This window comes from Streptomyces sp. NPDC001493, assembly GCF_053597235.1.
In genome coordinates, this window is the sequence record NZ_JBSFHV010000007.1 from 112,669 (window position 1) to 170,339 (window position 57,671).

At 72.5% G+C, this 57,671-nt stretch carries 48 protein-coding genes (2 of these 48 only partly in view); 32 read left to right on the plus strand and 16 right to left on the minus strand.

Features of this window, described 5'->3' with window-relative positions:
* The 3 genes from ACWCWD_RS13040 to ACWCWD_RS13050 all read right to left on the minus strand — a co-directional run.
* Positions 1-295, minus strand: partial view of an SPW repeat protein gene (locus tag ACWCWD_RS13040; protein WP_450772506.1) — the 5' portion only. Its footprint begins 227 nt before the window's first position; the window shows 295 of its 522 coding nt (coding positions 1-295); it begins with the start codon at positions 293-295; its stop codon lies beyond the left edge, outside the window.
* 247 nt (positions 296-542) lie between these two features.
* Positions 543-1,190: a fasciclin domain-containing protein gene (locus ACWCWD_RS13045; RefSeq protein ID WP_450772508.1), complete on the minus strand. Its 648-nt coding sequence runs from the start codon at positions 1,188-1,190 to the stop codon at positions 543-545.
* Between the two features lie 150 nt (positions 1,191-1,340).
* Positions 1,341-2,930 (minus strand): molybdopterin-dependent oxidoreductase, encoded by a 1,590-nt coding sequence (locus ACWCWD_RS13050; protein WP_450772510.1) that lies wholly within the window; start codon positions 2,928-2,930, stop codon positions 1,341-1,343.
* 257 nt (positions 2,931-3,187) lie between these two features.
* Between ACWCWD_RS13050 and ACWCWD_RS13055 the strand changes: the two genes are divergently transcribed.
* From ACWCWD_RS13055 to ACWCWD_RS13075, 5 genes are all read left to right on the plus strand, one after another.
* Positions 3,188-4,468, plus strand: a complete 1,281-nt coding sequence (locus tag ACWCWD_RS13055) for an NAD(P)/FAD-dependent oxidoreductase (RefSeq protein ID WP_450772511.1) — start codon at positions 3,188-3,190, stop codon at positions 4,466-4,468.
* The gene (locus ACWCWD_RS13060) at positions 4,465-5,205 is read left to right on the plus strand and encodes a DUF1365 domain-containing protein (protein WP_450772513.1); all 741 of its coding nucleotides are present in this window, start codon (positions 4,465-4,467) and stop codon (positions 5,203-5,205) included. Before ACWCWD_RS13055 ends, ACWCWD_RS13060 begins: the two co-directional genes overlap by 4 nt.
* Entirely contained in the window at positions 5,202-6,464 is a 1,263-nt protein-coding gene (locus ACWCWD_RS13065) for a class I SAM-dependent methyltransferase (protein WP_450772515.1), read from the plus strand. The genes ACWCWD_RS13060 and ACWCWD_RS13065 overlap by 4 nt, the downstream gene beginning before the upstream one ends.
* 134 nt (positions 6,465-6,598) lie before the next feature.
* Positions 6,599-7,972, plus strand: a complete 1,374-nt coding sequence (locus tag ACWCWD_RS13070; RefSeq protein ID WP_450772712.1) for a class I SAM-dependent methyltransferase — start codon at positions 6,599-6,601, stop codon at positions 7,970-7,972.
* Positions 7,969-8,772 carry a DUF1295 domain-containing protein gene (locus tag ACWCWD_RS13075; RefSeq protein WP_450772516.1) on the plus strand — a complete coding sequence of 268 codons (804 nt, stop codon included), beginning with the start codon at positions 7,969-7,971 and terminating at the stop codon, positions 8,770-8,772. Before ACWCWD_RS13070 ends, ACWCWD_RS13075 begins: the two co-directional genes overlap by 4 nt.
* A gap of 118 nt (positions 8,773-8,890) precedes the next feature.
* Here the strand turns inward: ACWCWD_RS13075 and ACWCWD_RS13080 are convergent, their stop codons facing one another.
* The 4 genes from ACWCWD_RS13080 to ACWCWD_RS13095 form a co-directional block, all read right to left on the minus strand.
* Positions 8,891-9,649 carry an anti-sigma factor gene (locus tag ACWCWD_RS13080; protein WP_450772518.1) on the minus strand — a complete coding sequence of 253 codons (759 nt, stop codon included), beginning with the start codon at positions 9,647-9,649 and terminating at the stop codon, positions 8,891-8,893.
* Entirely contained in the window at positions 9,646-10,230 is a 585-nt protein-coding gene (locus tag ACWCWD_RS13085) for a sigma-70 family RNA polymerase sigma factor (RefSeq protein ID WP_450772519.1), read from the minus strand. Before ACWCWD_RS13085 ends, ACWCWD_RS13080 begins: the two co-directional genes overlap by 4 nt.
* A gap of 242 nt (positions 10,231-10,472) precedes the next feature.
* Positions 10,473-11,321: a siderophore-interacting protein gene (locus ACWCWD_RS13090; protein ID WP_450772521.1), complete on the minus strand. Its 849-nt coding sequence runs from the start codon at positions 11,319-11,321 to the stop codon at positions 10,473-10,475.
* A gap of 227 nt (positions 11,322-11,548) precedes the next feature.
* Positions 11,549-12,457: a 5'-3' exonuclease gene (locus tag ACWCWD_RS13095; RefSeq protein ID WP_450772714.1), complete on the minus strand. Its 909-nt coding sequence runs from the start codon at positions 12,455-12,457 to the stop codon at positions 11,549-11,551.
* A 266-nt stretch (positions 12,458-12,723) separates the two neighbouring features.
* Between ACWCWD_RS13095 and ACWCWD_RS13100 the strand changes: the two genes are divergently transcribed.
* From ACWCWD_RS13100 to ACWCWD_RS13110, 3 genes are all read left to right on the plus strand, one after another.
* Positions 12,724-13,899, plus strand: coding sequence for a quaternary amine ABC transporter ATP-binding protein (locus ACWCWD_RS13100; RefSeq protein WP_450772522.1), 1,176 nt, complete (start codon positions 12,724-12,726; stop codon positions 13,897-13,899).
* Complete coding sequence (locus tag ACWCWD_RS13105) at positions 13,892-16,510, plus strand: ABC transporter permease/substrate binding protein (protein WP_450772524.1); 2,619 nt, start codon at positions 13,892-13,894, stop codon at positions 16,508-16,510. The genes ACWCWD_RS13100 and ACWCWD_RS13105 overlap by 8 nt, the downstream gene beginning before the upstream one ends.
* A 168-nt stretch (positions 16,511-16,678) precedes the next feature.
* A complete protein-coding gene (locus ACWCWD_RS13110; RefSeq protein ID WP_386889039.1) occupies positions 16,679-17,224 on the plus strand; it encodes a helix-turn-helix domain-containing protein in 546 nt (181 codons plus the stop codon).
* 28 nt (positions 17,225-17,252) lie between these two features.
* On the opposite strand, the gene ACWCWD_RS13115 is transcribed toward ACWCWD_RS13110, so the two are convergent.
* Positions 17,253-18,452 (minus strand): TDT family transporter, encoded by a 1,200-nt coding sequence (locus ACWCWD_RS13115; protein ID WP_450772525.1) that lies wholly within the window; start codon positions 18,450-18,452, stop codon positions 17,253-17,255.
* A gap of 70 nt (positions 18,453-18,522) precedes the next feature.
* Between ACWCWD_RS13115 and ACWCWD_RS13120 the strand changes: the two genes are divergently transcribed.
* Both ACWCWD_RS13120 and ACWCWD_RS13125 read left to right on the plus strand, forming a co-directional pair.
* Entirely contained in the window at positions 18,523-19,458 is a 936-nt protein-coding gene (locus ACWCWD_RS13120; protein ID WP_450772526.1) for a LysR family transcriptional regulator, read from the plus strand.
* Between the two features lie 54 nt (positions 19,459-19,512).
* Complete coding sequence (locus tag ACWCWD_RS13125; RefSeq protein ID WP_450772527.1) at positions 19,513-20,886, plus strand: phospholipase D-like domain-containing protein; 1,374 nt, start codon at positions 19,513-19,515, stop codon at positions 20,884-20,886.
* A 96-nt stretch (positions 20,887-20,982) separates the two neighbouring features.
* Here the strand turns inward: ACWCWD_RS13125 and eutC are convergent, their stop codons facing one another.
* From eutC to ACWCWD_RS13140, 3 genes are read right to left on the minus strand one after another with little or no spacing between them, the layout of a single operon-like run.
* Complete coding sequence (gene eutC / locus ACWCWD_RS13130; RefSeq protein WP_450772529.1) at positions 20,983-21,807, minus strand: ethanolamine ammonia-lyase subunit EutC; 825 nt, start codon at positions 21,805-21,807, stop codon at positions 20,983-20,985.
* A complete protein-coding gene (locus tag ACWCWD_RS13135) occupies positions 21,804-23,201 on the minus strand; it encodes an ethanolamine ammonia-lyase subunit EutB (protein WP_327174806.1) in 1,398 nt (465 codons plus the stop codon). The genes eutC and ACWCWD_RS13135 overlap by 4 nt, the downstream gene beginning before the upstream one ends.
* A 59-nt stretch (positions 23,202-23,260) precedes the next feature.
* Complete coding sequence (locus tag ACWCWD_RS13140) at positions 23,261-24,463, minus strand: amino acid deaminase/aldolase (RefSeq protein ID WP_450772531.1); 1,203 nt, start codon at positions 24,461-24,463, stop codon at positions 23,261-23,263.
* A 521-nt stretch (positions 24,464-24,984) separates the two neighbouring features.
* Between ACWCWD_RS13140 and ACWCWD_RS13145 the strand changes: the two genes are divergently transcribed.
* Entirely contained in the window at positions 24,985-26,301 is a 1,317-nt protein-coding gene (locus ACWCWD_RS13145; RefSeq protein WP_450772532.1) for a hypothetical protein, read from the plus strand.
* Positions 26,298-27,533 (plus strand): type VII secretion-associated serine protease mycosin, encoded by a 1,236-nt coding sequence (gene mycP, locus ACWCWD_RS13150; protein ID WP_450772534.1) that lies wholly within the window; start codon positions 26,298-26,300, stop codon positions 27,531-27,533. The genes ACWCWD_RS13145 and mycP overlap by 4 nt, the downstream gene beginning before the upstream one ends.
* A 28-nt stretch (positions 27,534-27,561) precedes the next feature.
* On the opposite strand, the gene ACWCWD_RS13155 is transcribed toward mycP, so the two are convergent.
* Entirely contained in the window at positions 27,562-28,509 is a 948-nt protein-coding gene (locus ACWCWD_RS13155) for a serine hydrolase (protein WP_450772536.1), read from the minus strand.
* A gap of 85 nt (positions 28,510-28,594) precedes the next feature.
* Between ACWCWD_RS13155 and ACWCWD_RS13160 the strand changes: the two genes are divergently transcribed.
* Both ACWCWD_RS13160 and ACWCWD_RS13165 read left to right on the plus strand, forming a co-directional pair.
* A complete protein-coding gene (locus ACWCWD_RS13160) occupies positions 28,595-29,323 on the plus strand; it encodes an SseB family protein (protein WP_450772538.1) in 729 nt (242 codons plus the stop codon).
* Between the two features lie 183 nt (positions 29,324-29,506).
* Positions 29,507-30,238, plus strand: coding sequence for an MIP family channel protein (locus tag ACWCWD_RS13165; RefSeq protein WP_450772540.1), 732 nt, complete (start codon positions 29,507-29,509; stop codon positions 30,236-30,238).
* Positions 30,239-30,398: 160 nt separating this feature from the next.
* Here the strand turns inward: ACWCWD_RS13165 and ACWCWD_RS13170 are convergent, their stop codons facing one another.
* Entirely contained in the window at positions 30,399-30,758 is a 360-nt protein-coding gene (locus tag ACWCWD_RS13170; RefSeq protein ID WP_450772542.1) for a DUF1844 domain-containing protein, read from the minus strand.
* A 412-nt stretch (positions 30,759-31,170) separates the two neighbouring features.
* Here ACWCWD_RS13170 and infC point away from each other — a divergent pair, with 412 nt between their 5' ends.
* From infC to ACWCWD_RS13215, 9 genes are all read left to right on the plus strand, one after another.
* Complete coding sequence (gene infC / locus ACWCWD_RS13175; RefSeq protein ID WP_450772716.1) at positions 31,171-31,845, plus strand: translation initiation factor IF-3; 675 nt, start codon at positions 31,171-31,173, stop codon at positions 31,843-31,845.
* A 118-nt stretch (positions 31,846-31,963) separates the two neighbouring features.
* A complete protein-coding gene (rpmI, locus tag ACWCWD_RS13180) occupies positions 31,964-32,158 on the plus strand; it encodes a 50S ribosomal protein L35 (RefSeq protein WP_266702544.1) in 195 nt (64 codons plus the stop codon).
* A 114-nt stretch (positions 32,159-32,272) separates the two neighbouring features.
* Positions 32,273-32,656, plus strand: coding sequence for a 50S ribosomal protein L20 (rplT, locus tag ACWCWD_RS13185; protein ID WP_266702543.1), 384 nt, complete (start codon positions 32,273-32,275; stop codon positions 32,654-32,656).
* 187 nt (positions 32,657-32,843) lie between these two features.
* Positions 32,844-33,683 (plus strand): TrmH family RNA methyltransferase, encoded by an 840-nt coding sequence (locus ACWCWD_RS13190; RefSeq protein ID WP_450772718.1) that lies wholly within the window; start codon positions 32,844-32,846, stop codon positions 33,681-33,683.
* 437 nt (positions 33,684-34,120) lie between these two features.
* Complete coding sequence (locus ACWCWD_RS13195; protein WP_450772545.1) at positions 34,121-35,272, plus strand: ATP-binding protein; 1,152 nt, start codon at positions 34,121-34,123, stop codon at positions 35,270-35,272.
* 202 nt (positions 35,273-35,474) lie between these two features.
* Positions 35,475-36,614: a phenylalanine--tRNA ligase subunit alpha gene (gene pheS / locus ACWCWD_RS13200; protein WP_450772547.1), complete on the plus strand. Its 1,140-nt coding sequence runs from the start codon at positions 35,475-35,477 to the stop codon at positions 36,612-36,614.
* A complete protein-coding gene (gene pheT, locus ACWCWD_RS13205; RefSeq protein ID WP_450772548.1) occupies positions 36,614-39,127 on the plus strand; it encodes a phenylalanine--tRNA ligase subunit beta in 2,514 nt (837 codons plus the stop codon). The genes pheS and pheT overlap by 1 nt, the downstream gene beginning before the upstream one ends.
* 477 nt (positions 39,128-39,604) lie before the next feature.
* Positions 39,605-40,963 (plus strand): transcriptional regulator, encoded by a 1,359-nt coding sequence (locus ACWCWD_RS13210; protein WP_450772549.1) that lies wholly within the window; start codon positions 39,605-39,607, stop codon positions 40,961-40,963.
* Positions 40,964-41,050: 87 nt separating this feature from the next.
* Positions 41,051-41,581: an NUDIX hydrolase gene (locus ACWCWD_RS13215; protein ID WP_450772550.1), complete on the plus strand. Its 531-nt coding sequence runs from the start codon at positions 41,051-41,053 to the stop codon at positions 41,579-41,581.
* Between the two features lie 163 nt (positions 41,582-41,744).
* On the opposite strand, the gene ACWCWD_RS13220 is transcribed toward ACWCWD_RS13215, so the two are convergent.
* Genes ACWCWD_RS13220 through ACWCWD_RS13230 form a run of 3 tightly spaced genes read right to left on the minus strand, consistent with a single transcriptional unit; the run spans position 41,745 to position 44,162 of the window.
* Positions 41,745-41,996: a hypothetical protein gene (locus ACWCWD_RS13220; protein WP_450772551.1), complete on the minus strand. Its 252-nt coding sequence runs from the start codon at positions 41,994-41,996 to the stop codon at positions 41,745-41,747.
* Positions 41,993-42,625, minus strand: a complete 633-nt coding sequence (locus tag ACWCWD_RS13225; RefSeq protein ID WP_450772552.1) for an RNA polymerase sigma factor — start codon at positions 42,623-42,625, stop codon at positions 41,993-41,995. Before ACWCWD_RS13225 ends, ACWCWD_RS13220 begins: the two co-directional genes overlap by 4 nt.
* A 16-nt stretch (positions 42,626-42,641) precedes the next feature.
* Positions 42,642-44,162 carry a sodium:solute symporter family protein gene (locus tag ACWCWD_RS13230; protein ID WP_450772554.1) on the minus strand — a complete coding sequence of 507 codons (1,521 nt, stop codon included), beginning with the start codon at positions 44,160-44,162 and terminating at the stop codon, positions 42,642-42,644.
* Between the two features lie 551 nt (positions 44,163-44,713).
* Here ACWCWD_RS13230 and ACWCWD_RS13235 point away from each other — a divergent pair.
* From ACWCWD_RS13235 to ACWCWD_RS13275, 9 genes are all read left to right on the plus strand, one after another.
* Positions 44,714-44,986 (plus strand): hypothetical protein, encoded by a 273-nt coding sequence (locus ACWCWD_RS13235; protein ID WP_450772555.1) that lies wholly within the window; start codon positions 44,714-44,716, stop codon positions 44,984-44,986.
* Between the two features lie 968 nt (positions 44,987-45,954).
* The gene (locus ACWCWD_RS13240; protein ID WP_450772557.1) at positions 45,955-46,764 is read left to right on the plus strand and encodes a 2OG-Fe(II)-dependent halogenase WelO5 family protein; all 810 of its coding nucleotides are present in this window, start codon (positions 45,955-45,957) and stop codon (positions 46,762-46,764) included.
* Between the two features lie 55 nt (positions 46,765-46,819).
* Positions 46,820-51,145, plus strand: a complete 4,326-nt coding sequence (locus tag ACWCWD_RS13245; RefSeq protein WP_450772559.1) for an amino acid adenylation domain-containing protein — start codon at positions 46,820-46,822, stop codon at positions 51,143-51,145.
* The gene (locus ACWCWD_RS13250) at positions 51,138-51,908 is read left to right on the plus strand and encodes an SDR family oxidoreductase (RefSeq protein WP_450772560.1); all 771 of its coding nucleotides are present in this window, start codon (positions 51,138-51,140) and stop codon (positions 51,906-51,908) included. Before ACWCWD_RS13245 ends, ACWCWD_RS13250 begins: the two co-directional genes overlap by 8 nt.
* Before the next feature lie 117 nt (positions 51,909-52,025).
* Entirely contained in the window at positions 52,026-53,300 is a 1,275-nt protein-coding gene (locus ACWCWD_RS13255) for an ATP-grasp domain-containing protein (protein WP_450772561.1), read from the plus strand.
* The gene (locus ACWCWD_RS13260; RefSeq protein ID WP_450772563.1) at positions 53,297-54,625 is read left to right on the plus strand and encodes an ATP-grasp domain-containing protein; all 1,329 of its coding nucleotides are present in this window, start codon (positions 53,297-53,299) and stop codon (positions 54,623-54,625) included. The genes ACWCWD_RS13255 and ACWCWD_RS13260 overlap by 4 nt, the downstream gene beginning before the upstream one ends.
* Positions 54,622-55,320, plus strand: coding sequence for an aspartyl/asparaginyl beta-hydroxylase domain-containing protein (locus ACWCWD_RS13265; RefSeq protein WP_450772564.1), 699 nt, complete (start codon positions 54,622-54,624; stop codon positions 55,318-55,320). The genes ACWCWD_RS13260 and ACWCWD_RS13265 overlap by 4 nt, the downstream gene beginning before the upstream one ends.
* A 95-nt stretch (positions 55,321-55,415) precedes the next feature.
* Positions 55,416-56,525 (plus strand): GNAT family N-acetyltransferase, encoded by a 1,110-nt coding sequence (locus ACWCWD_RS13270; protein ID WP_450772566.1) that lies wholly within the window; start codon positions 55,416-55,418, stop codon positions 56,523-56,525.
* 51 nt (positions 56,526-56,576) lie between these two features.
* Positions 56,577-57,671 carry the 5' portion of an MFS transporter gene (locus tag ACWCWD_RS13275; RefSeq protein ID WP_450772567.1) on the plus strand. 168 nt of this gene lie beyond the right edge of the window, so 1,095 of the gene's 1,263 nt are visible here — the first part of the coding sequence; the start codon lies at positions 56,577-56,579; its stop codon lies beyond the right edge, outside the window.

Here is a 57,671-nt window from a genome sequence, read left to right on the forward strand (position 1 = left end):
GGCCGTACATCCGGGACGGGGACGCGGTGATGCCGAGGCCCAGTACGGCGAGGGCGATACCGATGATCAGGTTGTGCTGCACCAGCGCGGGCTGGCTCGACGTGAAGTGGAGCACCCAGGGCGACACCGCGCAGTACAGGCCGAGGAGGAACACCGGCGCGTCCACGAGGGCGACGTCGCGGCCGCCGAGCGTGCGGTTGTACCGCTCGCGCATCTCCGGGAGGTCCGGGTGGTCCGCCATGTCGTCATGTGTGTCGGCACGGGTGTCGGCACGGGGGTGTGAGAGGTCGGACATGAGTCGTCTCCTTTACGGTCCCGTGGGTCCGCCCGCCGCCGACCTGATCCGGACCGGAGCCCGGGCGGGAGCGGTACCTCTTTCCCCATGGTGCGCTTATCTCCCATTTACGCCCCGGGGCCGGGGGCGGCTGACTGCGCAAATCGCGGTGCGTGCCCACGGGAGGCCAACCGGGCCCGCGCGCAGGGGGTTTGACGCACGTCGGCGAACCCCCTGCGCGCTCCGGCCCGCACCGGCCGGCCGGTGCCTACTGCGGCGGCATCAGGACCGAGTCGACGATGTAGACCGTGGCGTTGGCCGTGCGGACGTTGCCGCAGACGATCTTCGCGCTGTCGTTCACGGTGTACGTCATGTCCGAGCCGGACGTCGTCAGCTTGCTCTTCTCCAGGGTGGTGAAGGAGCCGTTCGACAGCTGCTTCGGAGCGATCTTCTCGCCGACCACGTGGTAGGTGAGGACCTTGGTCAGCTCCTCCTTGTTCGCGAGCAGCTTCTCCAGGTCGGCCTTCGGGACCTTGGCGAACGCCTCGTTGGTCGGCGCGAACACCGTGATGTTCTCGGCGCTGTTCAGTGTGTCCACCAGCCCCGCCGCCTTGACGGCGGTGACCAGGGTCGCGAGCTCCGGGTTGTTCGAGGCGGCGGTGGCGACCGGGTCCTGCGCCATGCCGTCGAAGGAACCCGCACCGTTCTTCGGCACGGAGGAACAGGCGGGGCCGAAGGGCTGGTCGTCCGAGGGGGTCGAGCCGGCCGCCGACGCACTGGCCGAGCCCGCCTTGCCGGGGGTGGAGCCGGCGGCGGAGTCCTTGGTGTCCGTGGAGGAGCAGGACGTCAGGGCCAGCGGCAGCACGGCGGCGACCGAGACGGCGACGGCGAGACGGCGGAGGTGCAGGGCGTTCATGGTGTTTCTCCTGGTTCGGATGGTGGTGCGGGTCCGGGCGGTCGAGCGGCCCGGACGGCGGGTTCCGGGCGGTCGAGCGGCCCGGACGGTTCGGTCGTGGAAATGAAGGCGGAGCGGTGGTGTTGGCTGAGCGGTGGTGGTGACGGTGTCTCAGTCCACGTCGACCACCACCGAATGCCAGCCGGTCGCACCGTCGGGGACGGTGCCGACCCGCTCGGCGGTCTGGGTGGCGCCGGTGCCGTCCGTCGCGCGGACTTCGAGGGTGTGGTGGCCGGAGGTGGCCGGCCACTCCCACACCCACTGGCGCCAGGTGTCCCGGCCGTCCGCCGCGCCCAGCCGCGCGGTGTGCCAGTCACCGCCGTCCACCCGGACCTCGACCCGGGAAATGCCCCGGTGCTGGGCCCAGGCGACACCGCCGACCGGCACGGTGCCGGCCTTCGGCGAGGCGAAGGGGCGCGGGGTGTCGATCCGCGACTCCGTCTTGATGGGTGCCTGCCGGGCCCAGTCGCGCTTGACCCAGTAGGCGTCGTACGCGTCGAAGGTGGTGAGCTCGATGTCCTCGATCCACTTGCAGGCCGACACGTAGCCGTACAGGCCCGGTACGAGCATCCGCACCGGGAAGCCGTGCTCGAACGGCAGCGGTTCGCCGTTCATGCCGAGGGCGAGCATCGCGTCACGGCCGTCCAGGACGGTCTCCACGGGCGTGCCGATGGTCATCCCGTCCACCGAGCGCGAGACGAGCTGGTCGGCCGGACCGCCCCGCGACGGGGCCTTCACCCCGGCCTCGCGCAGCAGGTCCGCCAGCCGTACCCCGATCCACCGGGCGTTGCCGATGTAGGGGCCGCCGACCTCGTTGGAGACGCAGGCCAGGGTGATGTCCCGCTCGACGACCGGCCGGCGCAGCAGGTCCTGGTAGCCGAGGGTCAACGGGCGGGCGACGCCCTTGCCATGGATGCGCAGCCGCCAGCTGCCGGCGTCCACGCGGGGCACCACCAGCGCGGTGTCCACCCGGTAGAAGCTCTTGTTCGGGGTGATGAACGAGCTGATGCCCCGGACCCCCAGATCCGCGCCCCGGGGCACGGCCGGGGCCGCCGAGTCGGGTGTCGGCAGGGTGATGTCCGCGCGCGAGGCGGAGGCCCCGGCCTGCACGGAGGCGGTGAGGCGGCGCCCCACGTACCCCGCGCCCGCCGAGGCCGCCGCGGCGGCGGTGGCGGCGATCACGAAACCACGCCGGTCGAAGGCGGGCCCGGCGGGGGGCACCGGCCCGGTCTCCGTCTCCCCAGCCGCGGGTGACGGGGACCGGACCGGAGTCCGGGCCGGAGTCAGCCGACCGATCAGGAGATACAGCACTCCCGCAGCGACGACCGCACCGACCACCGAAGGCAGTGCGTCGGAGGGGCTGCCCTCGGGCCGCCCCACCGCCGACACCGCTCCGACCAGACCGAAGACCAGAACGGCCGAGGCGCCGACCCGCCGGTGCCGCAGTGCCAGGACTCCCACCGCCATGGCGAAGAGCGCCAGCAGCACGAGGATGCCCAGCTGCAGCACCAGCTTGTCGTCCGTGCCGAAGTTCCGTACGGCGAAGTCCTTCACGGCCGGGGGAGTGCGGTCGATGACCGCGCCGCCCACCGCCGTGACCGGCCCCGCCTCCGGGCGTACGGCCGCCGCGGCCAACTCGGCGACGCACAGGGCACAGAACCCGGCGATCAGCCCGCTGAGGGCGGCCAGTACGGCGCGCACCCAACGGGAGCGCCGGGACTCCGAAGGTCCCTGCTTTCGCGCATCGTTCCGATCTGCTGTCACACCGGGGATTCGGCGCCGGGCGGCCGGCGGATTGGTCGTTCACCCGAATGGATCACACCTCGGTTCCGGCCAATCCGCAGGACCGCCGGCGACGAACAACTCCGTGGGGCGCCCGTCCGGCAGGCGCCCGGCAGCTCCGGCCCCGCTCAGGGCGGTCGTGGCGGCGAGGGACCAACTCACGGAAGGTGCACAGGATGGCAGCGGTACGGCGGCGCACGGCCGTGGTCGGAAGCGGGGTGGCGGGGCTGACCGCCGCCCACGTGTTGACGAAGACCGACGACGTCACGCTCTACGAGGCGGACGACCGCCCCGGCGGGCACGCGCACACCCACGACCTGACCTCGTCGGACGGGCGGGTGCACCGCGTCGACTCGGGCTTCATCGTCCACAACCGCCGGACCTATCCGCATCTGCTGCGGCTCTTCGACGAACTCGGGGTCCGCACGCAGGAGTCGGAGATGTCGATGTCCGTCCGGTGCGAGGGGTGCGGACTCCAATACGCGGGTGCCCGCGGGGTGTCCGGGCTCCTCGCCCAACCGCGCGCGGCCCTGCGCGGCGCCTATCTGCGGATGCTCGCCGAGGTGCCCCGGTTCCACCGGGCCGCCCGCGTGGTGCTCGCGGAGCCGGAGAGCGCGGGCGGAGAAGGCCTGCTCACGCTGGGGGAGTTCGCCGAGCGCTACCGCTTCTCCCCTTATTTCCGCGCCCACTTCCTCACCCCGGTGGTCGCCGCCGTCTGGTCCTGCGACCCGGTCACCGCGCTCCGCCACCCGGCCCGCCATCTGTTCCGCTTCCTGGCCCACCACGGCATGCTCTCCGTCGGCGGCTCGCCGGTCTGGCGCACCGTCACCGGTGGTTCCCGCTCCTACGTCGACCTTCTGACGAAGCGGCTCTCCGCGGTGCGCACGGCCACTCCGGTCCGAGCCCTGCGCCGGCACCACGACGGCGTCGAACTGGTCACCGACGACGGAGCCACGGAGGGGTACGACCGCGTGGTCGTCGCCACCCATCCCGACCAGGCCCTGCGGCTGCTCGCCGACCCCACCGACGCGGAGACCAGCGTCCTCGGCGCGTTCCGGTACTCCCGCAACACCACGCTGCTGCACACCGACACCACGCTCCTGCCCGACGCCGCGAGGGCCCGCGCCTCCTGGAACTACCTGATGCCCTCGTGCGCGGCCGACGCCCGCCAGGTCACGGTCAGCTACGACATGACACGGCTCCAACGGCTCGACGCCCCCGAGACCTTCGTCGTCACACTGAACGACGGCGGACGGGTGGACCCCCGGAGTGTCCGCGCCCGGATGGTCTACGAACACCCGGTCTTCACACCGGAGTCGGTCGCCGCGCAGGCGCTGCTGCCCGCGCTCTCCGGACCCGTGACGGCTTTCGCCGGGGCGTACCACGGCTGGGGGTTCCACGAGGACGGCTGCCGCTCCGGTGTCGAGGCGGCCCACGCGCTGGGGGTGACCTGGTGACGGGCGTTCCCGGCGCCGCCGCGCTCTACCCGTGCACCATCGCCCATGTACGGACGCGGCCGGACCGCTACGCCTTCCGCCACCGCACCTACCTCTGGTGCATCGACCCCGACCGCCCCCCGCACCTGCCCCGCCCGCTGGCCCCGCTCGCCCGGTTCGACGCCCGGGACCACTTCGGCGGCACGGCACCCGGCATCCGCGCCGGCCTCACCCGCTTCCTGGCGGCCCACGGTGTCGAGCTGGGCGACGGCACGGTGCGGATGCTCACCCAGGCACGGGTGTTCGGCCATGTCTTCAACCCCCTCACCGTGTACTGGTGCCACCGCCCGGACGGCTCGCCGCTCTGCGTCGTCGCCGAGGTGCACAACACGTACGGGGAACGCCACGCCTACCTCCTGCGGCCCGGCGCGGACGGCGTGGCCTCGGCGGACAAGGACTTCTACGTCTCGCCGTTCTTCCCCGTCGACGGTTCCTACCGGATGCGGCTGCCGGAACCAGGGGCCCGCCTCGCGCTGACCATCCACCTGGAACGCGCGGGAGGGCGCCCGTTCACGGCGACCGTGCGGGGCACCGGGCGCCCCGCCGGGCCGGCCGCGCTGCTGCGGCTGGCCGCACGCCACCCCTGGTCCACCGCCGCGGTCTCCCTCGCGATCCGGTTCCACGGCATCCGCCTCCTCCTGCGCGGACTGCCGGTGGTCCCGCGCCCCCGTTCCCGTACTCAGAAAGGCATGCGGTGAAGGTGTCCACCTCCCCCTGCTCCCCGTCCGTGCTCCCCGCCCCCGACCCGGAGCTCTGGCCCGACATCGTCCGGCCCCGACGCGCCTCCCGCCCGAGGACCGCCGTCGCCGAACGCGTCGTCCGGCACGCCCTGGGGCGCCTCCCGCTGCGCGCCCGGCTCGCGGGCGGCGAGAGCCTCGGCCTGGGCGGCCCGCTGCTGGAGATCCACCGCCCCGAGGCGTTCTTCCGCCGGATCGGGGTCAACGGCCTCATCGGCTTCGGCGAGTCCTACATGGCGGCGGAGTGGGACGCTCCCGATCCCGTCGCGGTGCTCTCCGTACTCGCCGGACACGTCGCCGAACTCGTCCCCGCCCCGCTCCAGCGGCTGCGCACGTTCTGGGCGCCTCGGCAGCCCGCCGCGCAGGCCAACACACCGGACGGCGCGCGGGACAACATCAGCCACCACTACGACCTCTCGAACGACCTCTTCGCGCTCTTCCTCGACGAGACCATGACCTACTCCGCCGCCCTCTTCCGGGGGTTTCCGGCCGAACGGTCCCTGCTCCCCGCCGCGCAGCACCGCAAGATCGACCGGCTGCTCGACCTGGCCGAGGTGGGCCCAGGCACCCGGCTGCTGGAGATCGGCACCGGCTGGGGCGAACTGGCGTTGCGCGCCGCGGCCAGGGGCGCCCGCGTCACCACGGTCACGCTCTCCGCCGAACAGCGGGACCTCGCGCGTCGCCGTATCCGGGACGCCGGACTGGAGGACCGGGTCGAGGTCCGCCTCCGCGACTACCGGCAGGTCACCGGGGAGTACGACGCGATCGTCAGCGTCGAGATGATCGAGGCCGTCGGAGAGGAGTACTGGCCCGTCTACTTCCGCACCCTGGAGGCGAGGCTCGCTCCCGGCGGCCGGATCGCGCTCCAGGCCATCACCATGCCGGACGACCGGATGCGGGCGGCGAGCGCCACCCACACCTGGATTCAGAAGTACATCTTCCCCGGCGGGCTGATCCCCTCCAGCCGGGCCCTGGAGGAGACCGCGGCACGCGCCGGCCTGCGGACCGACCGGCGCGCACGGTTCGGCACCCACTACGCCGAGACCCTGCGCCTGTGGAGGGAACGTTTCCACGAACGCGCCGAAGAGGTCGACGCCCTCGGGTTCGACGCCACCTTCCGGCGGATGTGGACCTTCTACCTCGCCTACTCCGAAGCCGGCTTCCGCTCGGGCTACCTCAACGTCGAACAGGTCCTGCTCGTGCGCCCGGAGGCCCCGTGAACCCCGCCGCCGACCCGCCCGCCCGCCGCCCGACCCTTCCCCCACCGGAGGAGAGCCCCGTGAACCCCCCGCAGGACCCCGCCGCATCCGGGTCCGGAGCGACCGCCGCCCGGCACACCGCGGACCCCGCTGCCGTGCCGCGCCCCCGGAGCACCCCGGACGCCCCCGCGCCGCGAGCCCTACCGGACCGCGCCGCGTCGAACGGCGCCGCCCAACGCGTCGGACCGCTGGTCGAGCGGTTCCTCGGCGGTGCGCTGCCGGTACGCGTACGCATGTGGGACGGCAGCGAGACCGGCCCGGCCGGTGCGCCGACCGTGCACGTGCGCTCCCGCCGCGCCCTGCGCCGGCTGCTCTGGCAGCCCGGCGAACTCGGCCTTGCCGAGGCCTACATCACCGGCGACATCGACCTCGCGGACGACCTCGCCGACGGACTGCGCGCCATGCGCGGGGCCGCCCGGGAGAGGGGACTGCGCCCACCCGCGCCGGGATTCGGCGACCGGATCAGGGCGGCGGTCACGGCCGTACGGCTCGGCGCGGTCGGACCCCGCCCGCCGGTGCCCGCCTCGCGGGCGGGGCTGCGCGGCGCACTCCACAGCAAGGCACGGGACCGCGCCGCCGTCAGCCACCACTACGACCTGTCCAACGCCTTCTACACCCTCCTGCTGGACGGAACGATGGCGTACTCCTGCGGCTACTGGACGGACGAGGAGCGGCCCGGCTACGGCCCGGCCGACGCCCAGCGCGACAAGCTCGAACTGATCTGCCGGAAACTCGGACTCGGCCCCGGCGGGCGGCTCCTGGACATCGGCTGCGGCTGGGGCTCGCTCACCCTGTACGCGGCCCGCCGCCACGGCGTCCGGGTCACCGCCGTCACCCTCGCCGCGGAACAGGCCGCCCACGTGACCCGGAGAGTCGGCGAACTCGGTCTGGAGGACCGTGTCGAGGTGCACCACGCCGACTACCGGGACGTACGGGGCCTGCCGGGCTTCGGGGCCGACTACGACGCGGTCTCCACCGTCGAGATGGGCGAGCACGTCGGCGACGCCGAATACCCCGCGTTCACCGCGCTGCTGCACGACGTGCTGCGCCCCGGCGGCCGGGCCTTCGTCCAGCAGATGTCCCGCGGCACCACCGCGCCCGGGGGCGGCGCCTTCATCGAGTCCTACATCGCCCCCGACATGCACATGCGGCCGCTCGGCGAGACGGTCGGGCTGCTGGAGGGCGCCGGACTCGAAGTGCGCGACGTCGAATCGCTGCGCGAGCACTACGTCCTGACGGTGGAGGCGTGGCGGCGCACCCTGGAGGCACGCTGGCCGGAGTTCGTCGCCCTCGTGGGCGAGGAGACCGCCCGGGTCTGGCGGCTCTACCTGGTGGGCGGCGCCCTCGCCTTCGAGGAACGGCGGATGGGCGTCGACCAGATCCTCTGCGTGCGCCCCGACGCCTCGGGGGCGGCGGCGATGCCCGCCACCCGGCACGGCTGGTACGAGGGACTGGGCGCGGGCCGGTGACCGGCTTCGGCTGGGCGGCGTTCGCGCAGGGGCTCGCCCCCGCGGCGGGCGCCGCCCTGGCGGTCATGCTCGTCACCTTCACGGTGGCCCTGCGCAAAGGGGTGCACCGGGTGGTGGACGTCGCCTGGGGCATCGGGTTCGCGGCCGTCGCCCTCGTCTCGTACCGCATGTCGGCGGGCGACGGCGACGGAGTGCGACGGCTCCTGGTGACCACCCTCACGGTGGTCTGGGGCTTCCGGCTCGCCCTGCACATCGCGCGCCGCGGACGCGGCCACGGCGAAGACCCGCGCTACGCGGCCATGCTGGACCGCGCTCCCGGCCACCCCGACCTCTACGCGCTGCGCAAGGTGTACCTGCTCCAGGGCCTCCTGGTCTGGCTGGTCTCCGCCCCCGTGCAGGCCGCGCAGTACGTCGAGGGTCCGCCCACCGGGTGGGTCTGGGCCGGGTGCGCGCTCTGGTCGGTGGGGCTGGTCTTCGAGGCCGTGGGGGACCGTCAGCTGGCGCGGTTCAAGGCCGACCCCGCGCACCGCGGCCTGATCATGGACAGAGGCCTGTGGTCCTGGACCCGGCACCCCAACTACTTCGGGGACTTCTGCGTCTGGTGGGGGCTGTTCCTGTTCGTCGCGGACAGTCCGGCCGCCGCGGCGGCGACCGCCGTCGCTCCCGCGCTGATGAGTTACCTGCTCATCGGCGGAAGCGGCAAGGCTCTGCTGGAACGCCACATGGCAGACCGGCCGGGCTGGGCCTCCTACCGGGCGCGTACCAGCGGCTTCGTCCCGCTGCCGCCCCGGCGGAACTGAACCGCGGCACCATCCCCCGCGCGGGGCCCTTCGTCGTACGCGCGGTGCCCCGTGCGTACGGGGCGGAGCCCGGGACCTCCGAGGAGGTCCCGGGCCACCCTCCCGACGACGCCCCCGATCAGGCCGTCGGGAAGTTCATCAGTGCGAGAGGCGCCGAGGTGGGCGCGGCCGAGCCGCCCGCCGGCTCGACGGTGACGCCCATGCCCGAAGCGTCGTCGACCGGGCCGGCCAGGAGCACCGCGTTGCCCGCCGCGTCCGGGTCCATCAGCCCGGCCGAACGCATCGTCCCGCCGTCCGCGAACCACAGCTGGTAGACCTTGCCGGCCGGCGGGCGCTCCAGCCCGGAGGAGAGGAACACGGCCCGGTTCTCGCTCGACGACACCACGACCGTGCCGCGTGCCCGCGCGGCGAACTCCGTCGAGACGGTCTTCGCGTCGGGTGCGGAGAGCACGTGCGCCAGCAGTTCGTTCCGCTGGTCGGCACTGTCCGCCTCCTGCTGGGCGTCGCGTGCCACCTGGTTCTGCCACACCGCAACCCCGCCGAGGGAGGCCGCGGCGGCCAGGCAGGCGGCCAGGGCGTACCGGGTCCACCGCCCGGGCCGCCCGGGAGCGGTGGCCGGACCGCCGGGAACGCCGTGCCCCGGAACCTCCTGACGTACCGTCGTGATCCGGAGCAGCACCTCGTCGCGCAGTGCGCGCGGGGGAGTCGCGGAGACCGCCAGGGCCAGCCGGGACGCGGTGGCGGAGAACTCCGCCACCTCCTGCTCGCAGGCACCACATTCGGCCAAGTGCCGCTCGAATGCCTGGCGTTCGTCCTCGGGGAGGGCGTGCAGCGCGTAGGCGCCGGTCAGCGTGTGCAGTTCCGCCGTGGTGCTCATGCGCTCACCCCCAGGCAGTCGCGCATCCGGATCAGCCCGTCGCGCAGTCGCGTCTTGATGGTTCCCAGCGGTACGGCGAGGAGTTCGGCCACCTCGCGGTAGGTCAGGCCCCGGTAGTAGGCCAGGGTCACCGACTCGCGTTGCAGCTCGGACAGGGTCCGCAGACAACGGCGCACCTGCTCGCGCTCCAGTCGGGTCTCGACCTGCTCGGTCACCTCGTCGTACGCCGGTGTGCGGTCCAGCAGAGCGGCCCGGTGTTCCCGCGCCGCCGACGCTTCCGCCGAGCGGACCCGGTCCACGGCCCGGTGATGGGCGAGCGTCAGCACCCAGTTCATGGCGCTGCCGCGGGACTGCTGGTAGCGCGGCGCGGTCCGCCACACCTCCACCAGCACCTCCTGGGCGACCTCCTCGGACTGGGCGGGGTCGCGCAGGACGGTGCGGATCAGACCCAGGACCGGTCCGCAGACGGCGTCGTAGACCTGGGCGAAGGCGTCCTGGTCCCCCCGGGCGACCTGGACCAGGAGGTCCTGGAGATCGGGTCCGGCCGAGGGCACGGGGCCGATGTACACGGCTTCTTTCAACGCGGCTTCCTCCCAGGAGGTTCATGGACTCCCCTTGATTCGGAGCCGCGGGCCGTTCGGATTGGTCGCCCGGCGAAGGGACCGGCCCTTCGGGCGATCAGCCGGCCGGGCCGGTGCGGGGCCGGTGCGGGAAATCCTTCCACGGACCGGGCGGCCGGCGTCCGGACATCCGTGGAAATCCGGACGCGCGGGAGCCCCGGCCGTCCTCCGAGGACAGCCGGGGCTCCGGTGGCACCGCGAGGTCAGCTGGGACCGGGGCCGCTCTCCTGCTCCCGCTCGACCTGCTCGTTCCACTCGCGCTTGACGGCGCGCCAGGCGTCGTCGTTCTGGCCGAGACGCCAGTAGCCCGAGATCGACAACTGGCCCAGGGGGATCTGGCGTTCGACCCTCAGGTACCGCCTGATCTCCTTGACGAAGCCCGCCTCGCCGTGGACGAAGGCCTGTACCTCGCCCTCCGGGAAGTCCAGCTCCAGCACGGCGGCGGTGACGAGCTCGCCGACCGGCCGCCCGCCCCGGTGCAGCCAGTTCACCGACACCCCGGCGGGGACGGTCACCTTCTGCTCCTCGGTGGCGTCGGACACCTCGATGAACACGTGCCCGCGGGCATCGGAGGGCATCTGCTCCAGCGCCACCGCGATGGCGGGCAGCGCGCTCTCGTCGCCCACCAGGAGGTGCCAGTCGGCCGACTCCTGCGGGGCGTAGCCACCGCCCGGGCCGAGGAGCGTCATCAGGTCGCCGGGGGAGGCCTGCGCGGCCCAGGGACCGGCCAGACCCTCGTCGCCGTGCACGACGAAGTCGATCGCGAGCTCGCGGGTGGCCGGGTCCCAGGAGCGCACGGTGTACGTACGCGTGGTCGGCCACAGCTCGCGCGGGTACGACTCGCGGATCGCCGCCATGTCGAAGGGGTGCGCGTAGTCGGCGCCCTCGGGTGCGAAGCAGAGCTTCACGTAGTGGTCGGCGAAACCCTCGGTCCCGAAGGAGGCGAGGCCCTCGCCGCCCAGGACCACCCGCACCATGTGAGGGGTGATCTGTTCGGTGCGCACGACCTGCGCACCCTTGCCCTTGGGCGGTTGCCGCGTCGGACGTGCCACGTGGATCTCCCTGTGCTGGAACGTGCGGGGACCCGGGAGACGGGGATTCGGCACCCGGGGACCTCTGAACTTAGGTCTACCTAAGCTAGCACCGGTCGGGCGGCCGGGGTACGGGCGGGCCCGTAATCAATGCATGCGCGGAACGATCCCCGGGGCGTACGTGTGCCGCCCCGGCCAGGGAACCACGGATTCCTGTGGAGGGGCGGACGGGCGGGCCCGGCGGCCCTTCAGGAGTGCAGCGCCGACAGGAGCCGCTGGAGCGCCCCGCGCAGCCCCCACCGCTCGGCCAGCTCCGCGAGGGCCACCGGGTCGCGTGCCTCGCGGGGCAGGACCGGGTCGAACTCGGGAAGGGGTACGTCCCCGGCGACCCGCACCACCTTCGGCGCGACCGCGACGTACCCACGGGCCTCGTCCAGCCGCCTGCGCTGCGAGGGGGTCAGCTTCGCCGCCGGGTCGTCCACCGCGGCCATGATCCCGGCGAGGTCCCCGAAGGCGTCCAGCAGTTTCGCGGCGGTCTTCTCGCCGATCCCGGGGACGCCGGGAAGACCGTCACTGGGGTCGCCGCGCAGCAGGGCCAGGTCGACGTACCCCCGGCCGTCCACGCCGTACTTCTCGCGCAGCACCGCCTCGTCGGTCACCTGGAGCGTGCCGACGCCCTTGAGGGGATAGAGCACCCGCACCCCGCGCGCGTCGTCCACCAGTTGGTAGAGGTCGCGGTCGCCGGTGACGATGTCCACGGGTCCGGCCGCCCGGCCGGTGAGCGTACCGATGACGTCGTCCGCCTCGTACGGGGCGACGCCCACGCGGGCGATGCCCACCGCGTCCAGCACCGCCTCGATCACCGGGACCTGCGGGGCGAGGGTGTCCGGGGTCTCCTCCTCGTCGGCCTGGCCCGCCGGGGTCTCCACCGCCACCCGGTGCGCCTTGTAGGTGGGGATCAGCTCGACCCGCCAGGCCGGGCGCCAGTCCGCGTCCATGCAGGCGACCAGGTCGTCGGGGTGGTGGTCCTGGACCAGCCGGCCGATGAAGTCCAGCAGCCCGCGCACGGCGTTGACCGGGGTGCCGTCCGGTGCGCGCACCGAGTCCGGCACGCCGAAGTAGGCGCGGTAGTACAGGGAAGCGGTGTCGAGGAGCATCAGGCGTCGCGTCACCCCCCGATCATGCCCCACGGCACCGACACCGGCCCGGGGCGGCGGGCCCGTACGGGGGCCGCGAGCCGGACGGTAGAAGTGACCTGGGCCACAGAAGCGTTTGCTCCGGATAAGCGGGGGCAGGCGCGGCACCGGAGCGGAGCACGTCCAAATTTCAACTTGTGTACGTGCCATGCGGGCAGATTCCGTGCCGCTCCACGGTCCGCCGACGGGGGTGGCGGACCGTTTCCGGTTCAACCCGCGAGGTGTATGTGTCAAGGCTGCAGGCCGAACACCTGTACAAGGTATTCGGCAGACGACCCGATCAGGCCGTGGAGAAACTCGAAGGCGGCGCGAGCCGTGACGAGCTGCGCGCCGACGGAACGACCGCAGCGGTGATCGACGCGTCGTTCACCGTGGAACCGGGGCAGATCTTCGTCGTGATGGGTCTCTCGGGCTCGGGCAAGTCCACGCTTCTGCGGATGCTCAACGGACTCCTGGACCCCACAGCCGGAAGCGTGCTGTTCGACGGTCAGGACCTGACCTCGCTCAGCCCCCGCGAGCTCCGCCACGTCCGCTCGTCCAGGATCAGCATGGTCTTCCAGCACTTCGCGCTCTTCCCGCACCGCAGTGTGCTGGAGAACGCCGCGTACGGCCTGGAAGTACAGGGCGTCGCCAAGGCCGAGCGCGAGAAGCGCGCCGCCGAGGCGCTGGAGCTGACCGGGCTCGGCGGCTGGGAGAAGTCCTGGCCCGACGAGCTGTCGGGCGGCATGCAGCAGCGCGTCGGACTGGCCCGCGCGCTGGCCACCGACGCCGACCTGCTGCTGATGGACGAGTCCTTCAGCGCGCTGGACCCGCTGATCCGCCGCGACATGCAGGACCAGCTCCTGGAACTCCAGAAGCGCCTGAAGAAGACCATCGTCTTCATCACCCACGACCTCAACGAGGCCATGCGCCTCGGCGACAGCATCGCGGTGATGCGGAACGGCGAGATAGTCCAGCTCGGCTCCGCCGAGGACATCCTCGTCACGCCGGCCAACGACTACGTCGCCTCCTTCACCCAGGACGTCGACCGCGCCCGGGTGCTGACCGCCGGCGCCATCATGGCCGAACCGCACACCGTCATGGGCTCCACCACCGAGGACGGCACCGAACTGCGCACCCCGCAGGACGTGCTGGACGCGGCCCCCGCCACGGTCGCCGAGTCCACGCCGATCATCGAGCTCTTCACCCCCTGCGCGTCGAGCAGCACCCCGGTCGCCGTGACCGACGAGCGGGGCAGGCTCGTCGGGGTCGTCCCGCGCGAGCGGCTCCTCGCCGTGCTGGGCGAGCCGATGAAGCCCGCCGCGCCGATGCCCGCCGCCGAGGACACCGCGCCCGCCGAGGACACCGCGGCGGACGACGCCGGTGCCGAGGACCTCGCCGCGAAGAAGGTGGCCCGTGTTTAGGCTCCCTCTCGGTGAATGGGTCAACTCCGCGGTCGACTGGCTGCAGGTCCACCTCGCCTGGCTCTTCGACGCCATCAGCTCCATCGTCAGCGGCATGTTCGACGGCATAGCCGCCGTCCTGTCCGCCCCCGCCCCGCTGCTCTTCGCGGGCATCGTCGCCGTCATCGCCTGGTGGCTGCGCGGACTGCCCGCAGGTGTCCTCGCGTTCGTGGGATTCGCCCTCATCGACTCCGTCGAGCTGTGGGACGAGGCGATGGACACCCTCACCCTGGTGCTCGTCGCCACCATCGTCACGCTGGTCCTGGCGGTCCCGCTCGGCATCTGGGCCTCCCGGTCCAAGAGCGTCAGCGCGGTGACCCGGCCGGTGCTGGACTTCATGCAGACCATGCCCGCCATGGTCTACCTGATCCCCGGCGTGATCTTCTTCGGCGTCGGTGTCGTCCCCGGCATCATCGCCACCATCATCTTCGCGCTGCCCCCGGGCGTCCGGATGACCGAACTCGGCATCCGCCAGGTCGACGGCGAACTCGTCGAGGCGGCCGAGGCGTTCGGCACCACCTCCCGCAACACCCTGCTGCGCGTGCAGCTCCCGCTCGCGCTGCCCACGATCATGGCGGGCATCAACCAGGTCATCATGCTGGGCCTGTCCATGGTGGTCATCGCCGGCATGGTCGGCGGCGGCGGCCTCGGCGGCTCCGTCTACCGCGCCATCGGCAACGTCGACGTGGGCCTCGGGTTCGAGGCGGGCATCTCCATCGTCATCCTCGCCATGTACCTGGACCGGATGACGGGCGCGCTGGGGCGCGAGGTCTCCCCGCTGGGCCGCCGGGCGCTCGCCAAGGCCCAGGCCCTGGCCGGTGGCCCGAAGTTCTGGAACTACCGCCCGCAGGGTGCCGTCGCGCTCACCGGTGTGGTGATCCTCGCGCTCGTCGCCGGAGGCATGGGTGTCTTCGGCGGCGGCTCCTCCGCCACAGCGTCCTCCTCGTCCGTCGGCGCGGGCAAGAAGATCAGCATGGGGTACATCCCCTGGGACGAGGGCATCGCCTCCACGTACCTGTGGAAGGAGCTGCTGGAGCGGCAGGGCTTCGAGGTCGACGTCAAGCAGTACGAGGCCGGAGCGCTGTACACCGGCATGGCAGGCGGCCAGATCGACTTCGAGACCGACTCCTGGCTGCCCGTCACCCACGCCAGCTACTGGAAGAAGTACCAGGACCGCCTGGACGACCTGGGTTCCTGGTACGGCCCCACCTCGCTGGAGCTGGCCGTCCCCAGTTACGTGAAGGACGTCAAGACCCTCGACGACCTCAAGGGCAAGGGCTCGTCGTTCAAGAACCGGATCGTCGGCATCGAGCCGAGCGCCGGTGAATCGGCCCTCCTGAAGGACAAGATCCTGCCGGGCTACGGCCTGGACGGCGAGTACAAGGTCGTGGACGGCTCCACGCCCTCGATGCTGGCCGAGCTGAAGCGCGCGTACGCCAAGAAGGAACCGATCGTCGTTCCGCTCTGGTCGCCGCACTGGGCCTACGACAGCTACGACCTGACGAAGCTGAAGGACACCAAGAACCTCTGGGGCAAGGGCGACGGCGTCCACACCCTCTCCCGCAAGGGCTTCGCCGCGGACAACCCCGAGGTCGCGTCCTGGCTGAAGAACTTCAAGATGAGCGAGAAGCAGCTCACCAGCCTGGAGGCCGAGGTCCAGAAGGCCGGCGCGGGCAAGGAGCAGGACGCCGTCCGCACCTGGCTGAAGGCCCACCCGGACGCGGCCGAGAAGTGGACCCCGTCGGCGAAGGCATCCAAGGCCGCCGACGGCAAGGACGAGCGCGACCGCGCGCTGAACGTCGCCTGGTTCCCGTGGGAGGAGGACATCGCCGCCACCTACCTGTGGAAGGCCGTCCTGGAGCAGCGCGGCTACACCATCAACCTCAAGCAGTTCGAGGTCGGCCCCATGTACGCGGCGATGTCGCGCGGCCAGATCGACGTCCAGTTCGACGGCTGGCTGCCGTACACGCAGGCGAACTACTGGAAGAAGTACCAGAGCGACCTGACCGACGTCGGCTCCTGGTACGGCCCCACCTCCATCGAGGTCGCGGTGCCCAGCTACGTCAAGGACGTGCACACGCTCGCCGACCTCAAGGGCAAGTCCTCGGAGTTCAAGGGACGCATCGTCGGCATCGAGCCCGGCACCGCCACCATGGAGAACCTGAAGAACGACGTGCTGCCGGCCTACGGGCTGGACAAGGAGTACAAGGTCGTCGACTCCTCCACGCCCGGCATGCTGGCCGAGCTGAAGCGGGCGTACGCCAAGAAGGAGCCGATCGCCGTCGTGCTCTGGACCCCGCACTGGGCGTACGACCAGTACGACCTCACCAAGCTGAAGGACCCGAAGAAGGGCTTCGGCACCGGTGACCGGCTGCACACGGTCGCGAGCAAGGAGTTCCCGGAGAACTACCCGCAGCTCGCGAAGTGGTTCAAGAACTTCAAGCTGAGCGAGGACCAGCTCGCCGGACTGGAGAACGGCATCGCCAAGGCCGGTACCGGCCACGAGGAGGAAGCCGTGAAGTCCTGGATGGACGCCCATCCGGGAATCGTGGACACGATGGCGCCGCAGTAGCCGCAGAATCCGCTTACGCGCAGGTCAGGGGTGGTCACCGCCGAGAGGCGAGGGCCACCCCTCGCGCGTTGCCGGGAGTTCTCCTCGGTGAGGGAATCACGCAACCATGTGCGTAAGGTGCTGGCAGCCGGGAGGATGGCCGGACGGGAGGGAGCCGACATGGGCGAGATGGACGAGAAGGAAGCACTGCGGGTGGGCTCCGCCGTGCGCCGACGCCGAAGAACCCTGGGGCTCACGCTGGCCGCCGTGGCCGCGCGCAGCGGCCTCTCGGTGCCCTTCCTGAGCCAGATCGAGAACGAGCGCGCCCGGCCCAGCGCCCAGTCGCTCACCCGGGTCGCCGAAGCGCTGGAGACCACCACCGCCAAGCTCCGCGAGGCCGCCGACTCGGCGCGCGCCGTGGACGTGGTGCGCGGCGGCGACGAGGACGGCGCCCGCCGGGTGGTGCGCGGCCGCCACCAGCTCAGCGCCCTGGAGTTCATCGGGGAGCAGGACCTCGGCCGCGAGTTCCAGCACCGCAACGACGAGCTGATGTACGTCGTCGAGGGCGCCGTCGACGTCGAGGCCGAAGGCCAGGCCTACCGCCTCGACCGCGGCGACACGCTCTTCCTCTCCGGCGGGGTCCGCCACCGCTGGCGCGCCACCCTCCCCGGCACCCGGCTGCTGGTCGTCGCGGTGGCCGAGCACATCGACGCCACGTACGACTCCCGCCGCTGAGGGCTCCGGGACGCTACGGCCCGGGGGTTCAGGCCGTCGCGACGGCGGACGGGCGCACCGGTGCCGGCGGCGCGAGCAGCGTGCCCCCGAGCAGCCCCCGTACGGTACGGGTCCCGGCCACCGCCCACGCGGCCACCAGGCAGACGAACAGCGCCTCGGCCAGCCAGCCGAAGGCGTGCAGCCCGGTGTGGCGGGCCAGCCCCGCCGCCCCGGTGACGCAGGTGCCGATCGGGAAGGTGAAGCCCCACCACGTCATCGCGAAGCCCATCCCGGCCCGCAGGGCGCGCACGGTCAGGGCGGTCGAGAGGGCCAGCCAGAGCAGGGCGAACCCCATGACGGGCACCCCGTAGAGCACCGCCAGCGCCCCGAGCCCGGTCGCGTACGGGGCGCCGATCGCCCCCGGCGCGACGTCGGCCAGCTGGTTCACGGCGGTGGTCGACTGGCCGAGCGGCCCCAGCACCAGGAAGAGCGTCGGCGTCAGCGCGAGGGGCAGCGGCCCGTGGTGCAGCAGCCGAGCGAGAACGAGGGGCAGCACGGCGAGGGTCGCCAGCACCGTCAGCCCGAACATCGCGTAGCAGCCGAGGAGCAGAGCCTCACGCCCCTGGCCCGCCGGGAGCCTGCTGATCAGGAGCGGGCCGAGCGAGGCGGAGACCAGGGGCGGGACCAGCGGCAGCAGCCACGCGGGGGCGGCGCTGCCGACCTCGATGCGGTGGCGCACCACCATCAGGTACGGCACGGTCACCGCGACGGCCAGCCCCAGCAGCGAGCCCGCCGAGTACAGCACCACGTCCACCACCAGCGCGGCCCGCTCGCCCACCACCGGCGTACCGGCCACCATCGTGGCCCCGCCGACCGAGAGCAGCGCCATCGGCAGACAGCCGAGGAACGGGGCGACCGCCGGGTCCAGCAGATGGGCCCTGGCCTGGTCCCGGTGGTGGCGCCAGTGCCCGGCCCGGGCGGCGAGCACGGCCACCAGCAGGACGGCGGAGAGCGCCCAGACGACGGTGCAGGCGCCCCGCAGCCCGGGGACGTCCACCGGCAGCGCCTCACCCGCGCTCGCCAGAATCGCCGTGCCCATCACCGTCGCGTACCAGTTCGGACCGAAGGCGCGCAGCGCCGGCCGCTTCGGTGCGGCGGGAACCGGTGCGGCGGGAACCGCCGCGTCGGGAACTGCCGCGTCGGGACGTGTGATCGGCGGCCGGATCAGGGTCCGCTCATGGATGGCCATTACACGATTCTCGGCCGCGCACACCGGCCCCACCAGGCACTTCGTGTCTATGAGGTCATAAGCTGACGTTATGCCCCATGGTGCCGACGACCCCGCCCGCACACCCCTGTCCCACCGCGTCCCCGACCTCGGGGCGCTGGAACTGCTCCTCGCCGTCGCCCGCCTCGGCAGCCTGGGCCGCGCCGCCAGGGACCTCGGCATCAGCCAGCCCGCCGCCTCCAGCCGGATCCGCACGATGGAACGGCAGCTCGGCGTCGCCCTGCTGGACCGCTCGCCGCGCGGCTCCACGCTCACCGACGCGGGCGCCCTGGTCACCGACTGGGCCCGACGGATCGTCGAGGCCGCCGAGGCCTTCGACGCGGGTGCCCAGGCGCTACGGGACCGCCGGGACTCCCGGCTCCGGGTCGCGGCCAGCATGACGATCGCCGAGTACCTCCTGCCGGGCTGGCTGATCGCGCTGCGCGCCGAACGCCCCGGAACCGCCGTCTCGCTGCTGGCCGGAAACTCCGAACAGGTGGCCCGCCGGCTCCTCCTCGGCGAGGCCGACCTCGGATTCGTGGAAGGCCTCACCACCCCGGACGGGCTCGACGGCACGGTCGTCGCCCACGACCGCCTGGTGGTCGTCGTCGCCCCCGTCCACCCCTGGGCCCGCCGCCGTACCCTGCTGACCCCGCAGGAACTCGCCGCGACCCCGCTGATCCTCCGCGAGCGGGGATCGGGCACCCGCCAGGTCCTGGACGCCGCCCTCGCCGTCCACGGCGGACTGGCCCAGCCCCTGCTGGAGCTCTCCTCCACGACCGCCGTGAAGAGCGCCGCCGAGAGCGGCGCCGGGCCCTGCGTCCTGAGCGAGCTGGCCCTCGGCGAGGAGCTCTCCGCCCGCCGCCTCGTCCCCGTCCAGCTCACCGGCGTACGGCTCCGGCGCCAGCTGCGGGCGGTCTGGCCCACCGGACACCGCCCGGCCGGACCCGCCCGCGACCTGCTCTCGCTGACGGCGCGGGGAGCCTGAGGGCTTTCCGGTGGGTGCGCCACGGATCGCGGGCGTCTCTCCTAGGCTGCGCGCATGATCAAAAAGAGACTCATTCCCGCCCTCGCCATCGCGGGCCTGCTGGCGATGGCGGCTCCCTCCGCCTCGGCCGAGGCGACGACCTACGTGTCCACGGGCGCCATCTTCAACAACCCCAAGGGCCCGCAGGCCGAACAGAACGCGATCCTCGGACACATCGGTCGGCTCATCAACGGTGCGCTGCCCGGATCGACGATCAGGATATCGATGTACGCCTTCGGGTCCGGCTGGACGGCGGACCGGCTCGTCGAAGCCCATCACCGGGGCGTGAACGTACAGGTTCTCGTGGACGACGACACCATCAGCGAAGCCTGGATGGGACAGTCCGGCAAGACGGTCCGGGACAAGCTCGTCTCCGCCTTCGCCGAGACCCCGCCCGCCGGCACCACGTACGGCACCTCCTGGTTCCGGGTGTGCGAGTACAACAAGCCGTGCCTGGCGGACAGTTCGATCGGCGGCGTCAACCACAACAAGTTCTTCCTCTTCTCCCGCACGACCGGCAGCGGTTCGCCCACCACCGGGGTCCCGGTGGACAATGTCGTCGTCCAGTCCTCGGGCAACCTCACCGGACAGGACCTCAGCTCGCTCTGGAACGACGCGATGACCGTCGTGGACAACCAGGCCCTCTACACCGGCTACACGGCCTACTTCGACCGGCTGGCCCAGGCGCAGGCCGACAAGTCGCGGGTCAAGGACTACCCGGTCGACGTGGAGGCCGGGGTAGCCAAGGCGTACTTCTTCCCGCGCGCCTCGACGGACGTGGTCGTCAACATCCTGAACACGGTCGGCACCGGCGTGGACGGCGTGGCACCCAAGAACGGCGAGTACCCCGGGTGCTCGGGGAACAGCGCGGGGCACGGCACCGCCGACGGGCGCACGGTGATCCGGATCGCCAACGGCCAGATCTCCCGTCCGGCCGTGGCCCAGAAGCTCTGGGAGATGGCCGACGACGGCTGCTACATCGACGTGGTCTACGGCAAGCTCGCGGACTACGCGGCGGAAGGGGACCACCGGGAGACGGCGTACTGGCTGACCAGGTCGACCGAGCTCGGCAAGATCTCGCTGCACCGTCTGGACAACCAAGGACTGTCGGCTCCGGAGGCGGCCGACGGCACCACCGGAGGCACCGGCACCACCTCGCACACCAAGTACATGGTCATCGACGGTTCCTACAAGGCGAAGAAGGACCAGCGGATCGTCTTCACGGGCAGCCACACCTTCACGGGGATGGCCCTGACCGACAACGACGAGACGCTGCTGAAGTACGAGGACAAGAGCGCGGACGCCGACGTCTTCAACGCCTACGTGACGAACTTCCGTGCCCAGCGTGCCGCGGCGACGGCCGAGGCCGAGTACGGCGGCGTCCTGTAACGGCCCGGTGGCGGCGCGGCCTCCCGCCACCCTGCGGGCGGAATGCGACCGTCCTCCACGCGGGAGCACTCGTTCAGTCCGCGCGGGAGCACCCGTTCACCAGGGCGTCGGGGCATCCCCCGGGGGCAACGCGCCGGGCCCCGCGGGCTCCTCCCCGCTCAGCGCCACCCCCGAGAGCCCGAGCCGCTCCGCCCCCGCGACGAGCGAGGCGACCGTGCGCGCGGCCGCCCGGTAGCCGAGTCCGGCCGGCGGGTGGATGTTGGAGACGCAGTTGCGCTCCGCGTCCCGCCGCCCGGTCCGGGGCCCGTACGTCAGATACACCCCGAGGCTGTCGGCGGCGCTGAGCCCGGGGCGTTCACCGATCAGGACGAGCACCAGCCGGGCGCCGACCCGCTCGCCGATCTCGTCCCCGAGCGCCACCCGCGCCTGGGAGGCGAGGACCACCGGAACGGCCTCCCGGCCTGCGCCGGAGCCCCCGTCCCCGTCCCCGTTCCCGTCCTCGTCCCCGCCGAGCAGCGGCACCAGCGCCTCCAGCAGCGGCAGGGCGTGGAGCTGGACCGCCGTGGCGGAGAGCCCGTCCGCGATCACCACCAGCGTTCCGCCTCCGGGCAGCCCCGCCAGGCGCGGCCCGTCGTCCGGGTGCAGCCTCCGGCCCAGGTCGGGGCGGCGCAGATAGGCCGCCCTGTCCGGGGCGGCGCTGCGCACCTCGGCGACCGGATGGCCCGTCAGCCCCGTACGCAGGGCCTCGAAGTCCACCGCCCGGTGGACCGCGTCCCGCGCCAGGGCGTGCGCGGCCTGGAACTCCAGCAGATGGCGCAACGGCAGCGCGTGCCCCGTCCGCCCGAGCCCCACCCGGGCCGGGGTGTGCCGCCGCAGCGGCTCCCAGAGGTCCGCTCTCCCGCTCTCCTCCGGCCCGCTCACGCTTCCCCGATCATCGCGGCGAGACCGGCGGCCAGCGGGCTGTGCGCGACGGGCGCCACCGCCCGGCCCTCGGAGTCGTACATCCCCATCCGCTCCATCCACGCCTCGAACTCCGGCGCCGGACGCAGCCCCAGCACGGACCGTACGTACAGCGCGTCGTGGAACGAGGTCGACTGGTAGTTCAGCATCACGTCGTCGGAGCCCGGGACCCCCATCACGAAGGTGCAGCCCGCCACCCCGAGCAGCGTCAGCAGGCTGTCCATGTCGTCCTGGTCGGCCTCGGCGTGGTTGGTGTAACAGACGTCGACGCCCATCGGCAGACCGAGCAGCTTGCCGCAGAAGTGGTCCTCCAGGCCCGCCCGGATGATCTGCTTGCCGTCGTAGAGGTACTCCGGGCCGATGAACCCGACCACCGTGTTGACCAGCAGCGGGCGGAACCGCCGGGCCACGGCGTAGGCGCGGGCCTCCAGCGTCTGCTGGTCGACGCCGTGGTGCGCGTCCGCGGAGAGCGCGCTGCCCTGGCCGGTCTCGAAGTACATGACGTTGTCGCCGAGTTCGCCCCGCCCCAGCGAGAGCCCCGCGTCGTGGGCCTCCGCGAGCAGGGCCAGATCGATGCCGAAGGCGCGGTTGGCGGCCTCGGTCCCGGCGACGGACTGGAAGACCAGATCGACCGGTGCGCCCCGCTCGATCGCCCGGAGCGTACGGGTGACATGGGTGAGCACACAGGTCTGCGTCGGGATCGCGTACCGCTGCCGGATCTCGTCCGTCAGCCGCAGCAGATCCGTCACCGAGGCCAGGGAGTCGGACGCCGGGTTGATGCCGATGACCGCGTCCCCGCAGCCGTACAGCAGCCCGTCGAGCACGGAGGCCGCGACGCCCCGGGGATCGTCCGTCGGATGGTTGGGCTGGAGGCGCACCGAGAGCCGCCCCGGCAGCCCGATCGTGTTCCGGAACCGGGTGACCACCGTGCACGCGCGGGCCACCTGGACCAGGTCCTGGTTGCGCATCAGCTTGCTCACCGCGGCGGCCATCTCCGGGGTGAGCCCCGGCGCCAGCGCCGCGAGCGCGGCGGGCGTCGCCCGGTAGGAGAGCAGCCAGTCGCGGAACTCGCCGACCGTCAGCCCGGCGACGGGGGCGAACGCGCCGGCGTCGTGGGTGTCGACGATCAGCCGGGTGACCTCGTCGTCCTCGTAGGGCACCACCGGGTCTTCGAGGAAGGCCCGCAGCTCCACTTCGGCCAGCGCGATCCGGGCCGCCGTACGCTCCGCGTCGCTCCGCGCGGCGACCCCCGCCAGCTCGTCCCCCGAACGTGCCGGACCGGCCCGCCCGAGCAGCTCCCGCAACCCGTCGAACCGGAAACCGGCCACCCCGACGGAGGCCGTGTACTGGGGCATGGCCGCACTCCTTCACCCGGCAGGCTGGGACCCCGAGCCTGCCACACGGCGGACCGTCCTCAGAGGAAGGTCCGCCCCTCACCCCGGTACGTCGGCACGGTGGCCGTGATCCGGTCGCCCTCGATCAGCTGCAACGCGTCGAACCGCTCGCACAGTTCGCCCGCCTTCGCGTGCCGGAACCACACCTTGTCGCCGATCAGCAGATCGTCGGCGGCCGACCCCAGCAGCGGTGTCTGGACCTCGCCGGGCCCCTCCTGCGGGTCGTAACGCAGCCCTTGGGGGAGGTACGGGACGGGGAGCCGGTCCGGGCCCGCCGCGCCGGACGCCGGATAGCCGCCGCCGAGCACCGTCACCACACCCACCCCGGGCCTGCGCACGACGGGCTGCGCGAAGAGCGCCGCCGGACGCCCGGTGAACGACGTGTAGTTGTCGAAGAGGCGGGGGAGGTACAGCCCCGATCCGGCCGCGATCTCCGTCACCGCGGACTCCGCCGCGGTGTGCTGCACGCTGCCGGTACCGCCCCCGTTGACGAACTCCAGGTCCGGCACCACCGCGCGCACCGCACGCACCACCTCGGCCCGGCGCACCACCAGCTCCCGGCGGGCTGTCGCCTGCATCAGCCGGACCGCACGGGACCGCAGCGGGCGCCCGGAGACCGCGTCCCCGACCCCCGCGATGTGCCCCTCGTACGCCATCAGGCCCACCAGGCGGAAACCCGGCCGCCGGGCCACCGACCTTGCCAGCTCGGCGAGTTGGGCCGGGGAGCGCAGCGGGGACCGGAGTGCGCCGATCCTGACCCGGCCGCCCAGCAGGCGCAGCGAGGTGTCCAGCTCCAGCGCGACCCGGATCTCCTCCGTGCCGCCCGCGCGTGACGCGTCGATCAGCTCCAGCTGCGCCGGGTCGTCCACCATCACCGTCACCGAGGCGGCGAGCTTCGGATCGGCGGCCAGTTCGGCGTAGGCGGAGCGGTCGGCGGACGGGTAGGCGAGCAGTACGTCGTCGAAGCCCGCCCGGGCCAGCCAGAGCGACTCCGCCAGGGTGAAGGACATGATCCCCGCGAACCCCGGCCGGGCGAGCACCCGTTCCAGCAGGGCCCGGCAGCGGACGGACTTGCTCGCCACCCGGATCGGCTTCCCGGCGGTGCGGGCGACCAGGTCGTCCGCGTTGGCGTCGAACGCCTCCAGGTCGACCACCGCGAGCGGTGCGTCGAGATGGGCTGTGGCCCGGTCGTAACGGGCCCGGTCGGTGGCGCGCACAGTCATGTCGGCAGCTTGCCAGAGAGGCGTACCCATCGGTAAGGGCCCGCGAGGAATCGCTGTTCCCCGTCCCCGCGCCCGGCCGGACCCGGCGCGGGGGCACCGGCCGGGGAACGAACCGCGCGGATGCGACGCCCCGGCCGACCCGTTCCCCGCGGCCCGCCCGCAGCCCGTAGAGTGACCGGCACGCGGCGACCAACGGGCTTGCCCGGGTGCGTGTTCCGCGAGCGGTACGCGAGGTGAACCAGGGGGACGGGATGAGTACCGAGGCGCAGCACGCTCCCGTGCCGCCCCGCCCACCGGCCCCGCCCGGCACCACTGCGCCCCCGGCCCCGCCCGGCACCACTGCACCCCCGGCCCCGCCCGGCACCACTGCACCCCCGGCCCCGCCGGGCGCCACCACGCCCCCGGCCCCGTCCGGCGCCACCACGCCCCCGGCTCCCGGAGCTCCCACGCCGGCCCCGGGAGTCGCCGCAGCTCCGGCCGGTCCCGTCGGCCCCGTTGGTCCCGCCGGCCCTGAGCCCGCTGTGCCTGCCGCGCCCCCCGTCGCCCCGTCCGTTCCGCCCGCCCCGCCCGCCGTACCCGCCGTACCTCCCGCCCAGGCGCCCGCGCGGCCCGGCGTACCCCCGTCGCAGGGCCCCGCGCCCGGCGCCTCCTCCGGCCGGCCGCCGTCCGGCGCCGGGCAGATCCCCTCCGAGACCACCCGGCGCCTGCGCCCGGGGGCCCCTGCCGCGCGGCCCCCCGTACCGCCGTCCGTCCCCGCGCCGACGTCGTCCGAGACCACCACCCGGCTGCGGCCCGTCCCGCCCGCCCCCGCCCGCCCCGCACCCCAGGTCCCCGGCGCCCGGCCCCCGGTCACGCCCGCCCGGCCGCCCGCCGCCCAGCCGCCCGTGCCGCCGCCCGCCGCCCGGCGCAGGCCCGTCGGTGCGGTGGACCTCACCCCGCCGCCCGGCGCCCCGCCCGGCCCGCCACCGGCCCCGTACGCGATGCGGCACCCCAGCACGTACCCCGTACCGCCGCGCTACGGCTTCCCCGAGACGCCGATGGAACGGACCACCCGGCTGCGGCCGATCAGGCCGGAGCCCCGCCAGCGGGCCAGGACCGTCGCCGCGGCCGCCTGCGTCGTGCTCGGCATCGGCCTGATCGGCGGGGCCGCAGCCGGGGCGTGGCTCACCGACGACGCCTCCGCCTCGTCCGGCGGGAACACCTCCTGGTCCACCGCCCGCAGCGGCTGGCACAGCCTCCCCGTCGACACGCTCTTCCCCCGCACCCTCCAGGGCAAGGGCGCCGGACCGGGCGGAGCCGACCGGGTGTGGACCCGGCTCGGGGTGGCCGCCGACGGCGACTGCGCGGAGGCCCTCGACCCGCTGCTGGTACGCGCCCTCGGGCCGGTCGGCTGCGTACGCGTGGTCCGCGCCACCTACACCGACGCGACGCGCAGCACGGTCACCACCGTCGGCATGGTCTTCACCGAGGCGGACGACACCGCGATGCGGGCGCTCGCCACCCGGTTCGCCGGCCAGAAGCTCGGCGAGCGCAAGGACCTGATGCCCCGTACGTACCCCGTGCCGGGGACCGCCGCCGAGGGGTTCGGGGCCGCCCAGCGTGCCGCCTGGACGACGCACGTACTCACGGAGCTGCCCGTCCTCGTCTACGCGGTCTCCGGGTTCGCGGACGGACGGGCCGTCGCCGATCCGCAGCCCGCCGCCCGCGCCATGGCCCGGGGCGCCACCACCGCCGTCGCCGAGGCGGGTCTCGGCAACGACGCCGAGGGCGTCGCCGACCGGGTGGAACGCGCCCTGCGTACGACGGTCGCCGACCTGACGGAGAAGAAGCCGCGATGAGGACCCGATTCCCCGCCGTACCCGGCACCGCCCGTGTCACCGCCGCCACCGGGCACGCGCGGGCCGCGCGTGCCCTCGTCGCGGCCTCGGCCGCCGGGCTGCTCGCGCTGCTGCCCGCCACCCCCGCGCGGGCCGACGCCATCCGCGACCAGCAGTGGGCCCTCGCCTCCCTCCACACCGACCAGGCCTGGCGGACCACCAAGGGCCGGGGCATCACCGTCGCGGTGCTCGACACCGGCGTCGACGACAGCCACCCCGACCTCGCCGGCGGAGTACTCCCCGGCAAGGACCTCATCGGCTTCGGCGCGGGACCCGGCGACAAGGCGTGGGCCCTGCACGGCACCGCCATGGCCGGCATCATCGCCGGGCACGGCAACGGCCCCGGCCAGAGCGACGGCGTGCTCGGCGTCGCACCCGAGGCGAAGATCCTGCCGGTCCGGGTGATCCTGGAATCCACCGACGCCGCCCGGTCGAAGGCGCGTACGTCCCGGGGCACCGCCCTCGCCGACGGCATCCGCTGGGCCGCCGACCACGGCGCCGACGTCATCAACCTCTCGCTGGGCGACGACAGCAAGTCCGCCCACGCGGACGCCTCCGAGGACAACGCCATCCAGTACGCCCTCGCCAAGGGCGTCTCCGTCGTCGCCTCGGCGGGCAACAGCGGCGAGAAGGGGGACAGCACCTCCTACCCGGCGGCCTACCCCGGCGTCATCGCCGTCGCCGCCGTCGACAAGTACGGCACCCACGCCTCGTTCTCCACCCGGCACTGGTACGCCACCGTCAGCGCGCCCGGCGTCGACATCGTCGTCGCCAACCCGGACCGGCACTACTACATCGAGTGGGGAACCTCGGCCGCCGCGGCCTTCGTGTCCGGAGCCGTCGCCCTGGTCCGCGCCGCACACCCCGATCTCACCCCGGCCCAGATCAAGACGCTCCTCGCGAAGACGGCCCGCGACGCCCCGGCAGGCGGCCGGGACGACACCCACGGCTACGGCATCGTCGATCCGTCGGCCGCCATCGCGGCGGGCGGGGACACCGCACGGGCGGACAGCAAGGCCGCCGCGGCCGGTTACGGCAAGAAGTACTTCGGCTCCGGACCCGACCCCGCGGCCGACGGCGGCGGACCGGCCGCCTGGACCGCCCCGGCCGCCGGGGTCGCGGGAGTCCTGTTCCTGGCCGCCGCCGTGGTGCTGTGGCGCGGCAGGAACCGCCCGGCCTCCCCCTTCGGCTGACCCGCAGCCCTCTCGGCCCGCCGCGTCGTCAGCCGGCCGCCGCGAGCGCCCCCACCGCGGCCTTCGCCGCCGCCTCGACCAGGGTGATGCCCGCCTGCTGGGTGGCGTGCCCGTCGCTGAGCACGGCCACCAGATACGTCCTGCCGCCCGACTCGACCCGCCCCACGCTGTTGATGTCCCACAGCCCGGTGGTGGTCCGGGGCATCCAGCCGTTCTTCAGGAGCGCGTCGCCGCCCGCCGCGGACACGCCCCACCGCTGGTCCGCCTCCACCTGGCCCATCAGCTCCTGGACGTAGGCCCGCGAGTCCGCCGACAGCGGGGAGTCCGCGGTGCCGCCGGACGGGGCGAAGACCGCCTCCAGCAGCCGCACCTGGTCGGCCGCGGTGGTCTGGCTCAGCCCCCACGCGTGGGAGGCGGTGGTACCGGTCAGCCCCAGCCGTTCGTTCGCCGCGTCGAGTGCGCTCTCGCCGCCGACCACCTGGAGCAGCCGCGTCGCGGAGGCGTTGTCACTGTTCTCGATCATGGTGGCCGCCGAGGCGCGCTCGCTCGCGGTCAGCTCCCGGCCCTCGTCCTGCGCGGTCAGCAGCAGCGCGGCCAGGATGTCCACCTTCACGATGCTCGCCGTGTCGAAGGTCTGCCCGGCGGTGCTCTCGTACCCGCCGCTCGCCCCGCTCCCCGTGTCGAGGACGGCGACCGACAGCCGCGTGTCACCGGTCACCGGCCGGACGGCCGCCGCCACCAGCGCGTCGTAATCCACCGCAAGCTCCTCACTCGTCTCGCTCGACGCCGCGGAGGGCGTGCCGCCCCCGGGCGAGGCGGCCCGCGACGAGGCCGAGGCCACCGAGGCCACAGGCTCGGCCGAGCCGTCGGCCGAGTGGCTCGTCAGGTACGCGCCACCGGCCGCCGTACCGGCCAGCACGACCAACGCCGTCACCGAGGCGGACATCACTGACCTGCGTATTCTCCGTCGGGGCATGGCCGCACGCTAGGAACCGCAACTGAGAGGAGCCTGTGGCGAACCTGTCGTACGGGTGAGAAAAGGGACCCACTAGGCTCGTCCCGTGGAGCTCAAGAACATCCCGGACCCCGGTTTCTCCGACGACGACGGCACCGCCGCTCCCGAGCTGACGGCGGCTCTCGCCGCCTGGTCGCAGGACAGGTCGGCCGTCGGGCCGGTGCTCGCCGCCCTCCGGGACGCCCGGCTCCTGGTCCCCGTCGTCGCCGTCCTCGGCGAGGTGGAGGAGGACGAGAACGGGCTGCGCCGCGAGAAGACCAGCGACATGGCCGTCCCCACCCTCCGCGCGGGGAACCGGCGCGCGCTGCCCGCCTTCACCTCCACCGCGTCCCTGGCGCTCTGGGACCCGCAGGCCCGCCCCGTCGCCGTACCCCTGCACCAGGCGCTCCAGGCCGCCGCCCACGAGAAGGCGGACACGGTCGTGCTGGACCTCGCGGGGCCCGTCGCCTTCGAGCTCTCCGGCTCCGCGCTGCGCGCCCTCGCCGAGGGACGGACCAGCGCCGACCCGCTGGACGACCCCGCCGTCGTCACGGCCGTACGGGACGTCGTCGCAGCCGAACCGGCGGTGCTCCGCGCCCACCTTGGCCCCGGGAACGCCGACGGCACCCTCGCGCTCGTCCTCGCCCCGCACGCCGTCCCCGCCGAGGCCGCACGGCGGGTGGCCACCGCGCTCTCCGCCAGCGAAGTGCTGCGCGCCCGGCTCGTACGCGGCCTCGACCTCGCCGTACTGCCGGCCGAGGCGCCCGCTCCCGGCGAGGCGCTCTTCACCCGCTGAGCGCACGGCCGGCCTCCGGGACCCGGTTCCGTGCGCAGAGCCCCCTCCGGGACCCGTCGGGGGCGCATGGTCGGCCCCGGGAGCCGTCCCCGCCACCTGAACGGCTCAGCGAGCGCGTCCGTCATTTCCCCCTGAAACTGGGCGAAGTGAAATAAAGCCGGACGAACTTCGCGAGGTGGTTGTATGCAGACGCGGACGGTTGTCTCAGAATTCCTGGGGACGCTGCTCCTGGTGTTCTTCGCCGTCGGATCCGCGGTGCTCGCCGTCGACTTCATCGGAACGGTGGGCATCGCCCTCGCGTTCGGGTTCACCCTGCTGGCGCTCGCCTACGCGCTCGGCCCGATCTCCGGCTGCCACGTGAACCCCGCGGTGACCCTCGGCATGCTGATGGCCCGGCGCATCGACCCTCGCACGGCGGTCACGTACTGGGTCGCCCAGTTCGCGGGCGGCATCGCGGGAGCGGCGCTGCTCTTCCTGCTGGCGAAGCAGGTCCCGGGACTGCAGACGCACGGCAAGTTCGGCAGCAACGGCTACGGCGCCCGCTCGGAGGTCCACCTCAGCCAGGGCGGCGCGTTCCTCGCCGAGGTGGTGCTGACGTTCCTGCTCGTCTTCGTCGTCCTGGCGGTGACCCACAAGGTCGCGGTGGTCGGCTTCGACGGTCTCCCCATCGGCCTCTCGCTCGCGGTGATCCACCTGGTGGGCATCCCGCTGACCGGTACGTCGGTCAACCCCGCCCGGAGCCTGGGGCCCGCCATCTTCGCCGGCGGCCCCGCCCTCTCCCAGCTGTGGCTCTTCATCGTGGCTCCACTCGTGGGCGGCGTCATCGCCGCGCTCGCCCACCGTCTGACGCACCCGGTCTCCACGGGTGCCGCCGAGGCGGGCGACGTTCCGGCCGACGAGGCGGGGACGGCCTGAACGACGGCAACCGCCCGGACAGCACGGAGCCCGCCGTCCCCTTGAGGGAGAGGCGGGCTCCATGCTGTCCGCTGGGGTCCGGTACTAGGCCGTGTGTCGGAAGTCCCGCCTGTCCTGCGACCCGCCCTCCGGGCGGACGGCGCCACTTTCGACACACGACCTAGCCGTAGACCGGACCCGTGTACTTCTCGCCCGGGCCGGTGCCCGGCTCGTCCGGTACGAACGAGGCCTCGCGGAAGGCGAGCTGGAGCGACTTCAGCCCGTCTCGCAGCGGCGAGGCGTGGAAGGTGCTGATCTCGGTCGTGCTGGCGTCCAGCAGGCCGGCGAGGGCGTGCACGAGCTTGCGGGCCTCGTCGAGGTCCTTGTGCTCCTCGCCCTCCTCGGTCAGGCCGAGCTTCACGGCCGCGGCGCTCATCAGGTTGACCGCGACGGTCACGATCACCTCGACGGCGGGGACCTCCGCGATGTCGCGAGCCATTTCGTCGAAGCCGGGGTTCTCGGTGCTGGGGGCGTCACTCATGCCCCACACGATACGGCGGGTCCGGTACGTCCCCACGCGCGGGAGTCGGGCGGCACCGGGCCGGGCGGCCCGGTGCCGCCCGATTTACGTTCTCGTCCGGTGGCTGCTAACCTTGTGTAACGACCGGCCGGACACCTATGTGCTCGGCCCACAAGTGGAGGCTCCGATCTCCCACCTGGTCGCCCTCAGGGCGACGGGTCACCGGTCAGACGGCCACCATCGTTCCGTACGGACGATGGAGCCGTCCGATGCGCCCCGCGGATTGCACGCGGCGGTGTTCCGGTATTTCCAGGAGCCCCGCCTGTGTTCCCGTCCGGGGCATTTTTCACGTTCCGGCGCGGTTGGTCTTTTCGAAAACAGACGTTACGAGGCTGTCCGCCAGGCGGTCCCGTGGTGCTACCTAGGAGGATCCATCAGCGCCGAGCCCCGCATCAACGACAGGATTCGCGTTCCCGAGGTGCGACTTGTCGGACCCAGCGGCGAGCAGGTCGGGATTGTTCCGCTTGCCAAGGCCCTGGAGCTCGCACAGGAGTACGACCTCGACCTGGTCGAGGTGGCGGCGACTGCCCGTCCGCCCGTGTGCAAGCTCATGGACTACGGGAAGTTCAAGTACGAGTCGGCCATGAAGGCCCGTGAGGCGCGCAAGAACCAGGCGCACACGGTCATCAAGGAGATGAAGCTCCGGCCGAAGATCGACCCGCACGACTATGACACCAAGAAGGGTCACGTCGTTCGGTTCCTGAAGCAGGGCGACAAGGTCAAGATCACGATCATGTTCCGTGGTCGTGAGCAGTCCCGCCCGGAGCTCGGCTTCCGCCTGCTCCAGCGTCTCGCTTCGGACGTCGAGGAACTCGGCTTCATCGAGTCCAACCCCAAGCAGGACGGCCGGAACATGATCATGGTTCTGGGCCCGCACAAGAAGAAGACCGAAGCCATGGCGGAGGCCCGCGAGGCGCAGGCCGCCCGCAAGGCCGAGCGCCAGGGCACCACCCAGGACGCCGAGTCCGCGGGTGAGTCCCAGGAGCAGGCCGAGGCACCCGCCGAGGCTCCTGCCGAGGCTTCGGCCGAGACACCTTCCGAGGCGTGACCTCGGGGCCGCCATCCAGGTGGCCCCCGGTCCTCCCGGAATCCACAGAGATCTGACGCCCCTGATTGCGCGGTGCCCGCACCGTGAGGGGCGCCACTGACGAGGAGAGAACGGCGCGATGCCGAAGAACAAGACGCACAGCGGTACCAGCAAGCGCTTCAAGATCACCGGCTCCGGCAAGGTGCTCCGCGAGAAGGCGGGCAAGCGCCACCTCCTGGAGCACAAGTCGTCCAAGAAGACCCGCTCGCTGACCGGCACGGTCGTCGTGGCTCCGGCCGACGCCAAGAAGATCAAGAAGCTTCTCGGCAAGTGAGGTCCTGGCCCCCGGTGAATCCGGGCGGCCGACCTCGATCACACCGGGACCAATTCGTTTCCGGGCTGGGTGCGTCGAAGACATGAACACCAGCCCCGCTGCAAGGAGTTAAAAGTGGCACGCGTCAAGCGGGCAGTAAACGCCCACAAGAAGCGCCGGGCGATCCTCGAGGCCGCCAGCGGTTACCGCGGTCAGCGTTCGCGCCTGTACCGCAAGGCCAAGGAGCAGGTCACCCACTCCCTGGTCTACAACTACAACGACCGCAAGAAGCGCAAGGGCGACTTCCGCCAGCTCTGGATCCAGCGCATCAACGCCGCTGCCCGCCAGAACGGCATGACCTACAACCGCCTCATCCAGGGTCTGAAGGCCGCCAACATCGAGGTGGACCGCAAGATCCTGGCCGAGCTCGCGGTCAACGACGCCAACGCGTTCGCCGCCCTCGTCGAGGTCGCGAAGAAGGCCCTCCCGGCCGACGTGAACGCCCCCAAGGCCGCCTGACCCAGGCGTACTTGAAGGTGCTTGACCCGGACCCGCAGGTGCTCGTCGCCTGCGGGTCCGGTGCGTCATGCACCTTCCCGGTGCGTCACACGCTTTCCCGGTGCGTCACACGCTCCTCCGGGCGCGTGACCCTGATCCGCCGGACACCCCCGAGTCCCGCCGCACGCAGAGAGGCCCGCCGCCGACCATGGGCATCCCCGAACTGATCTCCCCGCGTTCGCCCCGCGTCGCCGCCGCCCGGAGGCTGGCCAAGCGGAACTTCCGCGTCAAGGAGCGCCGGTTCATCGCCGAGGGGCCGCAGGCCGTGCGCGAGGCCGCCGTGCACCGGGGTGCCGACGGCGAACCCACCCTGATCGAGCTGTTCGCCACGGTGGAAGCCGCCGAGCGGTACACGGAGATCATCGACGCCGCCCACGCGGCCGGTGCCCGGGTGCACCTCGCCGACGCGGACGTCCTCGCCGACGTTTCGCAGACCGTCACCCCCCAGGGCCTGATCGGCGTCTGCCGCTTCCTGGACTCGCCGTTCGAGGACATCCTCGCCGCGAAGCCCCGCCTGGTGGCCGTCCTGGCGAACGTACGCGACCCGGGGAACGCCGGTACGGTGCTGCGCTGCGCCGATGCGGCGGGCGCGGACGCGGTGGTCCTCACCGACGCCTCCGTCGACCTGTACAACCCCAAGTCGGTGCGCGCGTCGGTCGGTTCGCACTTCCACCTGCCGGTCGCCATCGGCGTACCGGTCGAGCTGGCCGTCCAGGGGCTGCGGGACGCCGGTGCGCGGGTGCTCGCCGCGGACGGGGCCGGCACGGCCGACCTCGACGACGAACTCGACGCCGGCACCATGGGCGGCCCCACCGCCTGGGTCTTCGGCAACGAGGCCTGGGGCCTTCCCGAGGAGACCCGCGCCCTCGCCGACGCCGTGGTGCGGGTGCCCATCCACGGCAAGGCGGAGAGCCTCAACCTCGCCACCGCCGCCGCCGTCTGCCTGTACGCCTCCGCCCGCGCGCAGCGCCCCCGTACGGCCTTCTGACCCGCGGGCGTCGCGGTCTGCCCGGCGCGCCCGCGCGTGGATCCGGCCGTCGGCCCGCGTGCGACCCGGCGTGCGGGGGTCTTCCCGCGCCCGTACGCGCGCGGTCGTGCGCCCCGGCGCGAGGCGATCGGGCAGGTCCCGGCCGCGCATGAGCCGGTGTTCCACGATGCGCCCTTCCGCGCGCCCCCGCAGGGTGTCGCGGGCTCACCGACGCCCAGGGCCTGTACGGGGTTGGCTCGCGGCGTCGCGGGGCTGGGCACGCGCGGTCGCGGCGTTGCCGAAACGCCCCTGTAGCTCCGCTACAAGGCCGCTCCGGCGCCTTGCGATCGCACGCACCCAGCCCCGCTCCTTCTTCCGCGCGACAACCCCGTACAGGCCCTAGTAGGGTGACGGGCTCGGGGCCCACTGCACCGGTTCGAGAGGTGGGGTACGGGAAAATGGCTGTCGGCATGAGCAGGCCGCGTCGGACGACGACCACCGTCGTCCGCCCCGGGGCGGACGAGTACGCGCCGGGCGGCTCCGCCCCCTCGGACGTCCTCCTCGGCGTCGAGCCGGACGACCTGCCGGACGGGCTGGTCGTCGCCGACCGGACCGGGCACATCGTCTGCTTCAACGCCGCCGCCGTCAAGATCACCTCCGTGGCGAAGGAAGCCGCCCTCGGCAGCCGGCTGGAACAGGCACTGCCCCTCGAAGACCTCAAGGGCCGCCGCTGGTGGACCCTGACCGATCCCTACGGCGGCCTCTCCACCCGCGTCGGCCAGCCCGAGCGGAACCTGCTGCTCCCCGGCGGGCGCGAGGTCCTCGTCTCCGCGCGGTACGTCCGCGACCACCCCACCGGCCCCGTCCGGCGGGTGGTCGTCTCGCTCCGCTCGACCGAGGCCCGCCGCCGTACCGAGCGCAGCCACTCCGACCTCATCGCCACCGTCGCCCACGAGCTGCGCTCCCCGCTGACCTCCGTCAAGGGGTTCACCGCCACGCTGCTCGCCAAGTGGGAACGTTTCTCCGACGACCAGAAGCGGCTCATGCTGGAGACGGTCGACGCCGACGCCGGCCGCATCACCCGCCTCATCGCCGAGCTGCTCGACATCTCCCGGATCGACTCGGGCCGGCTGGAGCTGCGCCGCCAGCCCGTCGACATCTCCGCCGCCGTCGCCCGCCACGTCCAGGCCCTCGTCGCCAGCGGCCAGTCGCCCGACCGCTTCCTCGTCCGTACCGAGCAGCCGCTGCCCGATCTCTGGGCCGACCCCGACAAGATCGACCAGGTGCTCGGCAACCTGCTGGAAAACGCGGTGCGCCACGGCGAGGGAACTGTCACCATCGACATCGCACCCGCCCCGGCGGACAACGACGAGACAGGAACGGCGGTCACCGTGAGCGACGAAGGGCCCGGCATCCCCGAGGAGTCGATGGCCCGCGTCTTCACCCGCTTCTGGCGCGGCAGCAAGCGCGGCGGCACCGGCCTGGGCCTCTACATCGTCAAGGGCATCGTGGCCGCCCACGGCGGCACCATCACGGTCGACCGGGCGCCCGGCGGGGGCGCGGAGTTTCGATTTATCCTGCCCGTGAGCACCCCCGCGTACCTGCGATAACCAGGATCGCGCGGCGGGATCGGGCGCCTTCGCACCACGTGGTGGAGGGCCTCCGGGCAGCCCACGGGCTTCGTACCGCCCCCACGGCCTTTAGACTCGACCTTTGGCACCTTTGCGTCCTCCTGCCGTCGAGCAGGGCCACGGGGGTCTCGGGGTGTCCCCCGATACGGGCAGTATCAGCCAATCGGAAGCACGGGAAGAGATGTCGGCACCGAACAAGTCGTACGACCCAGTCGAGGTCGAGGCACTGAAACCGGAAGAGATCGAGCGCATGCGGGACGAGGCGTTCGCCGCCTTCGCCGCCGCGGGCGACCTCGACGCGCTCGCCCAGGCGAAGACCGCGCACACCGGGGGTACCTCGCCGCTGTCGCTCGCCAACCGCGAGATCGGAGCCCTGCCGCCGCAGGCCAAGGCCGAGGCGGGCAAGCGCGTGGGCCAGGCCCGCGGCGCCGTCTCCAAGGCCCTGGCCGCGCGCCAGGCCGAGCTGGAGGCCGAGCGGGACGCCCGGGTGCTCGTCGAGGAGGCCGTGGACGTCACGCTGCCCTACGACCGCGTCCCGGCCGGCGCCCGCCACCCGCTGACGACCATGATGGAGCGCGTCGCGGACGTCTTCGTGGCCATGGGCTACGAGATCGCGGAGGGCCCCGAGGTCGAGGCGGAGTGGTTCAACTTCGACGCCCTGAACTTCGTGCCCGACCACCCGGCCCGTCAGATGCAGGACACCTTCTTCGTCCGCGGCACGACGGCCGACGGCCGTCCCACCGAGGGCGACGAGTCCGGCGTCGTGCTGCGTACGCACACCTCGCCCGTCCAGGCGCGGTCGCTGCTCAGCCGCAAGCCCCCCGTCTACGTGGTCTGCCCCGGCCGGGTCTACCGCACCGACGAGCTCGACGCGACGCACACCCCGGTCTTCCACCAGATCGAGCTGCTCGCGATCGACGAGGGCCTCACCATGGCCGACCTCAAGGGCACCCTGGACCACATGGTGCAGGCGCTCTTCGGCGCGGACATGAAGACCCGGCTGCGGCCGAACTACTTCCCGTTCACCGAGCCGTCCGCCGAGATGGACATGGTCTGCTTCGTCTGCCGCGGCGAGTCCGTCGGCAACCCCGACCGCCCCTGCCGCACCTGCGGCAGCGAGGGCTGGATCGAGCTGGGCGGCTGCGGCATGGTCAACCCGAAGGTGCTCGTCGCCTGCGGTGTGGACCCCGAGAAGTACAGCGGATTCGCCTTCGGGTTCGGCATCGAACGGATGCTGATGTTCCGCCACAACGTCGAAGACATGCGAGACCTGGTCGAGGGTGACATCCGGTTCACCCGACCGTTCGGGATGGAGATCTGATGCGCGTCCCGCTTTCCTGGCTGCGGGAATACGTCGACCTGCCGGCTTCCGAGACCGGCCGTGACGTGCAGGCCAAGCTCGTCGACGCCGGCTTCGAGGTCGAGACCGTCGAGCGGACCGGCGCCGGCCTCACCGGCCCGCTGGTCGTCGGAGAGGTACTGACCATCGAGGAGCTGGAGGGCTTCAAGAAGCCCATCCGCTTCTGCACCGTCGACGTCGGCACCGCCAACGGCACCGGCGAACCGCAGGAGATCGTCTGCGGCGCCCGCAACTTCGCCGTCGGCGACAAGGTCGTCGTGGTCCTTCCCGGCGCCGTCCTGCCCGGCGACTTCGCGATCGCCGCGCGCAAGACGTACGGCAAGACCTCGCACGGCATGATCTGCTCCACCGACGAGCTCGGCATGGGCGACGACGGCACCCACGGCATCATCGTGCTGTCCCCGGAGACCGAGGCGGGCACCGACGCGATCGAGCTGCTCCAGCTCGTCGACGAGGTCCTCGACATCGCCGTCACACCCGACCGCGGCTACGCCCTGTCGATGCGCGGGATCGCCCGCGAGACCGCCACCGTGTACGGCCTGCCGCTGCGCGACCCGGCGCTGCTCGACGTACCCGCGCCGAACGCGTACGGCTACCCGGTCCGGATCAGCGACCCGTTCGGCTGCCCGCGTTTCACCGCGCGCACCGTCACCGGTCTCGACCCCGAGGCCCGCTCGCCGCTCTGGATGACGCGCCGGCTGCAGAAGGCCGGCATGCGCGCCGTCTCGCTCGCCGTCGACATCACCAACTACGTGATGCTGGAGCTCGGCCAGCCGCTGCACGCCTACGACCGCACCCGCGTCGAAGGCCCCATCGGTGTCCGCCGCGCCCAGCAGGGCGAGAAGCTCACCACCCTCGACGGTGTCGTCCGCGTCCTGGACGCCGAGGACCTCGTCATCACCGACGACCGCGGCCCCATCGGCCTCGCCGGTGTCATGGGCGGCGCCCACACGGAGATCGCCGACGCCGGCACCGAGACCGCCGCCACCACCGAGGTCGTCGTCGAGGCCGCGAACTTCGACGCGCTCTCGATCGCCCGCACCTCGCGCCGGCACAAGCTGTCCACCGAGGCGTCCAAGCGCTTCGAGCGCGGCGTCGACCCGCAGGCCGCCGCCGCTGCCGCGCAGCGCACGGTCGACCTGCTGGTGCTGCTCGCCGGTGGCACCGCCGAGGCGGGCGTCACCGAGATCACCGCCCCCTCAGCGCCCCGCACCATCGCGATGCCGGCGAACCACCCCAGCCGGGTGGCCGGGGTCGACTACGGCCGCGAGATCGTCGTCCGCCGCCTCCAGGAGGTCGGCTGCGACGTCTACGGGCAGGACGAGCTCCTGGTCACCGTGCCGTCCTGGCGCCCCGACCTGAGCGAGCCGAACGACCTCGCCGAAGAGGTCATCCGGCTGGAGGGTTACGAGAACCTCCCGTCCACCCTGCCGACCCCGCCCTCCGGCCGCGGACTCACCGACCGCCAGCGGCTGGGCCGCCGCATCGGCCGGGCCCTGGCCGGCGCCGGTTACGTCGAGGCGCTGAACTACCCGTTCATCGGGAACACCGCCCTCGACCAGCTCGGCCTGGACACCGACGACGCCCGGCGCCGCACGGTCCTCCTCGCCAACCCGCTCTCCGACGAGGAGCCGGCGCTGCGCACCACGCTGCTGCCTGGCCTCCTCGGCGCACTGCGGCGCAACGACGGCCGCGGCTCCCACGACCTGGCGCTCTTCGAGACCGGGCTGGTCTTCCGGCCGACCGGTCACGAGACGCAGGCCGTCCGGCTCCCGGTGGACCGGCGCCCCTCGGAAGAGGAGATCGCCGCGCTCAACACCTCCCTGCCGCGTCAGCCGCGCCACGCCGCCGTCGTCCTCGCGGGCGCCCGCGAGCAGGCCGGCTGGTGGGGCAAGGGCCGCCCGGCCACCTGGGCGGACTCCGTCGAGGCGGCACGCACCCTCGCCCGCGAGGCGGGTGTCGAGGTGACGGTCCGCGCCGACCGGCACGCCCCGTGGCACCCCGGCCGCTGCGCCGCGCTGTACGTCACGGTGAACGGCGAGGAGACCCTCCTCGGACACGCGGGCGAACTCCACCCGCGCGTCGTCAAGGAGCTGCACCTCCCCGAGCGCACCAGCGCTATGGAGATCGAGATCGACGTCCTGGAGCGGGCCGCCGAAGGCGCGCTCCGCGCTCCCCGGATCTCCACCTTCCCGGTGGCGACCCAGGACATCGCGCTCATCGTCCCCGCCGACGTCCCCGCCGCCGAGGTCGAGGCGACGCTCCGCGAGGGCGCGGGCGAACTCCTCGAATCGCTCCGGCTGTTCGACGTGTTCACCGGCGACCAGATCGGTGAGGGCCGCAAGTCGCTCGCGTACGCGCTGCGCTTCCGTGCCCCGGACCGCACGCTGACGGTCGACGAGGCGTCGGCCGCCCGTGACGCCGCCGTGGCGCTCGCCGCCGAGCGCAACGGCGCGGTGCTGCGCGGGGCGTGACGCCCGGCGCGGCGGCCGCCGCCGCACGGTGAGGAGGGGCGCATCCGGTGACCGGATGCGCCCCTCCTCCGTCTCGCCGTCCGCGGGGGACCGCACCCGGGCCCGGAAGCCGGGGCCGGAAGCGTTTCGGCCCCGGCTTCCGTCCCGTGGCCACCCCTCCTGTTCGTTCGGGCAGTGGGACCGTGCGGTCCTGCACCGCCCGCCCTGCCGTGGTGTGTCGGGCAGGCCGGCAGGGCGGGCGGTGCGGACGAGGGCCGTCGGAGCTTTACGAGGGGGAGCCGCGACGACCCGGCCGCGATCCGGCGAGACGCCCAGTCAACCCACGCCCGCCTCCGCGCGGGAGGGCGCACAGGGGGACGGTTCGGGCATTCCGTTCACACCCCGTGTGAATCGGTGCTTGGCTGGAACCCTGCGGCGTACGCGTCCGGCACAGGCCCGACCCACCTGTTCCGGCCCGGCGCGGGGAAGGGGGGACGCGTGGAGCGCGACCGTACGGAGCCCAACATCCTGCTGGAGTCCCTCGTGGAGGAGGCAGGGGTTTCGCGGGCCGGGCTCGCCGGCCACGTGAACCGGGCCGGCCAGGCCAGGGGACTGCGGCTGCGGTACGAACACACCGCCGTGTCCCGCTGGCTGAAGGGCCAGCGCCCGCGCGGTGAGGTACCCGACCTGATCTGCGAGGTCCTCGGGCGGCGCCTCGGGCGCCCCGTCACCCTCGACGACATCGGCATGGGCGCGGCCGGCGCACCGGCCGTACCGTGCCCCGGCCCCCCGCTCGCCGGGTTCGTCGAACGGGCCACCGCGCTCTGGCGTGCGGACGGGCAGCACAGCCCGCGGCTGACGGGCGTCCCCGCCGTCACCGGGACCGAGGCCGTGATGCCCGTCTGGGAGTGGGAGAACCCGCCCGAGGACATGGACGTCTCCCGCCCCGGCCCGTCCCGCATCGGCCCCGCCGACCTGGAGATCCTGCGCGCCGCCCGCAACCACTACGAGCACCTCTACCGCAAGGCCGGCGGCATCGCCACGAGAGGCCGGGTGGTGGGCTTCCTCAACGCCGGGGCGGCCCCTCTGCTGCACGCCGGCCACGACGACGCCACGGGGCGGCGGCTGCACCGCGCGACCGCCGGACTCGTCGCGCTCGCGGGCATCTGCGCCTACGACTCCGACGCCCACGGACTGGCCCAGCGCTACTTCCACCAGGCGCTGCGCCTCGCCAAGTCGAGCGGCGACCGGGCGCTCGGCGGCTATGTGATCGCCCTGCTGGTCAACCAGTCCCTCCACCTGGGGGAGTTCCGCCGCGCGGTCGCCTTCGCCGAGGCGGCGATACGGGCCGCCGGCCACCACATCACCCCCGCGCTCGCCGCGGACCTCCACGCCATGCAGGCCAAGGCGTACGCCCGCCTCGGGGACGACCGGTCCGCCCGCGAGCGCATCGGCCGCGCCGAAGCCCTGGCGGCGCGCATCCTCCCCGGCGCGGAGCCGGAGGAGACCGCGTACGTCCAGCCCGGCCTGGTGGACGTCCAGGTCGCCGAGGCCCTGCTCGGCCTCGGCGACCTCAGGGCCGCGAGGGAGCACGCGGCCCTGGCCGTGTGCGCCCCGGCGCACGACCGGGGGCGCGTGCACCGACTCGCGATGCTGACCCAGGTGGAGCTGCGCCTCGGGGAGCCGGACCGGGCGGCGCGCACGGCCACGGAGATGGCGGAAAGCGCGCGCGGGGTCGAGTCCCGCAGGCTGCGCGAGCGGATGGGCGCCGTCCGCGACGACCTCGCGGCCAGCAAGAGCGCGGAGGCCGCGCGGGCCGCCGAGGTGATCGCGGGAGCGCTGCGCGTGCCCCTGTGAGCCCCGGCGCATTCGGAAGGGTACGTTCCCTGACCCCGCCGCCCCTGCTGCGATGTTGCCACCGAACGAACGAAAGGTGGCAGAACTGTGCAATGGGCGAACCTGAACGAACAATCCGTCTATGAAAACCGCTGGTTCCGAGTGAACCTGGCGGACGTCCGACTCCCCGACGGCAGGCACCTCGACCACTACGTCATCCGGCTGCGCCCCGTCGCCGCCGCCACCGTCGTCAACGACGCCGACGAGGTCCTGCTGCTCTGGCGGCACCGCTTCATCACCGACAGCTGGGGCTGGGAACTCGCCGCCGGAGTCGTGGAGGACGGCGAGGACATCGCCCGCGCCGCCGCCCGCGAGATGGAGGAGGAGACCGGCTGGCGCCCCGGCCCGCTGCGCCCGCTGATGACGGTGGAGCCCTCCAACGGACTCACCGACGCCCGGCACCACCTCTACTGGGCCGAGGAGGCCCACTGGACCGGGCCGCCCACCGACGGGTTCGAGTCCTCGCGCCGGGAGTGGGTGCCCCTCAAGTCCGTACCCGACCTCATTGCGAGGGGTGAGGTGCCCGCGGCCAACATGGCGGCGGGGCTGCTGATGCTGCACCACCTCAGGCTGGGCTGACGGGCGCGCGAGAACGCCGAAGCCGGGGCGACGGGTGAGACGGGGGCACCGGAGGGGCGGCCGGGGAATCCGGCCTTCCCTCCGGGGAGGGGCCGGCGCCGGCGAGGACGGAGCCGGGGGCGACGGACGGCGGGCCCCACCGTCGGGAGGTGACCTCCGGTGTCTACGCCGCGGGAGCGGTGTTGTCGAAGACCACGTGGGTGTCCGGCGACGCGTGGGAGAGGGTCATCAGGCCGATGGCGCAGACGACGGCGACGATGAGGAGGACCAGCACCCCGACGACGCACCGGCGCCGGTACTCCCGGCGGCGCCAGCGGGCCTGTTCCGCGCGGTACGACGTCGCCGAAGCGTCCGGTACGGACGCGGCGAGGTCGCTGAGTACCTTGCGCAGCAGGTCCTCGGTGTCCCTGCTCACCCGGCCGCTCCCTTCATGACACTCGTCAGCTTCGCCATGCCCCTGGCCGTGTGCGACTTCACCGCTCCGACGGAGATCTTCATCGTCTCGGCGATCTCGGCCTCCTTCAGGTCCAGCCAGTACTTCAGCACCAGGGCCTGCCGTTGCCGGGACGACAGCGTACCCAATGCCACGACGAGTTCACGCTGGTCCTGGTCGAGGAGTACCTGCTGCTCGGCGGAGCGGACCAGGCCTTCCGGCACGCGGTAGGTGTGCCGGCGGACGACCCTGATGCGGCGTATGCGCATCCGCGCCAGGTTGCAGACTATGGAGCGGAGGTAGCTCGCCGCGGCCTCGGGCGTCTTCAGCTTCGCCCATCGGTAGTGGAGTTGGCAGAACGCCTCCGAGACGAGGTCCTCCGCGTCCTGTTCGGCGCCGAGCAGCACCGCGAGGCGTACCAGCCCGGTGTAGTGATGGTCGTAGATGTGGGCGATCGCCACGTCCCGGTCGGCGTCGCGCAGGTTGAGGGTGGCGTTCTCTTCGAGCGCCTCCAGGGGCGCGCGCGGCGGGACCGAGACGTCCCGGGGCAGCGGGACCGCGGGCGGGAGGGATCGGAGCGGTTCGCCATGTCGTGGCAGGAGCGGCTTCACGGGGTGGGTTCCTCACTCATTCGACGACGAAGGCGTACTTGGAGCCGCGGCGTTCGAACCCCGCTCCTCCGGCCGTGCCGTCCGTGCCCCGCGGTACGCCGAGTGCGTCGAGGAGGGGCGTGAGCAGGGCGGCGACCGCGAGGTTGAGCGCGAGGGCGATCAGGGCGACGTACACCGGCGCGTGCACCGGGCCGACGCCGATGTCGACCACGGTGGAGAAGCCGCGCAGACCCAGCAGGACGGTGCCGGAGACCATGCCCAGCGCCCAGCCGAGGAACAGCGCGCGCCGGTGGAACCAGCGGGTGAACAGCGACACCGCAACGGCGGGCAGGATCTGCAGGATCCAGACGCCGCCGAGCAGATGGAGGTTGATGGCGTCCTGCGGCTTCATGAGCAGCGCGAAGACGATGGCCCCTGCCATGATCACGAGCGCGGGGCCGCGGGCGACCCGCACCTCGTGTTTGGGGGTGGCCGTCGGGTTGAGGTACTCGACGTAGATATTGCGTACGAACAGCATCGCCGTGCTCATCGCCATGACGACGGCGGGCAGCAGGCCGGCCACGGCGAGTGCGCCGAAGAGCAGACCGGCCAGCCAGTCCGGTGCCAGCTGGCGGACGAGCGTGGGCACGGCCAGCTCGCCGTGCCCGGGCGAGGTTTGCACCCCCGCGGCGAGCGCGGCGATCCCGAAGAAGGCCCAGAGCCCCAGCGTCATGCTCCACGCGGGCAGGAACGTGGTGGCGGCCCGCAGCGTCTCCTTGGACTTGCTGGCCATGGCGACCAGGAGGACCTGGGGGTACATGAGTTGGGCGAGTGCGGAGCCGAGGGCGAGCGTGGCGTACGTGGTGAAGTGCTGGGTCGGCACGCCGAAGGACTGCCCCATCGCCGGGCCGCGCCCGCCCGCGAGTTCGAAGATGTGTCCCGGTGTGCCGAGCCGGACGACGGTGAGTGCGAGCAGCACGGCGACGGCGGCGCCGATGAGCACGGCCTTGAGCAGGGAGAGCCGGGCGCACGCGCGCAGGCCCCCGGGCTGGGTCACCAGGGCGAAGGCGAGGAAGAGCACGACGAGGACCGTGCAGCCCGCGAACCCGTCGGGGGCCAGTCCGATGGAGCGCAACACGGCGGCCATGCCCACGACTTGGAGTCCCAGGTAGGGCATGGTCGCCAGAATGCCGGTGAGGGCCGTCGCGAGTGCCAGCGGGTGGGAGCCGTGCCGGAGACGGACGTAGTCGGCCGCGGTGATCAGACCGTGCTTCTCACCGATGTCGCGCAGCCGGGGCAGCAGGATCAGGATCAGCGGCGAGAGCAGCATGGTGTAGACGAGGGAGTACAGCGCCAGTCCACCGGTGCCGAACATGAGGCCGGGCACGGCGATGTAGGTGTACGACGTGTAGATGGTGCCGCCGAGCAGCAGGCAGGTGGTGGCGGTGCCGAAGCCGCGGCCGCCGAGGGCCCAGCGGGTGGGGTGCGGCAGTTCGTCGCGCGGCGGGCGGCGGGCCCCGGCCAGCAGGGCACAGCAGACGACGAGGACGAACCCCACAGCTATCGCGTGGCTGATGACGCCCCCTCGGCTCAGAACAAGGGATCTGCGGGGGACTGTGCCGGCCGGTAGGCCGAGTGAGTGCCCGGAGTCGCTCGGTGTGAGGCTTCCCTCGTCCGCTCTTCTGCGTATTTCGTCAACCGGATTCTGCTCAGCGGCACTTTAGGTCGCGCCCGAGCGGGGGGTCAAGGATTGGCCGGAGGGCGGTACGGAATCATCCCGCTTGCTCGGGCATGCCTCCTACCTCATGAAATAAGGGCTTCGCGGACGCGGAGCGTGATCCACGCCACTCGACGAAAACGGCGTCGGCGTAAACCCTCTGCCCGGGGCGCGCAACCAACACCCGTAGCCGGCGGCCGGAGCGCGAGGACGCTCCCGCCGCCGTGCTCCGCGGGAGTCCGCGCCCACGCGCCGCGCTGTGCCGGACCGCCTCTTCGCGCACTCCCGTCTTCTTCGCCGGCCAGGCCCCGTCCGCTTCGGGCTGCCGGGTGCCGGACGCGTCAACGACACGGAGGGGTGCGACTGTGCCAGTGAAGGTGTCAGTGAAGGCTGTGGGGGACGGGTCTGCCGGGGGCGGGCGCAGACTGTCGCGGCGGGCGGCCCTGTGGATCCTGCCGCTCCTGCCGCTGGCCGCCGCATCGGCGACGCTCGCGCTGCCGCCCGACCGGCCCCTGCTGTTCGGCGTCCCTCTCTTCTACGTACTGCACTTCGCCGTCTGCGTGCTGAGCGCGGCGGTCACCGCCCTGTTACGGCGCCTGTACCGGGCCGCCGACGAGCCGCTCGACCCGGCGCCGCCGAAAGGCGGTTCTCCGCGGGAGGGGTGAGTCTTCCGGCGCCCTGTGCGGTGCGCCCCGCGCGGTGCGCCCCGCGCGGTGCGCGTGACGGGCCGTGCGCCGCCGACGGGTCACCGTGAAGCGGCATGGTGACCCAGCTCACATCAACTTTCCGGAGCCGCGCGTAACCCAAACGACATCACCGGGCAACTGTTGTGAGTGAAGGGGGTGCCGGGCACTGTTCCGGAGCGCCCCCGCGAAGACGTCCAAACGCTCCGCGCGGGCTGCCGGTTGGCGCCGCGCGGGCACGAGTCGATGGAGGTTCCGTGCGGCCGGTGAGGGTGCTGCGGGCGGGCGAGGTCCCCCGGTGTTCCTCGCGCGCTCCGTCGGTGGACGCGGTCGGTGCCGCCGAAGCCCTGGAGGGCATTCCTTTTCCGGGGGGAATCTTTTACTGATCGGAACACCGCCGGGATCCCTGTCGATCACCTTCCTGCCCACTCGGTGAAGAGCTGCCGTCACGCCCATGTGCGTACGACGGTCACGGGAGGCTCCCTTTTTCCGTGGAATTGCTCGCCGGAGACGCAATTGCCGAACTCGTCTCCGGCACGTCTCCGGTGAAGGGCGGAGCGACCTCTTCGGGGCCGCCCGCCCGGGATCGACGGAGGTCGCCGGGGAGCAAGGTGCCGTGGTTCAGGAGCCCGGGCAGGTCGTGCAGGGCCTGAGCAGGTCCTGCACGGCCCGCTGACGGACCCCCGGGGCGCCGCCCGGCCGCAGGCTTCGCTTTTCCCGGGCAATTCAACCCTCCCTTCACCGGGAGGGTTTACTCGGCGTTGTCTTTTTGCCGCCCGACTCCGTTCAGGAATACCCCTCTTGACCCTGACGGTCGATTCACTTAGCTTTCCCTCTGGCAGAAATTGGATCCGCCTTCTGGAATTCCCTGAAACGGTGCAGGTTCACCTGCGGCAGTGAGCTCGGTGTCCGAGCGCTCCTGCCCACTCTCAACCCGAGGAGCCCTTTTCGTGAGCGTCAACACCGATGTCGTCAGGACCCTGACGAACGAAATCGCCACCGAACTCACCACCGAGACGCTGCTCAAGCTGGCCAACCGTGAGATCGGCGCGATCCACGTCCGCGGCTACTACCCCGTCGACGTCGCCGAGGGCGTCGCGCAGAAGGCGATCAACCACCAGGCTCTCGGCAATTACCACAAGCAGCACACCAGCAGCGTCGGCCGCGTCTACATGCCGCACATCGACACCAAGTGGGACGCGGAGCTGACGGACAAGTACCACGAGCAGGCCCTGCCGGCCATCCAGGACGTCCGCTCGATGTTCCACCCCTACCTCTCTCCGGTGGACCGGGTCCGCCTGGAGCTGCAGGAGCTGTGGCCGGCGGGCGCCAACCTGCTGCGCCTGCGCGGGCGCGCCTGCTTCGTGGGCGCCTTCCGGGTCTTCCAGCCCTCCACCTCGGAGTTCTACCCGCACAACGACGCGATCGACCAGGAGAGCGACGCCCCGGAGATCGAGGGCGTGGTCAACCAGCTCGTCGCCAACATCTACCTCCAGGTGCCGAAGGAGGGCGGCGACCTGCACCTCTGGCTCCGTGAGCCCACCGAGGACGAGACGAAGACCATTCTCGACGTCGAGGGCCTGGAGCCGGATTCCGTCGAGGAGCCGGTGCACGTCATCCACCCCGAAGCCGGCGACCTCATCATCTTCAGCCCCCGCATGCTGCACGCCGTGACCGCCGGACAGGGCGAACACCGCGTCGGCGCCGCCGCGTTCATCGCCTCCAAGGGTCCGCAGGAGCCGCTCGTCTTCTGGAGCTGATCCCGGCTCACCGGCACCCCTTCCGACCGACCGCCCCCACGCAGAGGACTACGGCATGCTCCCGGCTCTGGTTCGTACGCACGCGACGGCCCACCCGAACCGAACGGCCGTCGCCGTGGGTCAGGACCGCCTGACCTACGCGCAGCTCGACGACCGGGTGTCCCGGCTGATCCGCCGGCTGCGCGGCCGGGGCATCGGCCGTGGTTCTCTCGTGGGCATCCACCTCGACCGGTCTCCGGACGTGGTGGTGGCGCTCCTCGCCGTGCTCGGAACGGGCGCGGCGTACACGGTCGTCGAGCCCACCGACCCCGTGGCGGAAGGGGCCGGCCGGCTCGCCGCCGCCGCCCCCGGCCTCCTGCTCACCTCCCGGCGCTACCGCGACGAGCTCACCCGGTCGGGGTTCGACGTCCTGGAGGTGGGCGAGGAGGGGACCGGCACCGCCGGCCCGGCCCCGCTCGCCGAGCCGGGCCCCGACGACATCGCGTACGTCCTCTACACCTCGGGATCGACCGGCGTCCCCAAGGGCGTCATGGTCACCCACGCCAACGTGCGGCACTACACCACATCGCTGCTGGCCCGGCTCGACATCGCCGAGCCGCTCTCGTACGCGCACGTCACCACGCTCGCGGCGGACCTCGGCAACACCTGTCTCTTCCTGGCCCTGTGGACCGGCGGCACCCTGCACCTCGTCGACGACGCCACGCGCCGCGACCCGATGGGCCTGCTGCGTCATCTGCACGCCGAGCGCATCGACGTGCTCAAGACGACCCCCTCGCACTGGGGCGTCCTCTTCCGGGCCTTCGGCCACGACGCCACGACCCGGCCCGAGTTGCGCGTCCTGCTGCTCGGCGGCGAGCTGATGCCGGTGTCGCTGGCCCGCAGCGTCCTCGCCTCGGGCGTCACGCGCACCCTGGTCAACCACTACGGCCCCACCGAGGCCACGGTGGGGATCGCGGCACAGGTGCTGCGCGACGAGGCGGCCCTGGACCTGATCGGCGACGCCGCGTCCGTCCCCATCGGCACCGCGTTCGGCGAGACCCGCCTGTTCGTACGCACCGAGGACGGGAGCTTCCACCAGCGCGACGCGGTCGGTGAACTCTACGTCGCCGGACCCTCGGTCACCCGGGGCTACCGCAACGACGCCGGGGCCACCGCCAAGGCGTTCACCAACGAACTCGACGAGGCCATGCCGGGACTGGGCACGGCCTACCGCACCGGTGACACGGTACGGGCCGACGGCCGGGGCGTCCTGGAGTTCCTCGGCCGCGGCGACCGCCAGGTCAAGGTCGGCGGCTACCGCGTGGAGCTCGGGCACGTGGAGGCGGGCCTGCGACGGCTGCCCGCGGTCTCCGACGCCCTCGCCCTCCGCCCGACCGCCGAGCGGCCCGCGCTCGTCGCGGCCGTCACCACCGCCGGGGCGACCACGGAGGCCCAGCCGGCCGCGATACGGGCGCAGTTGCGGGACATCCTGCCCGCGTACATGATTCCGGACCGCATCGAGGTCTTCGACGACTTCCCGCGCAACGACAACGGGAAGACCGACCAGGCCGCGCTGAGCCGGCTCGTCGAGGACCGCCTGAACGACCGCGCCGAGCGCACCCACGACGTCGACGAGGACGACCCGGTCCTCTCCGAGGTGCTCGCGGCCTGGCGCCGCCACCTGGGCCACGGCGACTTCGGGGTGCACGACGACTTCACCCTGGCCGGCGGCAGTTCCATCGGCGCCATCCAGATCATCGCCGACCTCCAGGCCAAGGGGCACCAGGTGTCGGCGGCCGCGTTCTTCGCGGCACCCACCGTCGCGGCGCTCGCCGCCCGCATCGCGGCGGGCGCGGGAACCGGGCGGACCCCGCACGCCGGCACCGGCAGAGGCGTGGCCGTCGAGGACGACACGGCGCTCTCCCCGGCCCAGCAGTGGTTCTTCCGGAGCGGGTTCGCACAGCCCGACCAGTGGAACCAGGCGCTGCTGCTGGACATCGACGCCGCCGCACGGCCCGACGCCCTGGAAGCGGCCGTCGCCGACATGGTCGCGCTGCACCCGCTGCTGCGCACCGCCTTCCGCGGCGAAGGCAACGACCGCCGGCGCCACGTCGTCGACCCGGGCCGTACCTTCACCGCCTCGGCGCTGCCCGAAGGCGAGGAGGCCGTCGCCCGGCACATCGAGGACGTGGCGGCCGCCAGGCAGGCCGAGATCTCCGTAACCGGCGGCACCGTCTTCAAGGCGCACCTCTTCCGCGGCGCGGACCAGGCCCATCTCCTGCTGATCTGCCACCACCTCTCGGTCGACGCCGTCTCCTGGCGGATCGTCGTCAACGACCTCAGCCGCTGCTACACCGAGCGGCTGAAGGGCAACACCCCCACGACCGCGGCCGGTACCACCGGGTTCGGCGAATGGGCCACCCACCTCAAGGACCAGGCACCCGTCCTGCGCGCGGACCTCGCCCACTGGGACGAGCTGAGCCACCACGCGCCCAGACCCCGGGACGGCGGGAACCGCGAGGGCGACGCGGAGGCCGTGTGGTTCCGGATCAGCCGCGCCGAGACGGAAGCCCTCACCCGCACGGGCGCCGCCAGCACCGGCACGCCGCCCCACGCCGCCCTGCTCGCCGCCTTCGCACAGGCGCTCGGCGAGGCAGACGGCCTGGACGAGCTGCTGGTCGACGTCGAGAGCCACGGGCGCGAGGCGTTCGACGACGCGGTCGACGTCTCCCGCGCCGTCGGCTGGTTCACCTCCACCTTCCCCATCCGCGTCGGCATCGTCGACGGCGACGTGGCCGCCACGGGCAAGTCGACGGCGAAGGCCCTGCACGAGGTGCCCCACCTGGGCATCGCGTACGGCTTCCACGACCAGCCGCAGCGCGCGGACGTGTGCTTCAACTACCTGGGCTCCTTCGCCCTGCCCTACGGCGACGACCTTCGCCCCACGCTCTCGCGGCACGCGGTGGGCCCGGTGCGCGGCGCCGACAACGACCGCGGCTACGGCCTCAAGCTCACCGCCCGCCTCCACGACGGACAGCTCGTCGCCGACCTCTCGTACACGCCCGGCCGCCACGCCCCGGAGCGGATGCTCCACGTGGCCCGCGCCACCCGCGCGTACCTCCTGGAGGCCACCCGACTCCCTGCCTCCGAAGCCCAGTTCGTCGTCCAGCCCGGGTCGGGTACCGGTCTGCTCGCACAGGTGCCGCGCGCCCTGCGCTGCGAACCGCCCGCCGGGGCCACCCGCGAGTACGGGGCCGTTCTGCTCACCGGTGCCACCGGGTTCATCGGCGCGCATCTGCTGCACCTGCTGCTGACCCGCACCACCGGGCACGTCCACTGCCTGGTGCGCGAGCACCCGGACCGGCCGGCCTTCGAGCGGCTGCGGGAGGCGTACGCCTGGTACCGGCCGGACGACGACCTGGCGCGCTGGGGCGACCGTGTCACCGTGCACGCCTCCGACCTGGCCGAGCCGGGCTTCGGGCTCGCCGACGAGGAGTACGCGACGCTGACCCGCGAGGTCGAGGCGGTGTACCACCTGGCCAGCAACACACGGCTGTTCGGCGACCGGGACACCTTCGACCGGGACAACACCGCCCCCGTGCGCGCCATGATCCGCCTGGCGGGTACCGGCCGGACCAAGGACCTGCACTACGTCTCCACCCTCGCGGTCTGCGGCAGCGGCGCGGAGGGTGAGCGGGCCGTCTTCTCGGAGGACAGCCTCACCATCGGCCAGCGCTTCCTCAACGAGTACGAGCGCAGCAAATACGACGCGGAACGCCTCGTCCACGAGTTCGCGGCGGGCGGGGGCGCCGGGTTCATCTACCGGTCCGGCAACGTCACCGGCCACTCGCTCACCGGCCGCTTCCAGCGCAACGGCAGCGACAACCGGCTCATCCAGCTCCTGCGCGCCTGCGCACGCCTGGGCCGGGTACCCGGCATCGGCTCCGAGACGCTCGCACTGAGCCCCGTGGACACCGTCGCCGAGGGCATCCTGGAGATCTCCCGCAGCGCCCGGGTGCGCGGCGGCACCTTCCACGTCGACACCCACCACGAGGTGTCGTACGACGAGATCTTCGCGGCCCTGCGGGAGCTGGGCTGCACTGTCGAGGAGGACCCGGCGCCCGACTTCGCGACGCTCTTCGGCCGCCACATCGGCGGCAGCGACGAGCAGATATCACTGGCGCACTTCTGGGCGAGCCGCCCGGAACGCAACGTGCGTTACGACCACACGCGCACCCGGCGCCTGCTCGCCCACCTCGGCGTGGAGTTCGCGCCGCTGGACCGCGCCTGGCTGCGCGCGTACTTCACCGGGCTCATCCAGCGGGGCGAGATCTCCCTCGCGGCCGACCGCCAGGCCGACCGACAAGACACGCACGACAACCAAGGGGTACGACATGACTGAGGCAATCAGCGAGAGGCGCGTCGCCGTCGTGACGGGGGCCTCCTCGGGGATCGGCCGGGCCGTCGCGACCGCCTTCGCCCGGGGCGGCATCCACGTGGTGGCCGCCGGGCGCAGGGCCGACCGGCTGGCCGACGTCCAGTCCGGGGCGGCCGGCATGCCCGGCTCCGTGCTGCCGTTCCCCGGGGACATGACCCGGCCGGCGTACACCGAGGAGCTGCTCGTGGCGGCCGAGCGGGAGTTCGCCCCCGCCGACATCTTCGTGGCCTCGGCCGGACGGGGCCTGGCCGGCACCGTCCTCAGCTCGGACCCGGGCCAGTGGCAGGAGGTCATCGAGGCGAACTACCTCGCGATCCTCCACCAACTGCGCGCCTCCGCAGCCGAGTTCGTGAAGCAGGCGCAGGCGGACAGTGGGCGCCGGGTGCGTGACATCGTCGTCATCGGCTCCACCGTCGGACGCCAGGTGTCGGCCGCCAATCCGGTCTACGGCTCCACGAAGTTCGCCGTGCACTCGCTGGTCGAGGCGCTGCGCCAGGAAGTGTGCGCGCACAACATCCGGGTGACGCTGATCGAGCCCGGCTTCGTGCGCTCCGGCTTCCAGGAGGCCGCCGGCTACGACAGCGAGTGGTTCGAGTCCGTGGCCGAGCAGAACGGTCCGCTCCTCGTGCCCGAAGACGTCGCCTCCGTCGTCGAGTTCGTGGTCGGCCGGCCGACCCACGTGCACCTCGACGACATCCGGCTGCGCCCCACCCGCCAGAAAGCCTGAGGGCCGTGCCCGTGGACGGCTTCCTCACCCTCCGGTGCATCCCGCGCGGCCGCTCCTCGTCCACCTGACCACCCCCGACCGGCCGCAGCCGCGGCACCCACCAGATGAGGAATCCAGTTGTCCCAGAACAAACCGGTCGTCGTGCTGGTCGACGCGTACACGTCGGGCAAGTACCTGCCCCCGGAGTTCGCCGCCCTGGGCGCGGATCTGGTGCACGTCCAGAGCACCCCCGGGTTCATGCCGTCGATGCCCGCCCCCGACCTGAGCGTCTACCGCGCCGCACTGGTGCACGAGGACCTGGAGAAGACGCTGGCCCGGCTGGAGGAGTACGCGCCGCTGTGCGTCATGGCCGGGCAGGAACCGGGTGTGCTCCTCGCGGACCAGCTCTCCGAGGGTCTCGGCCTGCCGACGAACGGCACGGCGCTGTCCGGGGCCCGGCGGGACAAGTACCTCATGGGCGAGGCGCTGCGGGCCGCCGGTCTGCACTGCGCGGACCAGCTCAGGAGCCGCGACACGCAGGCGCTCGTACGGTGGGCCGAGGGGACCGGCCGCTTCCCGGTGGTCGTCAAGCCTCTCAACTCGGCTGCCGGTGACGGGGTTTTCATATGCGCCGACGCCGAGGAGGTGCGGGCCGCGGCGGACGGGATCCTGGGTACGGAGACGATCTACGGCGACACGAACACGGAGGTGCTCGTCCAGTCCTACCTCCAGGGCACCGAGTACGTGGTCGACATGGTGTCGTACGGGAGGCGGCGCTACGTCTGCGGTGTCTGGGAGTACGAGAAGCGGCTGCTGCCCTCGGGCCGCAACATCTACGACCGCGAACGGCTGCTGGCCGCCGACGAGGGTCCGGCGCCCGAGCTGATCGCCTACGTGGAGAAGGCCCTGGACGCCCTCGGCGTCCACTTCGGGCCGACCCACGCCGAGGTCATCGTCACCCCCGAGGGCCCGGCCCTGGTCGAGGTCGGCACGCGCATCGCGGGGAACATGCACCCCGGATTCCACGACGCGTGCGCGGGCGGCAACCAGGCCGCACTCACCGCGCTCGCCTACCTGGCCCCCGGGCGGTTCGTCCAGGAGTACGCGGGACGGCGCTACGAGAAGGTCCGCGAAGCCATCTGCTGCACCACGTCGACGACGCGGTCCGGGACCGTCGAGAGCATCGACCAGGACGCCGTCGCCGAGCTCTCCGGCCTGGAGAGCGTGGCCCGCTTCGACCTGAAGATCGAGCCGGGCGGCATCGTCCGCCCGACCGTGGACCTCTACTCGAGCACGCTGCGGATCTTCATGTCCGCGGCCTCGATGGACGAGATCGACCGCGACTACCGGCGGATCGAAGAGATCAAGGACCGGATCTACCGGCTCCGCGAGACAAGTGCGGGTGAGAAGTGAGTACGGTCGTCGTCGCGGTCTTCCCCAACTCGGGAGTACGGCCGCTGGACATCGCCGGGGCGGCCCGCGCGTGCGGGCTCTCTCCCGTCTACGTGGCGCTGACCGGCGCCCTGGACGCGCAGGAGCGCGCCGAGTACGCGGCGCTCGGACCGGTCGTCGAGTCCGACGAGCACGAACTGGCCCCCACCGTAGCGGCATTGAGCGCCCACACACTGTCCGGCGTGACGACGTTCAGCGAGGGCCTGGTGCCCTTCACCGCCCGGCTCGCCCAGGCACTTGACCTGCCGTACCACGACCTGGAGACGGTGACCCGGCTCACCGACAAGAGCGCCCAGCGGCAACGCCTCGCCGAGCGGAAGGTGGACGCCGTCCGGTCGGTCGCGGTGACCAGCCGCGCCGAGGCCCTCGCACTCCTCGACGAGTGGCCGGGCCCCGTCGTGGTCAAGCCGGTGCGCGGCCAGAGCAGCATCGACACCCACTTCGTGGCGGGCGCGGCCGACTTCCCCGAGGACCTGACGCCCACCGCCGAACGCCCCTTCGTCGTCGAGGAGTTCCTGCGCGGCCGGGACGAGGGCGACTTCGGGGACTACGTCTCGGTCGAATCCCTGGTCGTGGACGGCACCGCCCACACCCTCGGAGTCACCGGCAAGTTCCCGCTGATGCCGCCGTTCCGCGAGCACGGCGGTTTCGTGCCCTCCCACCTCGCGCCGGCCGAGCACGGAAGCGTGGCCCGGCTCGCCAACGACGCCGCGCTCGCCCTCGGCATCCGGCAGGGCCTGGTCCACACCGAGATCAAGCTGACCCCCGAGGGCCCGAGGATCATCGAGGTCAACGGCCGCCTGGGCGGGTTCGTGGCCGACATGTACCAGCGCGCCATGGGCATCGACCTGCACGAACTGGGCATCCGGGCAGCCTGCGGCCTCCCGGTGGAGCTTCCCGAACCCCTCGTGGAAACGGTGGAGTTCCAGTACTTCGGTCTCTCCCCGGTGCCCGACGGCGGTGTGCTGCAGCGCGTGGAGGGCGTCGAGACGATGCTCAAGGAGCCCGGTGTCGTCAGGCACTGGCAGCGCCTGGCCGTCGGTGGACAACTCCCGCCGGCCGCGACCTCGTTCTTCATGGACATCCTGCTCGGCAGCGCCCCCGACCACGCCGCGATGCTGGAGACCATCGACCGCGCGTTGACCCATCTGCGGCTCACCTTCGCGGAGTCCGGCGGCGGTACGAGCGTGTGGCAGGCGCGCCGCGGCGGGATGAAGCGCATCGGGTGGACGCCACCACCCGCTCCACCGCACACCGGATCCGACACGACCAGGAGTACGCCTTGAAGGGCTCCCCGTACCTCAACAACCCGCGCGCGCAAGCTCTCAACAACTGGATCTTCCTGCGCAAGGCGGGCGGCAGGAACCGCCGCCGCATCATGCCCTCGCACGCAGTCTTTCCCGAAGTCTGGGAGCTGGAGCGGCAGTTCCCGGCCGTCCAAGCCGAGGTGGACGCGCTGCTCGCGAGCCGCAGCATCCCGACCTACGACACCTTCGACCCGGAGCGCGCGGCCCAGGTGTCCGAGGAGTGGAAGCTCTACTACGCGTACATGTTCGGGAACAGCAACAAGCTGGCCAAGAAGGACCTGCCGACCCTGCTCTCCTTCGCCCAGAACACCCCGAACGTGGTCAACGCCTTCGTCTCCATCCTGGAGCCGGGCGTCGTGCTGCCCTCGCACCAGGACCCGTACGCGGGCATCCTCCGCTACCACCTGGGCATCCGGATCCCCAAGGACAACCCGCCGCGCATCCGTCTCGCGGACGAGTACCACCAGTGGAAGGAGGGCGAGAGCGCCGTCCTCGACGTCTCACTGGAACACGAGGTCGTCAACGACAGCAGCGAAGCGCGCGTGATCGTCATCATCGACTTCCGCCGCCCCATGGGCCCGCTCGCCGGACTGCTCAACCGCTACTGCCTGTGGCAGAAGCGCAAGTTCGCCCCCCAGTTCGTCGAGGCCTCCAAGTACGACGTCATGCACTGACGCGCACCGCGGGGCCGGAGCACCGACGCTCCGGCCCCGCCGGCACCGACTCCCCACCGAACCACCCCGATCCAGCGACACCAGGAGGGCGCCCCGTGCTCACCACGACGACGACCGTACGGCAGCCCGGCAGGGTCCACGCCGTCGAGCGGGCCGCCGACCTGCCCAGGGAGGGCTGGGACGCCCTGACCGGACCGTCCGACATCTTCCTCACCTGCCGCTGGCTCGACGTCGTCGAGGCGACCGCCGGGGTCCCCATGACCTACCTGTGGACCGAGCGCGAGGGCCGGCCCGTCGCGGGCCTGGCCACCGCGACCGCCACCACCTCCGTGCCGTGGGCGCTCGGCCGCCCCGACGTGGTGCTGCGCAACAGCGCCGAGGCCGAACTGCCGGGGGCGGCCGAGATGCTGGCCGGTGTCGGGGACGACCCCTCGGGGACGCTGATGCCCGCGCTGGTGGCGGGCGGCCGCCACGTCGGCAGCACGCGCGTCCTGCGCTCTCCCGAGGCCACCGACGAGGACATCGAGTCACTGGTCGAGGCCGCCGAGGCCCTGGCGCGCGAGGCCGGTCTCGCCTCCGTGTGCTTCCTCTACCTCGACGAACAGGACGCCGACCTCGCGAAAACCCTGGACGCGCGCGGCTACCTCTCGTACACGACCGGCCGCTACAGCACCCTGCGGGTACCGGAGGACGGGTTCGACGGCTATCTCGCCGCCCTGCCGCGCAAGCGCCGGGTGTCCATCGGCGCCGAGCGCCGCCGGATACGGGAGGCGCGGGCCCAGGTCGCCATCGAGTCCCTGGACACGGCGGACCTGCCGCGCTTCGCGGAACTGGAGTCCGCGCTGCTCGCCAAGTACGGCATCGACATCCGTCCCGACCAGGTCCTCGCGCAGATCCGCCAGGTCCGCGACTGCTTCGGCGACGACGCGTTCGCCGTCGTGGCACGCGCCGAGGACGAAGTCCGCGGCTACGGCCTGATCCTGCGACACGGCGACCACTGGTACGCGCGCCAGACCGGCTACGACTACGCCTACCAGGAACGCACCGGGCTGCCCCTGTACTTCGAGGTCCTCTACTACCGCCTGCTCGAAGAAGCCGCCGCGGCCGGGGTCACCACCCTGCACTACGGCCTCGGCAGCGAGCGGGCCAAGCGCTCCCGCGGCTGCACGGCGACGGAACAGCGCTGCCGTCTGCTCCGGCTGTGACCCGCCGGACACCACCCAACCCATCCCGCAGGCACCGAAGGACTCCGTGACATGACATCCACCACTGTGAAGAGCGCGCGAGGGTCCGCTCCCGTGCTCCCGCGCGGGCCCGGTGTCGTCTGGTTCGGCCTGTCGGAAGTCGTCAAGGCCCTGGGCACCGGCTTCTTCTACCCCTTCTCCCTGCTGTTCTTCACCGAACTGTCGGGGGAGTCGCTGCGCTCGGTCGGCCTGGTCCTGACCGTCACGGCGCTCGCGGTGCTGCCGGGGCTCTTCGCCGTCGGCCGCCTGGTGGACCGGGTCGGGCCGAAGCCCGTGCTCATCGCGGCCGCGCTGGTCCGGGTCGCCTGCTTCGTCGGCATCGTCTCCTTCCGGGGCCTCGTCCCCCTGGTCGTGTGCACCCTGCTGCTCGCCCTCGGCAACCGGGCCGAGCAGGCGTCGAGCCCGCTGCTCGCGATCCGGCTGGCCCCGGAGGGACAGAGCGGCCAGTGGCTCGCGCTGACCCGGGTCGCCTTCAACGCCGGGATCGGCGCCGGGGCCCTCCTGGCCAGCCTGTTCATCGTGGACACGGCGTCGGGGTTCGTGGTGCTGGGTATCGTCACCGCGGCCGGCTTCGTCCTCACGGCCCTGCTGTACCTCCGCGTACCGCCGGGGCGGCCGACCGAACCCGCCCGGCGCAGAGGCCTGGCCGGCAGCCATGCCGCACCCTGGCGCGACCTGCCGTTCCTGCGTACGGCGGGCGCGAACGCCCTGCTCCTGACGTCCGCCCTGGCGGTGGAGAGCGCCCTGCCGGTGTTCGTCCTGCGCGAGCTGCACATGCCGTCGTGGATCGTGGGCGTGCTGTTCGCGGTCAACACCGTTCTGCTCACGGTGCTGCAACTGCCCCTGAGCCGGGTGCTGGAGCGGTTCCGGCCGGGGATCGTCCTCGCCGTCGGCGGGATGTCGTACGTCGCGCTGTACGCGTCCGCGCTGCTGGCCGGGAGCGTGCCGCGCGGGGCGCAGATCACCCTGCTGGTCGCCGGTATGGCCCTGTACACCCTCGGGGAACTGTCCGTCTCCCAGGCCGCGATGGTGATGCTGACGAGCTTGCCGCCCAAGCAGGAGCAGGGCGCCTACCTGGCGTTCAACCAGCTCTTCGCGGGCGGCGCG

Coding starts and splice junctions, on each gene's coding strand:
- ACWCWD_RS13120 (WP_450772526.1), top strand. CDS start 18,523: ATGCCCCATGGTGCCGACGACCCCGCCCGCACACCCCTGTCCCACCGC.
- ACWCWD_RS13170 (WP_450772542.1), bottom strand. CDS start 30,758: ATGAGTGACGCCCCCAGCACCGAGAACCCCGGCTTCGACGAAATGGCT.
- ACWCWD_RS13135 (WP_327174806.1), bottom strand. CDS start 23,201: ATGCCCCAGTACACGGCCTCCGTCGGGGTGGCCGGTTTCCGGTTCGAC.
- ACWCWD_RS13190 (WP_450772718.1), top strand. CDS start 32,844: ATGGGCATCCCCGAACTGATCTCCCCGCGTTCGCCCCGCGTCGCCGCC.
- ACWCWD_RS13195 (WP_450772545.1), top strand. CDS start 34,121: ATGGCTGTCGGCATGAGCAGGCCGCGTCGGACGACGACCACCGTCGTC.
- ACWCWD_RS13165 (WP_450772540.1), top strand. CDS start 29,507: ATGCAGACGCGGACGGTTGTCTCAGAATTCCTGGGGACGCTGCTCCTG.
- ACWCWD_RS13110 (WP_386889039.1), top strand. CDS start 16,679: ATGGACGAGAAGGAAGCACTGCGGGTGGGCTCCGCCGTGCGCCGACGC.
- pheT (WP_450772548.1), top strand. CDS start 36,614: ATGCGCGTCCCGCTTTCCTGGCTGCGGGAATACGTCGACCTGCCGGCT.
- ACWCWD_RS13140 (WP_450772531.1), bottom strand. CDS start 24,463: ATGACTGTGCGCGCCACCGACCGGGCCCGTTACGACCGGGCCACAGCC.
- ACWCWD_RS13095 (WP_450772714.1), bottom strand. CDS start 12,457: ATGCTCCTCGACACCGCTTCCCTGTACTACCGCGCCTACTTCGGCGTG.
- ACWCWD_RS13115 (WP_450772525.1), bottom strand. CDS start 18,452: ATGGCCATCCATGAGCGGACCCTGATCCGGCCGCCGATCACACGTCCC.
- ACWCWD_RS13055 (WP_450772511.1), top strand. CDS start 3,188: ATGGCAGCGGTACGGCGGCGCACGGCCGTGGTCGGAAGCGGGGTGGCG.
- ACWCWD_RS13125 (WP_450772527.1), top strand. CDS start 19,513: ATGATCAAAAAGAGACTCATTCCCGCCCTCGCCATCGCGGGCCTGCTG.
- ACWCWD_RS13155 (WP_450772536.1), bottom strand. CDS start 28,509: ATGCCCCGACGGAGAATACGCAGGTCAGTGATGTCCGCCTCGGTGACG.
- ACWCWD_RS13250 (WP_450772560.1), top strand. CDS start 51,138: ATGACTGAGGCAATCAGCGAGAGGCGCGTCGCCGTCGTGACGGGGGCC.
- pheS (WP_450772547.1), top strand. CDS start 35,475: ATGTCGGCACCGAACAAGTCGTACGACCCAGTCGAGGTCGAGGCACTG.
- mycP (WP_450772534.1), top strand. CDS start 26,298: ATGAGGACCCGATTCCCCGCCGTACCCGGCACCGCCCGTGTCACCGCC.
- rpmI (WP_266702544.1), top strand. CDS start 31,964: ATGCCGAAGAACAAGACGCACAGCGGTACCAGCAAGCGCTTCAAGATC.
- ACWCWD_RS13245 (WP_450772559.1), top strand. CDS start 46,820: ATGCTCCCGGCTCTGGTTCGTACGCACGCGACGGCCCACCCGAACCGA.
- ACWCWD_RS13080 (WP_450772518.1), bottom strand. CDS start 9,649: ATGAGCACCACGGCGGAACTGCACACGCTGACCGGCGCCTACGCGCTG.
- ACWCWD_RS13045 (WP_450772508.1), bottom strand. CDS start 1,190: ATGAACGCCCTGCACCTCCGCCGTCTCGCCGTCGCCGTCTCGGTCGCC.